The sequence below is a fragment of the Pseudomonas sp. D8002 genome, from assembly GCF_013385695.1.
In the GTDB taxonomy this organism is placed as follows: Bacteria; Pseudomonadota; Gammaproteobacteria; order Pseudomonadales; family Pseudomonadaceae; genus Aquipseudomonas.
Window position 1 is genome coordinate 54,753 of record NZ_JACAPM010000057.1, and the last position, 55,807, is coordinate 110,559.

A 55,807-nucleotide genomic window follows, 5' to 3' on the forward strand; every position below is an offset into this window, starting at 1 on the left:
AGGGCCGGTGAGTGTCCAACCAAACCAGCGCCGCCAGCAATTGCCAGTAGTACGCCACCTATCGCCAACAGCGCGGCAAAGCCGGCGCCGATGCGCAGACGCCAGTTGCTCGGGCCCTTGGGGCGCAAGCGACGAGCATCAAAACCATCGGATATCTTCATTCCGACCTTTCCTCCAGGGTATCGGCCCTTCGACCGGAAGATACACAGGTTGTTCCGGGTACAGAGGCAATTGCAGCAAATGACAGGTATTTGCGGATGAGCGGGCGGCTACCCGCTCATCGAAGGTCGATCAGATCAGATCTTTGGTCAAGGCGAGGGTGGCGAAGTTGTCAGCCATGATGGCCATTTCAGTCTGCTGCACGTGGTCGGCGCTGAGGATGCCGCCCTTGTAAGGCAGGTCGCGGGTGGCGCAGGCGTCTTCCACCAGAGTGCAGCGAAAGCCCAGGTTTTTTGCCGCACGCACCGTGGTGCTGACGCTGGAGTGGCTCATGAAGCCGCAGACGATCAGGTCCAGGGAACCGAGGTCTTGCAGGTGTTTCTCCAGGCCGGTGCCGTGGAAGGCGCTGGGCAGCAGCTTGCCGATGATGGTTTCGTCGGCCTGTGGCTCAAGGCCAGGAATGAACTCACCGCGCTCGCCCTGAGGGTCAAACAACCCGCCGACAGTGCCCAAGTGGCGCACATGCACGATCGGGCGCCCGGCGTTGCGCGCGGCAGCCGCCAGTTGCTTGATATTTTCGACAGCAGCGTCCATGCCCGAGAGGGCGAGGGGACCACTGAGGTATTCCTTCTGGGCGTCGATGATCACGAGGGTCGCATGGTTCAGGTTCGCCGCTGCGTAACCACGACCGCTGAGTTGAAACATCGTCTTTGGAACGGACATTCTGGGGCTCCTGTGAGTGGGGCTTTTGTGACATTGTCCTCTGGCTGAGCGCTTCTGTGAATCGCTACCATCGTAAGGTACGCCGTTGTTGGCGTGCAGCGATGTCAATAGGGCACTACGTTTAGGCAAAAACCACGTTTAAGATGAAATCCGACGTGCGGCAAAGGGTTTTTTCGTACATCGTCGGTACAGCTTAAGACTGTTAGAATCGCCGGTCGTTTTTTCCAGGAGCTTGCCCCCGTGATCACTTCCCGCCTGCGCACCTTGCGCGACCACATCCGATGGGCCGTCAGCCGTTTCCATGGGGAAGACCTGTTTTTTGGCCATGGCACCGACAACGCCTGGGACGAAGCCCGGCAACTGGTGCTCGGCGCCTTGCACCTGCCATGGGAAATTGCCGACAGTTACCTGGATTGCAACCTGGAAGAAGAGGAAATCTCCCACGTGCAACGGTTGCTGCACCGCCGTATCCACGAGCGTGTGCCGACCGCTTACCTGTTGAAGGAAGCCTGGTTCTGCGGCATGTCGTTTATCGTTGATGAGCGTGTATTGATTCCCCGCTCACCGATTGGCGAACTGATCGAAAACCGCTTCGAACCGTGGCTGGGCACACCGCCGGCACGCATTCTGGACCTGTGCACCGGTTCCGGTTGCATCGGTATTGCCTGCGCCTACGAGTTCCAGGACGCCGAAGTGGTACTGGGCGACCTGTCCTTCGAAGCGCTGGAGGTGGCCAACCAGAACATCGAGCGCCATGGCGTCGATGAGCGCGTGTATACCGTTCAGGGCGACGGCTTTGATGGTTTGCCGGGCCAGCGTTTTGACCTGATCGTGTCCAACCCGCCGTATGTCGACGCCGAAGACTTTGCCGACATGCCGGATGAATACCAGCACGAGCCGGAGCTGGGCCTGGCCTGCGGTGACGACGGCCTGAACCTGGTTCGGCGGATGCTGGCCGAGGCGGCAGATCACTTGACCGAGAAGGGCCTGTTGATTGTCGAGGTGGGCAACAGCCAGGTTCACGTCGAGGCGTTGTACCCCGAAGTGGACTTCGCCTGGCTGGAGTTCCAGCGCGGCGGGCATGGCGTGTTCATGTTGACGGCCGAGCAATGCCGGGTGCATCAGGCGGTGTTCGCCGCCAGGGTTTAACCGCTTCCAAGTGGGTAACGCGGTCAGTGTGGGAGCGGGCTTGCTCGCGAATGCGGTGGCTCAGTCAAGATATCCGGTGACTGACACACCGCATTCGCGAGCAAGCCCGCTCCCACATTTTGATCCGGTTTCAATTGATAAACCGGATTATCGATGCGTCGCAATCCAGATCAACAACCCCGCCTGAAACACGGTAAACGCCACCAGGCACGTAATCGTGAAGCGCAACCCGCTGTCTTCGCGCTTGAACTTGGTGACCTTTTCCTCTTCCTTGCGCAGTTTCACTTCCTGTTCCGCCAGGTTCTGCTCGGCCTGTTGCAGCATCTGCGCCGCTTCCAGAATCTCCACGAACTGCAGCTTTTCGGTGTTCCAGCTGTCCAGCACATCGCTGACCTTGCCCGGCTGCACGTTGCCCTTCAAATGCTGGACATCGGCGTACGCCACATCAAAGCCCTGGATACGCAGGAAGTGATCCCGGCGCAGGCGCGTGGCTTCGTTAAGGGCGTCCTTGTTGGCCAGGTCGACGCCGTCGACGCGGTAGTGCGACCACTTCTTTTTCGCCCAGGCGGCGCCCTGGGCTACCAGGAAACGGCCGATGCCGCGGTTAGCCGGCTCGATCTCCAGGCTGTTGCCCGGGCCAAAGTGCACCCGATGGGTCGCGTGATCGACCCAGATATCCAAATGGTTCTGTTCCCGGCGCACCCGCTGGCCCGGCAACTGAATGACCATGCGCAGCAGGCTGTGGTCCTTGTTGTTGCGTTCGGCCCAGCCAAACTGCACAAAGCGCAGGGGCCGCACGCCCGTGGCACGGTCGGTGGCCAAAGGGGCCAGGCGCAGCATCTTGAAATGTTCGGCCTGCACCTCCGCCCACGGTAACGCGGCCGATGCGGCGGCCTCGGTGTCAGCCGTGGTGTCGGCGGTAGGTTCGGGTGTTGCTTCGGTGTTCGTCATTCGGCGCGATCCTGTCCAAGCTCTGCGGGCCGACAGGCTTTTTGCTGTCGACCCATGGCTTATCGGCCGTTTTGCTCAGGACTGGAGGGCAATACTCGCTTAACTGGCGCGAAGTCCGTCGATAAAGCGAACCAGGCGTGTGCCCAGTTCAGCCGCCAGCGGCAACTGCGGGTCGTTATAGGACTCCAGTTGCTGCTTCACGTTGTTGGGCACGATGCGCATCACGTGGTTCATGCCTTCGATCACCGTCAGCTCGGCGTCGGGCTTGGCCTTCTGCAATTGTTGCGCATCGGCCACGCCGACCTGCAGGTCATTGGTGCCCTGGACGATCAGCGCCGGCATGGTCAATTTGGCAAAGGCCGCCGAAGGGTCGGCGCGGAACAGGCTGATCAGATAGGGCTGCACGCTGGGGCGGAAAATGCCCTCAAGGGGGGTGGGCACATCGGCGTCCACCTGGCCGGCCTTGAGGTGATCGAGAATCTGGTTGCTGCGCAGTAACAGCGCTGGAGGCATATGGTCGGCCAGTTGCTGGCGGATCACCTGGTCCACCGGGCGCGCGCTGCCCGACAGGGAAATCACCCCGGCCGGGTTGAGCTGCGGGGCGGCGAGGGCGGCCACCAGTGCACCTTCGCTGTGGCCCAGCACAATCAGCGGGCCCATGCGTGGGTCGGCCTTGAGCAACTTGCCCCAGGCCACGGCGTCGGACACGTAGGCATCCAGAGTCAGGTTGCGTTCATCGGGGGTGGCGGCAAGGCTGGCGGCCACGCCGCGCTTGTCGTAGCGCACGCTGGCGATGTTGTGCCTGGCCAGCACCCAGGCCAGGCGCTTGAGGCTGTCGTTGCGTGCGCCGTCGGCGCTGTTGCCGTTGCGGTCGGTGGGCCCGGAGCCGGCGATGATCAGCACCACCGGCACCGGCTTGTCGGATTTGGGCAACAACAGCGAACCAAACAGCTCGCCACTGCCGGTGTCCAGGCTGATGGGCCGTTGCAGCACGACAGGGGAGGCGGCGAAGCCAAGGCTGGAAAACAGAGTGAGGGTCAAAAGCAGAACTCGCAGCATCATCGCGCCATCATGAGGAAGGTGCCGGTTGGACCAACGTCTACCGGTAAGGTTTCGAGGATGAACTAGTCGGTTAGCCTGCGTATACTGGCCGCCTTAAGTTATTACGGTTGACTTGATTCAACTGATTTCACGGAGCGCCCTGCATGTCCGGCAATACCTACGGCAAGCTGTTCACTGTTACCACCGCGGGCGAAAGCCATGGCCCGGCGTTGGTCGCCATTGTCGACGGCTGCCCGCCGGGCCTCGAGTTGTCCCTGGAAGACCTGCAGCGTGACCTCGACCGCCGCAAGCCCGGCACCAGCCGCCACACCACCCAGCGCCAGGAAGCCGACGAAGTCGAAATCCTCTCCGGCGTGTTCGAAGGCCGCACCACCGGCTGCGCCATCGGCCTGCTGATTCGCAACACCGACCAGAAGTCCAAGGACTACTCGGCGATCAAGGACCTGTTCCGCCCGGCCCACGCCGACTACACCTACCACCACAAATACGGCGAGCGCGACTACCGTGGCGGTGGCCGCAGCTCGGCGCGGGAAACCGCGATGCGCGTGGCGGCCGGTGCGATTGCCAAGAAGTTCCTGGCGACCCAGGGCATCGTGATCCGCGGCTACATGAGCCAGCTGGGCCCGATCGAAATCCCGTTCAAGACCTGGGACAGCGTCGAAGACAACGCTTTCTTCTGCCCAGACCCGGATAAAGTGCCGGAGCTGGAAGCCTATATGGACCAGTTGCGCCGCGACCAGGATTCCGTCGGCGCCAAGATCACCGTGGTTGCCGAAGGCGTGATGCCGGGCCTGGGCGAGCCGATCTTCGACCGCCTCGATGCCGAACTGGCCCACGCGCTGATGAGCATCAACGCGGTCAAGGGCGTGGAAATCGGCGCCGGGTTCGATTGTGTGGCCCAGCGTGGCACCGAGCACCGTGACGAGCTGACCCCGGAAGGTTTCCTCAGCAACAACGCCGGCGGCATTCTCGGCGGCATTTCCTCCGGCCAGCCAATCGTTGCGCACCTGGCCCTCAAGCCGACGTCCAGCATCACCACGCCAGGCCGTTCGATCGATGTGCACGGCAACCCGGTGGACGTGATCACCAAGGGCCGTCACGACCCGTGCGTCGGCATCCGTGCCACGCCGATTGCCGAAGCGATGATGGCCATTGTGTTGATGGACCACCTGCTGCGTCATCGTGGGCAAAACGCCGACGTAAAAGTCAGTACTCCGGTATTGGGCCAGCTGTGACCGTGTGTGGCGAGCGAGCTTGCTCGCGCTGGGCTGCGCAGCGGCCCCAAAGCCTGCAACCCGGTAGGACCTGGAGAACTGCGGCGCTTCTAGTGGGGGAGCTTCTCGCCCCAGCGCGAGCAAGCTCGCTCGCCACAAGTCACTTATGCTGACGCAAGCCCTTCCATACTGGCGACTCTCCAGCTTCTACCTGTTCTATTTCGCCCTGCTGGGGGCGACGGCGCCGTTCCTGGCGTTGTACTTCGATCACCTTGGGTTCTCCAGCGCGCGCATCGGCGAGCTGGTGGCCATCCCCATGCTGATGCGCTGCGTGGCACCCAACCTGTGGGGCTGGCTGGGGGACTACACCGGCCGGCGCCTGGCCATCGTGCGCTTTGGCGCGGTGTGCACCCTGGTGAGTTTCTCGTTGATCTTTGTCAGCAAGACCTACGCCTGGCTGGCGCTGGTGATGGCCTTGCACGCGTTCTTCTGGCACGCGGTCCTGCCGCAGTTTGAAGTCATCACCCTCGCGCACCTGCAAGGCCAGACCTCGCGCTACAGCCAGGTGCGGTTGTGGGGCTCCATCGGTTTTATCCTCACCGTGGTGATCATGGGCCGCTTGTTCGACTGGCTGAGCCTGGATATCTACCCGGTGGTGGTCGTGGTGATCATGGCCGGCATCATCGGCGCCAGCCTCTGGGTGCCGAATGCGCAGCCCCTGAGCCAGGGGAGTCGCTTGGCCGGTGACGGCTTTTTGCGGCAACTGCGCAGCCCCGGCGTCCTCGCGTTTTATGCCTGCGTGGCGCTGATGCAGATGAGCCATGGTCCGTACTACACCTTCCTCACCCTGCACCTTGAACACCTCGGTTACAGCCGTGGCGTGATCGGCATGTTGTGGGCGCTGGGCGTGGTGGCGGAAGTCTTGATGTTCCTGGCCATGAGCCGGATTCTCACGCGCTTTTCGGTACGCCGGGTATTGATGGCGAGTTTCCTGCTGGCCGCACTGCGCTGGTTGCTGCTGGGCTCGTTTGCCGAATTCTTCTGGGTGCTGTTGCTGGCGCAGGTGATGCACGCGGCGACCTTCGGCAGCTTCCACGCGGCGGCCATCCAGTTCGTGCAACGCAGCTTTGGTGCTCGCCAGCAAGGGCAGGGCCAGGCACTGTATGCGGCACTGGCCGGTACCGGCGGTGCGCTGGGCGCACTCTATTCAGGTTACAGCTGGAACCTGCTGGGGCCGACCCTGACCTTCAGCATTGCCAGCGTCGCGGCCCTGGCCGCCGCCCTAATCATTGGCATTCGATTGCAAGAGGAGCGGCCATGAGCGGCTCCCGTGACAGAGGAAGAGTTTGATGAGCTATCTCGCGGTTTACCACGTCTGCACCCCCGACACCCCGAACAAGGTCCTGACTCACCAGGACGATATCGCCTCGACCCTGGCCGAGCTGGGTGTGGGGTTCGATCGCTGGCAGGCGGCTACCCGACTTGAGCCCGGGGCCAGCGAGGTTGAGATTATCGCCGCCTACCAGGCGCCCATCGACAAGCTGATGACCGAGCGCGGCTACACCACCGTTGATGTGCTCCGCGTCAGCAACGATCACCCGCGGAAAGCCCAATTGCGCGCCGAGCGACTCGACGAACACCGCATGGCCCAAGACCACGTGCGTTTTTTCGTAGCGGGTCGTGGGCTGTTTACCTTGCACATCGAAGATTATGTGTACGCGGTGTTCTGCGAGAAAAACGACCTGATCTTGGTGCCGAGCGGCATCCCGCACTGGTTTGATATGGGGGAGAACCCGCACTTTGTGGCGATCCGCCTGTTCAGTGACCCTGAAGGGCTGGCGGTCATGCTGACCGGCGACGCGATCGCCGAGGGTTTTCCCCGGCTTGATGACTAAGTTCGTCCGGCAATGCCTCCTGAACAGGGGGCATTTTTTTAACTTCAATTCCTTCAGGTTGGAAATCGCTGTAGGAATAAACTTGAAAGTTTGTGGGTAACAGCTGTTTATCGTTGACCTTACTTGTTACTTCCACTCTTTGTGTAACTCTCTCTGGTCTCAATATTTATTCGCCTGTCAATAGGAGTAATCCGACTTCGGGCGTTACAAGACCTATATGAAGAGAGAGGCCTGCATGAGCGGTTCGGAGCCACAGGAACAACCGTCCACGCAAACGGACAGCGCGCCGGTTGCCAACCGCAAGGCGCGTGCGATGTTGTCGGGTAAACCCCTGACCCCAAAGGAACGGGAAATCCTGCATTGGGCGGTCGAGGGCAAGACGGTGTGGGAAATCAGCAGGATTCGCTCCATCTCCCAGGCCACGGTGAAGTTTCACCTGCGCAACATCTACGGCAAGTTGCAGGTGACTAACCGGGTCCAGGCCGTGAACGAGGCGGTGAAACAGGGATTGTGCAAATAAAAAAAGGCCGTGGTGCGCAACGGCACCACGACCTGTTCGGGTCCTGCATGACGGTCAAGCCGAATGGTAGGTCGGCAGGGCAAAGCGGTTCTGGCTTTGCAGCATCGAAATCTGTGGCAGGTCGCTGGCTTGTTCAGCCAGGTCGCGGCGAATGGCGCTGATGACCCACGTCAGTTGGTCGGCCGTGTGCAGTTGCTGATAAGAGATCGAACGTTTGATCTGCTTGCCTTCGCTATTACGCAAGGTCAGCAGGATGCCGCCATCAGGACGCGCCTGGGTGGTGACGTCGAAATTGGAGAACACAGAAGAAAATTTATCTTGGATCAGGCTCATGTCTATCAGCTCCGTTAGCTCATGTTTTGCAGCGTGGAGTGATAGGTGCAGTGATTGTGCCAGTACTGACTATCTTAAAAAATCCTTATAAATCAAATAGTTATAAAATTTTAAGAATTTCAGTTTCGTGCAATTTGCATGAATGGCCATCGTGCATCCTGCATTTTGCGGGGTTTTGCCAAGTGTTTCACCGCTGGCACGCAAGGCAGGTCTTCCATAGTGACCACCTGGCGGTGCGCAAAATTCCTTTTCCTTTCGGGATACAAAACTTTTCAAATCCTGCGTGTACAGCCGAAGAACGGCTGGCGTATTTTCCTGCAAGGCATTCGGCGCGGGTCTTACAGTGCGATGGGTGCCTTGAGGGTCATACGAACAATAAGAAAAAGGACGTTCCCGCCATGAACCACCCGCCAAGTGACATGATCACCTGGGGCATGATGCTGCGTAAGGTGCCCACCATTGTCCGTGCACTGCCGCGCCTGGTGCGCGGAATCCGCGTTGCCAACATCACCGATCCCGACCAGCCGTGCGGCCTGGGCTGGACCTTTGAACAAGCCACCCAACGCAACCCCGACGGCGCCGCGCTGCTGTATGGCGACACGGTGCTGAGCTACCGCCAGGCCAACCAGCAGGCCAACCGCATGGCTCACTACCTGCAGCAGCAGGGGATCGGCAAGGGCGACGTGGTGGCGTTGTTTATCGAGAACCGCCCCGAGTTGTTGCTCAGCGTACTGGCCGTGGCCAAGGTGGGCGGCATTTGCGCGATGCTCAATACCTCGCAAACCCAGTCGGCGCTGGTACATAGCCTCAACCTGGTGGCACCGGCGGCCATCGTGGTGGGAGCCGAGTTGGTAGGGGCCTACGAGGCCGTGCGCAGCCAGGTGGCCATCGAGGCGGATAAAACCTGGTTTATTGCCGATCAGCAGCACAGCCATGTGCCGCCGGATTACGTCGACCTGATGGCTGCCAGCGCCGACTGCCCGGTGGAAAACCCCGCCAGCACCCAGCAGATTTTTTTCAACGACCCTTGCTTCTATATCTACACCTCCGGCACCACCGGCTTGCCCAAGGCCGGCATTTTCAAGCATGGCCGCTGGATGAAGTCCTCGGCCAGTTTCGGCACCATCGCCCTGGATATGGGGCCCGAGGATGTCGTCTATTGCACCTTGCCGCTGTATCACGCCACTGGCCTGTGCGTGTGCTGGGGTTCGGCGATTGCCGGGGCGTCGGGGTTCGCGATTCGCCGCAAGTTCAGCGCCAGCCAGTTCTGGGACGATGTGCGCAAATTCAATGCGACCACCCTGGGTTATGTCGGCGAGCTGTGCCGCTACCTGATCGACCAGCCTGCCCATGGGCGCGACCTGGACAACCGGGTGACGAAGATGATCGGCAACGGCCTGCGCCCAGGGGTTTGGGCTGAGTTCAAGCAGCGCTTTGGCGTTGATCATATCTGCGAGCTGTACGCCGCCAGTGACGGCAACATCGGCTTCACCAATGTGCTGAACTTCGACAACACCATTGGCTTTTCCCTGATGCACTGGGCACTGGTGGACTACGCCCATGACAGCTGTGAGCCGATTCGCGGCGCCGACGGTTTCATGCGCGAAGTGCCCAAGGGGGGCCAGGGGCTGCTGCTGGCAAGGATCGATGACAAGGCACCGTTCGACGGCTACACCGACCCCGAGAAGAACCGCAAGGTGGTGCTCAGCGACGTGTTCGAGAAGGGCGACCGTTATTTCAACACCGGCGACCTGTTGCGCAATATCGGCTTCGGCCACGCCCAATTCGTTGACCGGCTGGGGGACACCTACCGCTGGAAAGGTGAAAACGTCTCCACCACCGAAGTCGAGAACATCTTCCTGCAGCACCCGCAGATTTCCGAAGTGGTGGCCTACGGCGTGGAGATTGAAAACACCAACGGCCGCGCGGGCATGGCGGCCATTACGCCTGCCGAATCCCTGGCTTCCCTGGACATGCGCGAGTTGCTGACCTTTGCCCACGGGCAATTGCCCGCGTATGCGGTGCCGTTGTTCCTGCGGATCAAGGTGAAGATGGAAACCACGGGTACCTTTAAATACCAGAAGGTGAAACTCAAGGAGGAAGCGTTCGACCCGGGCAAGGCCGGTGATGATCCGATCTTTGCCTGGCTGCCTGGGTCGGACAGTTATGTGCCGGTCACCGGGCAACTGTTGGCGGATATTCAGGCGGGCAAGTTCCGTTATTGATTCTGCCTATCGCCGCTTTTGGGAAAAAAGGCATGACAGTGGGGAACTCCATCGCGAGACTGGGCGCCTTATGAAACACCAGACAAGGAGCCCCACATGTCAGACCAAGCCAAACAAATGACCGAAGACGAAGCCGCCGAATTTGCCGAGCAGGTGTTCGACGTGGCGCGCAAGGGCGATGCCGCGATGCTGGCGGCGTTGCTGGCCAAGGGCTTGCCGCCGAACCTGCGCAACCACAATGGCGATACGCTGTTGATGCTGTCGGCCTACCATGGCCATGTGGACGCGGTGAAAGTGCTGCTGGAATTCAAGGCCGACCCCCAGATTGCCAACGACAAGAACCAACTGCCGATTGCCGGCGCGGCGTTCAAGGGCAACCTGCCGGTGGTCAAGGCGTTGATCGAAGGCGGAGCGTTGGTCGAAGGCGCATCCTCTGATGGTCGCACCGCCTTGATGATGGCGGCGATGTTCAACCGTACCGAAATGGTGGACTACCTGATCAGCCAGGGCGCCAATCCCAAGGCCACCGATGCCCAGGGCGTGACCGCGCTGGCAGCCGCGCAGACCATGGGGGCGGTGGATACGGCGGCGCAGTTGCAAAAACTGGTGTAGGCTTTGCGCCCTCAAAATCAGCCCCGCCACAGGACCACCCCATGAAAACCGCACTCGTCGAACTCATCAGCAAAATCAGCTCCGGCTGCATGAGCGAACCCGAGATCGCCAGGGTGGCGGACGAGGCGGCCCAGGCCTACGCCGATCCCGACGCTTTCCTGGCCGCCAACCCCGACATCAACTACGACGACACTTTCCCGATTCCCCTGGGTGAGTGGATCGTCGTCGGCAGCCTGCCTGACACCGTGCTGTTCCAGGCCGACACCTACCTGGACCTGTTCGCCCAGATCGTCGCCTCCTTTGGCCCCGGCGTGGCGTTCAACCTCAAGCCCAAGCAACTGGCCAAGACCGAAGCCCTGACCGCGCTGAACCGCATCCAGATCCAGATGAGCGCCCTCAACCCGGAGAACGGCGGCTACGTGCTGATGAACTTCAGCCAATTGCTGGACGACGAGATCCAGGCTGTGCTGGTCTACGGCAACGACGTGCCACGGGTGCTGGAGTTGTGTGCCGAAACCGGCATAAAGGGCGAACCATCGCTGGAAGCCCTGCGGGTTGCGGTACACGTCTGAAATAAAACGGAACCCCCGGCCACGGCTGACTATCCTAAGCAGGCAAACCCTCACTTAGGAGCGACACCATGGGTTCCACTTTTAATGGTCTGATCGGGTTGATCATCCTCGCGCTGGATATCTGGGCGATCATCAACGTGTTCAAAAGCGGCGCGAGTACCGGCGCCAAAGTGTTGTGGATCCTGTTGATCCTGCTGCTGCCGGTACTGGGCTTGATCATCTGGGCGATCGCCGGGCCGCGCGGTAACGTGCGCATCTGATCCAAACAACGCTATCCAGAGCGGGCACAGTAAGTGTGGGAGCGGGCTTGCTCGCGAATACGGTGTAACAGTCACCTGATGTATCGACTGATTTACCGTATTCGCGAGCAAGCCCGCTCCCACATCTGTTTCCGTACGCCCGTTATTGTGTTTCGAGATATTCGCTGCACAGAATTTTCACATTCCATCCAAGACAATTCGCCGGCTATTTTTCCTGTCGGATGCTCTAAGACGAGTCTCAAACACTGGCCGGATTGAGTAATCAATGGCGTTGCCGGCGTTGATCGGGCACCATTTGCGCCATTGCGTTCACCGTCTACCCCAGCCTGCCTGGGCGAGGGCGGGGCGCCGCTGTATTCATTCGCAACTTAAACTTCCAATGGGTCCTAAAACGACATGGCAAACCCGGACGCCCTGAATCAGCAGCGAGCTTCTAATCGCTTGCTGCAACCGACCGTCAAATCCCATCTGGCGTACACGCTGCTTTGTGCCTTGATCATGATGGTGATGTTCTCCCTGCTGCGCCTGGCGCTGCTGGTCTACAACCGCGAGATGATCCTCGACACACCGGCCTCGACTTTCCTTGAAGCGTTCGCCAACGGCCTGCGCCTGGATATCCGCCTGGTGATGTACGTGCTGGTGCCGTTGCTGCTGGCGTTGTTCAGCGTACGGGCCATGGCGGCGCGCGGGTTCTTCCGCTTGTGGCTGACGGTCGCGTCCAGCATCGCGCTGTTCCTGGGCCTGATGGAAATGGACTTCTACCGCGAGTTCCACCAGCGCCTCAACGGCCTGGTCTTCCAGTACGTGAAGGAAGACCCGAAAACCGTGATGAGCATGCTCTGGTACGGTTTCCCGGTGGTGCGCTACCTGCTGGCCTGGGCCGTGGGTACGCTGATCCTGAGCATCGCCTTCAAAGGCGCCGACCGTGCAACGCGCCCACGCGGCCCGTTCAGCGGTGGCAGCATCGGCACTCGCCAGGTAGCGCCGTGGTACACGCGCATCGCGGTGTTCGTGGTCTGCCTGCTGGTCGCCGTGGTCGCCATCCGTGGCACCCTGCGCCAGGGCCCGCCACTGCGTTGGGGCGACGTGTACACCACCGACTCGAACTTCGCCAACCAGTTGGGCCTCAACGGTACCTTGTCGCTGATTGCGGCGGCGAAATCGCGCTTCTCCGAGGAGCGTTCGAACATCTGGAAAGCCACCCTGGAGCAGCCGCTGGCCACCCAGACCGTGCGCGACATGCTGGTATTGCCGACCGAGAAACTGGTCGACACCGACACCGCCGCGGTACGCCGTGACTTCACGCCGCCGGCCGAGAAGACCCTGCCGATCAAGAACGTCGTGGTTATCCTGATGGAAAGCTTCGCCGGTCACTCGGTGGGCGCCCTGGGCCGCCCGGGCAACATCACGCCGTACTTCGACAAACTGTCCAAGGAAGGCCTGCTGTTCGACCGCTTCTTCTCCAACGGCACCCACACCCACCAGGGTATGTTCGCCACCATGGCCTGCTTCCCGAACCTGCCGGGTTTCGAATACCTGATGCAGACTCCGGAAGGCAGCCACAAGCTGTCGGGCCTGCCGCAGTTGCTCAGCCATCGCGATTTCGATGACGTGTACGTCTACAACGGCGACTTCGCCTGGGATAACCAGTCGGGCTTCTTCAGCAACCAGGGCATGACCAACTTCATCGGGCGTAATGACTTCGTCAACCCGGTGTTCTCGGACCCGACCTGGGGCGTGTCCGACCAGGACATGTTCAACCGTGGCCTGGAAGAGTTGAAGGCCCGTGAAGGCGGCAAGCCGTTCTATGCGCTGCTGCAAACCCTGTCCAACCACACGCCGTACGCGTTGCCGACGCCATTGCCGGTCGAGAAGGTCACCGACCGTGGCAGCCTCAACGAGCATTTGACGGCCATGCGCTACTCCGACTGGGCCTTGGGCCAGTTCTTTGAAAAGGCCCGCAAGGAGCCGTACTTCAAGGAAACCCTGTTCGTGATCGTGGGCGACCACGGCTTCGGCAACGAGCAGCAGATCACCGAGATGGACCTGGGCCGCTTCAACGTGCCGATGCTGATGATCGCACCGGGCATGCAGGAGAAGTTCGGCGAGCGTGACCACACCGTGGGCACCCAGATCGACATCGTGCCGACCATCATGGGCCGTCTCGGCGGTGACACCTTGCACCAGTGCTGGGGCCGCGACCTGCTCAACCTGCCGGAAGGCGACAAGGGCTTTGGCGTGATCAAGCCGTCGGGCAGTGACCAGACCGTCGCCTTGCTCACCGGTGACCGCGTATTGGTACTGCCCAAGGAAATGCCGCCGAAGTTGTGGGAATACGAACTGGGCGCCAACCCGACCGGGAAAGTGATTCCAGAATCGCCGGACGAGGCTGCGTTGAAGCAGAAGCTCGAATCGTTCCTGCAGACCGCTACCAAGAGCCTGCTGGACAACACTGCCGGTGTAGTGGACGGCAAGCCGGACTAAACACCCGCGCATAAAAAAGAGGCCTTTCAAGGCCTCTTTTTTTTGCACGCTGGAACGCGTTATATCTTGCCGAGCAACAACAGAATCAGCAGCACTACCAACACAGTACCGAGAATACCCGATGGCCCGTAACCCCAATTGCGTGAGTGAGGGAACACTGGAAGACCGCCGACCAGCAGGAGGATCAGAATAATGATAAGAATGAGGCTCATGTTTTGTTTTCCTTATTGTCTTCTGAAAAGACCTGTTATTTAACGGATAGGCCCGACAACTGATACGGACGCCTTAATAACTCCGACCCATGTGTTTGGCAGAAAATTCCGTGTTTTTTTAAAGCTTTTCGCTAACTTGCTTATTTCCTTTAACCCCGTTGCAAATAACTGTCCTTAGTTCAAATAAATGGAACTTGGCGGGTTTCCCGCTATCCGACCCGGCCCACGGTTTGCCTGGGGCATTCAGCAGTCTGATGGTGCGTGGGTGCGGGAAAAACCTTCGCTACACTGCGGCTCACTTCTTCCGTGAACCACAAGGCTACTTTCCTATGCAAAATCGCATGATGATCACCGGCGCCGGTTCTGGCCTGGGTCGCGAAATCGCTCTGCGCTGGGCCCGCGAGGGTTGGCAACTGGCCTTGTCGGACGTCAGCGAAGCGGGCCTGCAAGAAACCCTCAAGCTTGTACGCCAGGCCGGCGGTGACGGTTTCACCCAGCGCTGCGACGTGCGCGACTACAGCCAGCTCACCGCGTTCGCACAGGCCTGTGAGGAAAAGTTCGGTGGCATCGACGTGATCGTCAACAACGCCGGTGTCGCATCGGGCGGGTTCTTCAGCGAACTGTCCCTGGAAGACTGGGACTGGCAGATCGCGATCAACCTGATGGGCGTGGTCAAGGGCTGCAAAGCCTTCCTGCCGCTGCTGGAAAAGAGCAAGGGCCGCATCATCAACATCGCGTCCATGGCCGCCCTGATGCAGGGCCCGGCCATGAGCAACTACAACGTGGCCAAGGCCGGCGTGGTGGCGCTCTCGGAGAGCCTGCTGGTGGAACTCAAGCAACAGGAAGTCGGCGTGCATGTGGTGTGCCCATCCTTCTTCCAGACCAACCTGCTGGACTCGTTCCGCGGGCCGACGCCGGCGATGAAGGCCCAGGTGGGCAAGCTGCTGGAAAGCTCGCCGATCACCGCCGCAGAAATCGCCGACTACATTTACCAGCAAGTGGCGCAAGGGCAATTCATGATCCTGCCCCACGAGCAGGGGCGCATGGCCTGGGCACTGAAACAGAAGAACCCGCAACTGCTGTATGACGAGATGACCGTGATGGCGGACAAGATGCGGGCGAAAGCCCAGTCGCAGGCGGTAAAAGGTTGAATTTCAGGTGAGCACCTGATGTGGCGAGGGCGCTTGCTGTGGCGAGGGAGCTTGCTCCCGCTGGGGTGCGAAGCAGCCCCAAAACCAGCCGCCCAAGTCTTCCTGAAAGAATGCATTGACCTTATTGGGGGCTGCTTCGCAACCCAGCGGGAGCAAGCTCCCTCGCCACAGCAAGCTCCCTCGCCACAACAAGCTCTCTAGCCACAGAGAGTGCCTGCAAATTTGAACATATCGTTTGGTTCTTGGGTGTAATTCGAGATTATTCACTGCCTGTCTGTAGGGTAATTTACCCTGATGTGTAAGGCATGCCTGTTTAACCTGAAGGCCATTGATGGTGCCAGGCAGGGAGCGCATGGTCGGGGTTCGGTAACTTAAAAAGGACGAACCCCATGCTGGTATTAAGCCGCGCGGTAGGTGAAATAATTTCGATGGGTGACCAGATCACCTTGCGCATTCTGGAAGTGAACGGCACCCAAGTGAAGCTGGGTGTGGAAGCGCCGGTGGGGGTCAATGTGCACCGGGCGGAGGTCTATCAGAAGATCCTCAGTCGCCACGGGCAGCAGGCCAACACCCATCCAGTGCCTGTGCCCAATCCTTGAGTCTCAGTCGAACAGGTGCTTGGGCACATCGTGCTTGAGCATCAACTGGCACTGCTCGCTTTCGGGGTCGAAAACAATCAGCGCCTGGCCCTTGGTCAGCGCCTGGCGTACCCGCAGCACCCGGGTTTCCAGAGGTGTGTCGTCACCATTGTCGGTGCCGTCGCGGGTCACGAAGTCTTCGATGAGGCGTGTCAGGGTGTCGACTTCAAGTGCATCGTAGGGAATCAGCATACAAGCCTCGGCTAGGGAATCCCGGCGATGCTACTGCGCCGGGATCCGAGTTGCCACTCTCAGGTTTTTTGGCCCACCAGGCTGTCCACCGACGGCACGCGGGTATCACTCTCCATTTGTGTGTCGTGTTCGATCTGGTGACTGAACCGGTCGAGGGAGCCCTTGGCCGGCTGTGCATCGCTGGCGAACACCGGCGGGCTGAGGATGTACGCGCCCAGCAGGCGACTCAGCGCGGCGAGGCTGTCGATGTGCGTGCGCTCATAGCCGTGGGTGGCATCGCAACCAAACGCCAGCAGCGCGGTGCGAATGTCATGGCCAGCGGTTACCGCCGAATGCGCGTCGCTGAAGTAGTAGCGAAACAGGTCGCGGCGCACCGGCAACTCATTTTCCGCCGCCAGGCGCAGCAGGTGGCGGGACAGGTGATAGTCATACGGCCCGCCGGAATCCTGCATCGCCACACTCACCGCGTGCTCGCTGGAGTGCTGCTCGTGGGCCACCGGCGCAATGTCGATGCCGACGAACTCACTCACATCCCACGGCAATGCCGCCGCCGCACCACTGCCGGTTTCTTCGGTGATGGTGAACAGCGGATGGCAGTCGATCAGCAGCGGCTGGCCGCTGTCGACAATCGCCTTGAGCGCCGCCAGCAGCGCGGCAACCCCGGCTTTATCGTCCAGGTGGCGGGCGCTGATATGCCCGCTCTCGGTGAACTCCGGCAGCGGGTCGAAGGCGACGAAATCGCCGACGCTGATACCTAGGGAGTCACAGTCGGCGCGGGTGGCGCAGTAGGCATCCAGGCGCAGTTCGATGTGGTCCCAACTGATGGGCATTTCATCCACGGCCGTATTGAACGCGTGACCGGAGGCCATCAACGGCAACACGCTGCCACGGATCACGCCGTTATCGGTGAACAGGCTGACGCGGCTGCCTTCGGCAAAACGGCTGGACCAGCAGCCCACCGGCGCGAGGGTCAGGCGGCCATTGTCCTTGATCGCCCGCACGGCGGCGCCGATGGTGTCCAGGTGCGCGGAAACGGCGCGGTCGGGGCTGTTTTTCTGGCCCTTGAGGGTGGCGCGGATGGTGCCGCGCCGGGTCATTTCAAAGGGAATGCCCAGTTCCTCAAGGCGCTCGGCAACGTAGCGCACGATGGTGTCGGTAAACCCGGTGGGGCTGGGAATAGCGAGCATTTCCAGCAGCACTTTTTGCAGGTAAGCGAGATCCGGTTCGGGGATGGTTCGGGTCATGGAAACTCCTGATGAGTTGAGGGCATCGATGGTTTCGATGAAAGGGGCGCCTCAGAGATTGTGTTGGCTGTACCGGCGTCTTCGCGAGCAAGCCCGCTCCCACATTTGGAATGCATTCCCCTGTGGGAGCGGGCTTGCTCGCGAAAGCGCCAGTCAAGGCAACACCTTTCTCAAGCCGTCGGTTGGCTATGGGGGAACAACAGGTCCACGAACTTTTCAGCCGTCGGCTGCGGTTCATGGTTGGCCAGCCCGGCCCGTTCGTTGGCTTCGATAAACACGTAGTCCGGTTGGTCGGCGGCCGGCACCATCAGGTCCAGGCCCACCATGGGAATGTCGAGGGCACGGGCGGCGCGCACGGCGGCGTCCACCAGGGTCGGGTGGAGGATGGCGGTGACGTCTTCCAGGCAACCGCCGGTGTGCAGGTTGGCGGTACGCCGCACTGCCAGGCGTTCGCCACGGGGCAGGATGCTGTTGTAGTCGTAGCCGGCCGCCTGCAGGGTGCGTTGGGTTTCATGGTCCAGGGGGATTTTGCTTTCGCCATCGGTGGCGGCCTGGCGTCGGCGGCTCTGGGCTTCGATCAACGCGCCAATGGAATGCTGACCATCGCCGGTGACTTCCGCCGGGCGGCGAATGGCGGCGGCAACCACTTCAAAGCCGATCACCAGAATGCGCAGGTCGAGGCCTTCGTGGAAGCTTTCCAGCAGTACACGGGTGTCGAATTGGCGGGCCGCCTCAATGGCTTTTTGCACGTCTTCAATGGTCTGCAAATCCACCGCCACACCCTGGCCTTGTTCGCCATCCAGCGGCTTGACCACAATACGCTGGTGCTCGTCGAGAAACTCCAGGTTGTCGTCGGCACTGCCGGCCAACTGCTGCTCCGGCAGCTTCAAGCCTGCAGCCTTGAGTGCCTTGTGGGTCAGGCTCTTGTCCTGGCACAAAGTCATGCTGATGGCGCTGGTCAGGTCGCTGAGGGATTCGCGGCAGCGCACCCGGCGGCCACCGTGGCTCAGGGTGAACAAGCCGGCATCGGCATCGTCCACTTGCACGTCGATCCCGCGCCGATGGGCTTCCTCGACAATGATTCGCGCATAGGGATTGAACTCCGCCTGTGGGCCAGGGCCGAGGAACAGCGGCTGGTTGATCCCGTTCTTGCGCTTGATGGCGAAGGTGGTCAGCGCGCGAAAGCCAAGCTTGGCGTAGAGACTTTTCGCCTGGCGGTTGTCGTGCAGCACCGACAGGTCGAGGTAGCTCAGGCCGCGGCTCATGAAGTGTTCGATCAAGTGGCGTACCAGCACTTCACCCACCCCGGGGCGGGTACATTGCGGGTCGACCGCCAGGCACCAGAGGCTGCAGCCGTTCTCCGGATCGTGAAAGGCCTTCTGGTGGTTCAGGCCCATCACGCTGCCGATCACCGCGCCGCTGTCTTCGTCCTCGGCCAGCCAATACACCGGGCCGCCTTGATGGCGTGGCGTCAGCAGTGCCGGGTCCACCGGCAACATGCCGCGCCCCTGGTACAGCTGGTTCACCGCCTGCCAGTCCGCCTCGGTTTGTACCCGGCGAATCCGGAACCCGCGAAACACCCGGGTTGCCGGGCGATAGTCGGTGAACCACAGGCGCAGGGTATCGGACGGGTCGAGAAACAACTGCTGGGGATCAATCCCGAGGATCTGCTGCGGCGCCGCCACATACAGCGCGATATCCCGCTCGCCGGGCTGCTCGTTGAGCAACTCCAGGGCCAGGCTCGCCGGGTCCGGGAAGGTGTGGCCGATCAACAGCCGGCCCCAACCGCAATGCACGGCAATCGGCGTGGGGTCCAGTTCGCTGCCGTCTTCGGCGAAGCGGGCTTGCAGGCGCTCGTAGGAGGGCGCCTGGCCTCGCAGCAAGCGTTGACTGTAAGCCGTGGCATGAGGTTTCATGAATCAGATTCCTTGTTCGCTGAGCCACAGGTTCAGCGCCGCCAGTTGCCACAGCTTGGAGCCGCGCAACGGGGTCAGTTGGCCTTGGGGATCGGTGAGCAGGCGGTCGAGCATGGCCGGGTTGAACAGGCCGCGGTCCTGGCTTGGGTCCAGCAGCAGCTCACGCACCCAGTTCAAGGTGTCACCCTGCAAATGCTTGAGGCCGGGCACCGGGAAGTAGCCTTTCTTGCGGTCGATGACCTCGCTCGGGATCACCCGGCGCGCCGCTTCCTTGAGCACTTGCTTGCCGCCGTCCGGCAGTTTGAATTTGCCCGGCACGCGGGCCGACAGTTCTACCAGGCGATAGTCGAGAAACGGCGTGCGCGCTTCCAGGCCCCAGGCCATGGTCATGTTGTCGACGCGCTTGACCGGGTCATCCACCAGCATCACGGTGCTGTCCAGGCGCAGGGCTTTGTCCACCGCCGCATCGGCGCCGGGCTGGGCGAAATGCTCGCGCACGAAGTCACCGGCGGCGTCATTCGCGGTCAACCATTTCGGCGCGACGGTAGCGGCATAGTCGTCGTAGCTGCGATCGAAAAATGCGTCGCGGTAGGCCGCGTACGGGTCGCTTGCGCCATCCACCTGCGGGTACCAGTGGTAACCGGCGAACAGTTCATCGGCGCCCTGGCCGCTTTGCACCACCTTGCAGTGCTTGGCCACTTCCCGGGACAGCAGGTAGAAGGCAATGCAGTCATGGCTGACCATCGGCTCGCTCATGGCACGGAACGCCGCCGGCAACTGCTCGATGATTTCGCTTTCGGCGATACGCAGTTGGTGGTGACGGGTGCCGTAATGCTTGGCGATCAAGTCCGAATACTGGAACTCGTCGCCGCGCTCGCCTCCAGCGTCTTCAAAACCGATGGAGAAGGTCGACAGGTCCTGCACGCCGACTTCCCGCAACAGACCCACCAGCATGCTGGAATCGACACCGCCGGAAAGCAGCACGCCCACATCCACCGCCGCCCGCTGACGAATCGCCACGGCTTCGCGGGTGCTGTCGAGCACGCGGTCGGTCCAGTCTTCCAGGGTCAGGTTGGCTTCGTCGGCGTGGGGGCCGTAGGGCAGGGTCCACCAGGTTTTCTGTTCAGTCTTGCCATCGGCGTCGATGCGCATCCAGGAGGCGGGCGGCAGCTTTTCAATGCCCGCCAGCAGGGTGCGCGGCGCCGGCACCACGGCGTGGAAGTTCAGGTAGTGATTGAGGGCCACCGGATCGAGGATCGGGTTGATATCGCCACCCTTTAGCAGCGCCGGCAAGGCCGAAGCAAAACGCAGGCGCTGGCCGGTGCGCGACAGGTACAGCGGCTTCACGCCGAGGCGGTCACGGGCGATAAACAGGCGCTTAGCATCGCGCTCCCAGATGGCGAAGGCGAACATCCCGTTGAGCTTGGGCAACAAGGCTTCGCCCCAGGCGTGGTAGCCCTTGAGCAGCACTTCGGTGTCACCACCGGAATAGAAGGCGTAGCCCAGGGCTTCCAGCTCTTCACGCAATTCCGGGAAGTTATAGATCGCGCCGTTGAACGCCAGGGACAGGCCCAGTTGGGCGTCGACCATCGGTTGGGCGGAGCCATCCGACAGGTCCATGATTTTCAGGCGTCGATGGCCCAGGGCAATCGGCCCCTGGGCATGAAAGCCCCACGCGTCAGGACCGCGTGGCGCCAAGTGATGGGTGATTCGTTCCACCGCTGCCAGGTCGGCAGGTTGGTGATCGAAACGTAACTCTCCAGCTAATCCGCACATAAATTCCTTACCGGTTTTTCCGTTGGGGAGGGATAGAAATGCAGCCCGCCAAAACGGCGGGTACCCAGAGACTGACCCGGGTACATTGTGGGAGTTTTAGAACAATACGTTATAAGGCAAAGAGCCTTGACGGGCTGCGAGCCCGTCATGGCCTTCAGGATTTGCCTGGGGTACCGCGGATCAGGGCACGCAGCGCGAAGCGATTGGGGTGACAGGCTTCGCTGACACTGCGCGGCAGCGGCAGGGGCTCATTGTCGAGCCAGGCGGCCAGCAGCTCTGCGCAGAGTGGCGCGGTGACCAGCCCCCGTGAGCCATGGCCACTGTTGATATACACGCCGTGCAACCACGGGCACGGCGCATCAGGGACCTGCCGGGCGTCTTTGCCGAGGGCGGCGTAGGTGTGATCAAACGCCTCTCGCTGCGCCAGCGGTCCGACGATCGGCAGGTAGTCCGGGCTGGTGCAACGGAAGGCGGCGCGGCCTTCGAGCTGTTCGGGTGCCAGGCTGTCGGCGCCCAGGCGTTGCAGCAAATCGAGGGAGATTTCCCGCAGCATCTGCAGATTGCCCGCGTGCTCGGCCACCGTGGGCGTAAGGTCATCGCTCTTGAAGTCGAAACTGGCACCGAGGGTGTGCTCGCCCAGGCGTGGCGGGGCGACGTAGCCCTCGGCGCACACTATTGTGGCCAACGCCTGGCTTTGCGCCGTTTGCGGCAGGCGAGTGATTTGCCCGCGGATGCGCTTGAGGGGCAAGTCAGCGCTGAAGGAAAACCGCTTGATCTCGGCGGCGCCGGCCAGCACGACCACACTGGCTTGAGCCAGAACCGTATCGCCCTGCAACGCCTGCCACTGACTGTCGACCTGCTTGAGCTCAAGGGCGTCGTGGTGCTGGAGCACTTCGATCAGCGGGTGCCTGGCTTGCCATTCGCACAGCGCCGGCGGGTGAACCCAGCCGCCTTCGGGGAAGAACAAGCCGCCGTGCTCCAGCGTTATCCCGGCGCGCGCCTGTGCCTGCTCTTTATCCAGCAGGTGCAACAGGTCCTGGGCAAAAGCGCCGGCCAGTTGTGCCTGGCGCTCGGCTTCCTTGGCGTTGAAGGCCAGTTGCAGCACGCCGCAGCCATCCCAGTCCACGCCACGTTGCAGGTGTTCCAGCAGGCGCCGCGTGTGGCCGAAACCGCTGAGAATCAACTGCGAAAGTGCCGTGCCATGGGCGGAAAGCTTGAGGTACAACACCCCTTGCGGGTTGCCGGAAGCTTCCTGTGCGAGCGCCGCGTGGCGTTCCAGCAAACTGACGCGCCAGCCGCGCGCCGCCAGGCTGGCCGCCGTGGCGCAACCGGCCAGGCCACCACCGATGACCAGTGCATGGCGTTCACCGGAAACAGCAGGCGGGCGCGCAAACCAGGGTTTTGCCGCGGCAGGCGCAGGCGTTTCAGCGGGCCAGCCGAGAAACTCACCCCGCAGGATTTCCCACTTGTGGCCGATGCCGGGGGTGCGCTTCATCTTGAACCCGGCGGCGTTGATCAACCGCCGTACCCAGCCGGTGCTGGTAAAGGTGCTGATGGTCGAGCCCGGCGCCGCCAGCCGCGCCAGTTCGGCGAACAGCTCGGCAGTCCACATGTCGGGGTTCTTGGCCGGGGCGAAACCGTCGAGGAACCAGGCGTCGACTTGCGCGTCCAGTTGCGGCAATTGCTCCAGGGCGTCGCCGATCAGCAACGTCAGGGTGACTCGACCGTTATCCAGTACCAGCCGCTGGAAGCCTTGGTGAATCGCGATGTATTGCGCCAACAGTTGCTCGGCGAACGGTGCCAGTTCCGGCCAGAGGGCGAGGGCGCGCTGCAGGTCGGCGTGGCTCAGCGGGTACTTTTCCACGCTGACAAAATGCAGGCGTGCGCCCGCCACCGCGTGTTGTTCGAACAACTGCCAGGCGCACAGGAAATTCAGGCCGGTGCCGAAGCCGGTCTCACCGATCACCAAGCGCCCACCCACCGGCAGTGCCGCAAAACGTTCCTGCAGACGGTTCTGTTCGAGGAATACGTAGCGGGTTTCTTCAAGGCCCGACTTGTCGGAGAAGTACACGTCATCGAAGACCCGCGAGTGCGGGCGACCTTGGTCATCCCAGTCAAGCTGGGCGTGGGATACGGGGTTCATGAGCGGCTCGGCAAAGGCAAGGCGGCCATTCTAGCTGATCAACAGGGTTGTCATTGATCCATGGCAAGCCGCTGTGGAATTTCCTGCCACGTGTTGTTGCCCAATCCGCTAGTCTTGATCACTTCTGGAACGGAGCCGCCCATGTTCGAATCTGCCGAAATCGGTCACGCCATCGACAAAGACACCTACGACGCCGAAGTGCCGGCCTTGCGCGAAGCGCTGCTGGAAGTGCAGTACGAACTGCAACAGCAGAAGCGCTTCCCGGTGATCATCCTGATCAATGGCATCGAAGGTGCGGGCAAGGGTGAAACCGTCAAATTGCTGAATGAATGGATGGACCCGCGCCTGATCGAGGTGCGCACCTTCGACCAGCAGACCGACGAAGAACTGGCCCGCCCACCGGCCTGGCGCTACTGGCGCCAGCTTCCGGCGAAAGGTCGCATGGGGGTCTTTTTTGGTAACTGGTACAGCCAGATGCTGCAGAGTCGCGTCCATGGCGAGATCAAGGATGCGCGGCTCGACCAGGCCATCGCCGGTGCCGAGCGCCTGGAAAAGATGCTGTGTGATGAAGGTGCGCTGATCTTCAAGTTCTGGTTCCACCTCTCCAAGAAGCAAATGAAATCCCGGCTCAAAGCCTTGCAGGACGACCCGCTGCACAGCTGGCGCATCAGCCCGCTGGACTGGCAGCAGTCCAAGACCTACGACAAGTTTGTGCATTTTGGTGAGCGGATCCTGCGCCGCACCAGCCGTGACTATGCGCCTTGGTATGTGATCGAGGGTGTCGATGCGCACTACCGCGGGCTGACCGTCGGCAAGATCCTGCTCGAAGGCCTGCAAAACGCCTTGAAAGTGCCCAAGGGTAAAGCCAGCGGCATGAACCCGGCGCCGCTGCCATCGGCGGTTGACCAGATGAGCCTGCTGAACAGCCTGGACATGAGCTTGAGCCTTGAAAAGGACGATTACGAAGAACAACTGATTACCGAGCAGGCACGGTTCTCCGGGCTGATGCGCGACAAGCGCATGCGCAAGCACGCGTTGGTGACGGTGTTTGAAGGCAACGACGCGGCGGGCAAGGGTGGGGCCATCCGGCGTGTGGCGGCAGCCCTCGATCCCCGGCAGTACCACATCGTGCCGATTGCCGCGCCCAGTGAAGACGAGCGCGCCCAGCCTTACCTGTGGCGTTTCTGGCAGAAGATTCCGGCGCGGGGCATGTTCACCGTGTTCGACCGCTCCTGGTATGGCCGGGTGCTGGTGGAACGCATCGAAGGCTTCTGCACGCCGACGGACTGGATGCGCGCCTACGGCGAGATCAACGACTTCGAAGAGCAACTGCGCGACGCCGGGGTGATCGTGGTCAAGTTCTGGCTGGCGATCGACAAGCAGACGCAGCTGGAGCGGTTCCAGGCCCGCGAGGAAATTCCGTTCAAACGCTTCAAGATCACCGAGGACGACTGGCGTAACCGCGAGAAGTGGGACGACTACCGGGCGGCGGTGGGCGACATGGTAGACCGCACCAGCACCGAGATTGCGCCGTGGACGCTGGTTGAAGCCAACGACAAGCGCTGGGCGCGGGTGAAGGTACTGCGCACCATCAACCGGGCGCTGGAGGAAGCGTTCGACAAGACCGACAAGCATGACAAGAAGGACAAGAAGAAGTAACGCCATGCTTTTGCATACGCGGGGTGAATGATTGTCGCGGTTGAAGAGGGCGGGATCTATGCTCGATCCATCTCTCAACAACCACAACAATTGAGGTAGCCCATGCGTGAAGTAGTGATCGTCGACAGCGTGCGAACCGGCCTGGCCAAGTCCTTTCGCGGCAAGTTCAACCAGACCCGTCCCGATGACATGGCTGCCCATTGCGTGAACGCGTTGCTGACCCGCAACGGCATCGACCCGGCCACGGTCGAGGACTGCATCGTCGGCGCCGGTTCCAACGAAGGTGCCCAGGGCTACAACATCGGCCGCAATGTGGCGGTGTTGTCGCAACTGGGTACCGGTACGGCGGGCATGACCCTCAACCGTTTCTGTTCCTCGGGGTTGCAGGCGATTGCGATCGCCGCCAACCAGATTGCTTCCGGGTGCAGCGAGATCATTGTCGCCGGTGGGGTCGAGTCCATCAGCCTGACCATGAAGAGCGTCAACACCGATAACCTGATCAATCCGTTGCTCAAGGAGCAGGTGCCGGGCATTTACTTTCCCATGGGGCAGACGGCGGAAATCGTTGCGCGGCGGTATCACGTCAGTCGTGAAGAGCAGGATCTGTATGCGCTGCAAAGCCAGCAGCGTACGGCTCAGGCCCAGGCTGACGGGTTGTTCGATGATGAAATCGTGCCGATGGCGGTGAAGTACAAGGTTGAGGACAAGAACACTGGCGCGGTGCAGGTGTTGGAGGGGGTGGTGGATCGGGATGATTGCAATCGTCCGGATACGACGTTGGCCAGTCTTGCGGGATTGAAGCCGGTGTTTGCGGAGGATGGGTCGGTGACGGCGGGGAATTCGTCGCAGTTGTCTGATGGGGCCTCCATGACACTGGTGATGAGCCTGGAAAAAGCGCTGGAACTGGGGCTTAAGCCCAAGGCGTTTTTTCGCGGGTTTACGGTGGCGGGGTGTGAGCCGGATGAGATGGGGATCGGGCCGGTGTTTTCGGTGCCCAAGTTGCTCAAGGCCCGTGGGCTGGCAGTGGCGGATATTGATTTGTGGGAGTTGAATGAGGCGTTTGCCTCGCAGTGCCTTTATGCGCGTAATCGGCTGGAAATTGATAACGCCAAGTACAACGTCAACGGTGGGTCGATTTCCATCGGGCATCCGTTTGGGATGACGGGGTCGCGGCAGGTGGGGCATCTGGTGCGTGAGTTGCAGCGGCGCAAGTTGCGTTACGGCATTGTCACTATGTGTGTGGGCGGCGGCATGGGTGCCACCGGCTTGTTCGAAGCCGTACGCTGACTCAGTGTGGGAGTGGCGGTGCGACGATTCGACTTGCTCGCGAATGCGGCGGGGCAGTCGATGAAAATGTTGGCTGATAGACCGCCTTCGCGAGCAAGCCCGCTCCCACATTTGATCAGCACCGTATCCCAATCCGTTCACATCCCCCTAGAATGCACCTCCTCCACCTCAGGCATTCGGGGCACTCATGCACATCTCATCGGGCCGTTGGGTCTACGGTTTATCCCTGGCCCTGCTGACCGCGCTGCTCTGGGGCATTCTGCCGATCAAACTCAAACAGGTCTTGCAGGTGATGGACCCCGTCACCGTCACCTGGTTTCGCCTGGTCGTCTCCGGCAGTTGTCTGTTTATCTATCTCGCCGCCGTAAGGCGCCTGCCCAGCTGGCGTTCCCTCGGACCAAAAGGTGGCTGGCTGGTAGCAATCGCCGTGTGCGGCCTGATGGGCAACTACGTGCTCTACCTGGTCGGCCTCAAACTGCTGAGCCCCGGCACTGCGCAACTGGTGGTACAGGTGGGCCCGATCTTCCTGATGATCGCCAGCGTCTTCGTGTTCAAGGAACGCTTCAGCCTCGGGCAGGGCATGGGCCTGCTGGTGCTGATCATCGGCTTCGGCCTGTTCTTCAACCAGCGCCTGACCGAGTTGTTGACCTCCCTGGGCAGCTACACCGCCGGGGTGCTGACGATTCTCTTGGCCACCACCATCTGGACCTTCTACGCCCTGGGCCAGAAGCAGTTGCTGACGGTATGGAATTCGTTGCAGGTGATGATGGTGATCTACCTGTCCTGCGCGCTCTTGCTGACGCCATGGGCGCACCCGATGGAAGCGCTGCAACTGAGCCCGCTGCAAGGCTGGCTGCTGCTGGCCTGCTGTTTCAATACGCTGATTGCCTACGGCGCATTCGCTGAAGCCCTGGCCCACTGGGAAGCCTCGCGCGTCAGCGCCACCCTGGCGCTGACGCCATTGGTGACCTTCGTCGCGGTAGCGCTGGCCGCCTGGATGTGGCCCGAGTATGTGCACGCCGAAGACATCAATGCCCTCGGCTACGGCGGTGCCGTGTTGGTGGTGCTGGGGTCTGCGACCGTGGCGTTGGCGCCGTCGCTGTTCGCCGGGCTCAGGGCCCGGCGTGCACGATTGGCGTCTTAATGACCGGCTTCCAGCATGTTTTCCGGACGCACCCACTGGTCGAACTCTTCGTCCGTGAGATAGCCCAGCTTCAGCGCCGCTTCCCGTAGGGTCAGCCCTTCGGCATAGGCCTTCTTGGCAATCTCGGCGGACTTGTCGTAGCCGATGTGCGGGTTCAGCGCAGTCACCAGCATCAGGCCACGCTCAAGGTGCGCGGCCATTTGCTCGGCGTCGGGTTCCAGGCCGGCGATGCAGTGCTCCTGGAAGTTGCTGCAACCGTCGGCCAGCAGGCGGATCGATTCCAGCAGGTTGTGGATGATCACCGGCTTGTACACGTTCAACTGCAAGTGGCCCTGGCTGGCGGCGAAGCCAATGGTCACGTCATTGCCCAGCACCTGGCAGGCCAGCATCGACAGCGCTTCGCACTGGGTCGGGTTGACCTTGCCGGGCATGATCGAGCTGCCCGGTTCATTCGCCGGCAACTTGACTTCCGCCAGCCCGGCACGCGGGCCGGAGCCCAGCAGGCGCAGGTCGTTGGCGATTTTCATCAGGGCCACGGCCAGGGTCTTCAAGGCGCCGTGCAGGGTGGTCAATGGCTCATGGCCCGACAGCGCGGCGAATTTGTTCGGTGCGGTGACAAACGGCAGGCCCGACAGCGCGGCCAATTCCGAGGCAATCGCCTCGCCAAAACCGTGGGGTGAATTGAGCCCGGTGCCGACGGCAGTACCACCCTGGGCCAGTTCACACACGGCGGGCAGGGCGCTGCGGATCGCGCGTTCGGCGTAGTCGAGTTGCGCTATAAAGGCCGAGACTTCCTGGCCGAAGGTGATGGGCGTCGCATCCATCATGTGGGTGCGGCCGGTTTTCACCAGCTTCATGTGGCGCGCCGACAACTCTGCCAAACCACCAGACAGTTCACGGATCGCCGGCAACAGCTTCTCGGTGACGGCCTGCACGGCGGCGATGCTCATGGCGGTGGGGAAGCAGTCGTTGGAGCTCTGGGAACGGTTGACGTGGTCGTTGGGATGCACCGGGCTCTTGCCGCCACGGGGCTTGCCCGCCAGCTCGTTGGCACGGCCGGCGATCACTTCGTTGGCGTTCATGTTGCTCTGGGTGCCGCTGCCGGTCTGCCACACCACCAGGGGAAACTGGTCGTCGTGTTCGCCGGCGAGCACCTCGTCAGCGGCCTGTTCGATCAACCGGGCAATGTCGGCGGGCAGGTCGCCATTGCGGTCGTTGACCCGGGCCGCAGCCTTCTTGATCAGGGCCAGGGCGTGCAACACAGCCAGGGGCATGCGCTGGTCGCCGATGGCGAAGTTCACCAGCGAGCGTTGGGTCTGCGCGCCCCAGTAAGCGTCATCCGGGACTTGCACTTCTCCCAGGCTGTCGGTTTCGATACGGCTCATCGGGCACACTCCTTCAGGTTCGTTTGCGCAGTTTAGGCCCTGATCGCCCGGTGGGGTTCCCTTAAAAGACTTTTCATCGGATTAAGCCCCGCAAAACCAGGCCCCACAAGGCGTGGGGTTGAGCCGCGGCGTTTTTTAGGCGCAGAATGGGCGCCCTTGGGGTCTTACCTCGCCTGCTAGAAAAGGAAACTCGATGACTCGTCTTCGTGCCATCTGTACCGCGGTTGCTCTGGTATGTGCCAGCGGCCAGGTTTTTGCCGATACCGCCAGCCACAACGCCAGTGCCGAAGCCTTCCTTACCCTGGCCCATGCCGACAAGCTGGGTACCCCGGTGTACATGCAAGTGCAACAAATGTTCGCCCAGCGTTTCGAGCAGACCAAGGCGCCTGCTTCCAAGCAAACCGTCCTGGACACCTACCAGGCCAAGGCCAACACCGCCCTGGACCAGGCCATCGGCTGGAACAAGCTCAAGCCGGACATGATCAAGCTCTACACCGACAACTTCAGCGAATCCGAGCTCAAGGACCTGGTTGCGTTCTACCAGTCGCCACTGGGCAAGAAAGTCCTGGAGAAAATGCCCCAGCTGACCCAGCAATCGGCCCAGATGACCCAGGCCAAGCTGGAAAGCGCGGTACCTGTGGTGAACAAGCTGCTGGAAGACATGACCAACGAGCTGACGCCAAAAGCCCCGGCCCCGGCCAAGAAGAAGTAAACAGGAATGACCATGCAACAGCGTATCGAATCGGCACTCGTCGCCCTGAGCCCGGAACACTTGAGCGTGCTGGATGAAAGCCATATGCACAGCCGTGGGTTGCAGACCCACTTCAAGGCCGTGCTGGTCAGCCAGCAGTTCGAGGGCCTCAACCGCGTCAAGCGCCACCAGAAGGTCTATGCCACGTTGGGTGACCTGATGAGCGAATTCCATGCGTTGGCGCTGCATACCTACACGCCTGAAGAATGGGCGAAAATCGACGCAGCCCCGGCCTCGCCGACCTGCGCCGGCGGTCACTGACACTGTGGCACATCAGCTTGATGTGGCGAGGGAGCAAGCTCCCTCGCCACAGTAAGAGGCGGTCCATAATCGTCGCCATTTTTGTTAGAATCCGCAACGCGCCGCTCAGTCGGCGCGTTTTTTTTGCATCCGGTTCACCCTTTACGAGGGTAGCCACCTGGAGAGAACACCCATGACTCAACCGATTGTCGTGGCGGCACTGTATAAGTTCGTCACCCTCGAAGATTACGTCGCCCTGCGCGAGCCACTGCTGCAGGCGATGGTCGAAAACGGCATCAAAGGCACCTTGCTGATCGCCGAAGAAGGCATCAACGGCACCGTTTCCGGCAGCCGCGAAGGCATTGATGGCTTGATGGCCTGGCTCAAGAACGACCCGCGCATGGACGACATCGACCACAAAGAGTCGTACTGCGACGAGCAGCCGTTCTACCGCACCAAGGTCAAGCTCAAGAAAGAGATCGTGACCCTGGGCGTCGAAGGCGTCGACCCGAACAAGAAAGTCGGCACCTACGTCGAGCCGCAGGACTGGAATGCGCTGATCAGTGACCCTGAAGTGCTGCTGATCGATACCCGCAACGACTACGAAGTGTCCATCGGCACCTTTGAAGGCGCGATCGACCCGAAGACCACCAGCTTTCGCGAATTTCCCGACTACATCAAAGCCAACTTCGACCCGGCCAAACACAAGAAAGTCGCCATGTTCTGCACCGGCGGCATTCGTTGCGAAAAGGCCTCGAGCTATATGCTCAGCGAGGGTTTCGACGAGGTGTATCACCTCAAGGGCGGCATCCTGAAGTACCTCGAAGAGGTGCCGCAGGAAGAAACCAAGTGGCAGGGCGACTGCTTTGTGTTCGACAATCGCGTGACCGTGCGCCACGACTTGAGCGAAGGCGACTACGATCAATGTCATGCCTGCCGCACACCGGTCAGCGTCGAGGACCGTGCATCCGAACACTATGTAGCTGGCATCAGTTGCCCGCATTGCTGGGATAAGCTTTCAGAGAAGACCCGTCGCAGCGCGATCGACCGGCAAAAGCAGATTGAACTGGCCAAGGCCCGCAATATGCCGCACCCGATTGGCTACAACTACAAGCAATCCCCATCCTCCGAGGCCTGAGCCATGTCCGCACGCCTGCTCTATGTAATGGATCCGATGTGCTCCTGGTGCTGGGGTTTCGCCCCGGTGGCCAAGGCGCTGGTTGAGCAGGCCCAGGCCGCAGGCGTGGAGCTGCACCTGGTGGTGGGCGGCTTGCGCACCGGCAGTGGCGCGGCGCTGGAGCCGACGACCCGGCGCTATATTCTTGAGCATTGGCAGGCCGTGACCGACGCCACCGGCCAGCCGTTCAAGCGTGAAGGTGCACTGCCTGATGGTTTTGTCTACGACACCGAGCCGGCTTGCCGCGCCGTGGTCACTGCCCGCAGCCTGGCGCCGGATTGCGCGTGGAAACTGCTGGGCCTGATCCAGCAGGCGTTCTACGTCGAAGGGCGCGATGTGACCCGCGCCGACGTATTGGTGGAACTGGCCGAGACCGCTGGTGTGCCGCGTATCGAGTTCGCCGAAGCTTTTGACCGCGCCGACCAGCACGCGGCCACCGCGGCGGATTTCACCTGGGTCCAGGACCTGGGCATCGCCGGTTTCCCGACCTTGCTGGCGGAGCGTAATGGGCAACTGGCGCTGCTGACCAACGGCTATCAGCCGCTGTCCGAATTGGCGCCGCTGCTGAGCCGCTGGCTGGAGCGAGCTGCCTGTGCATGATCAGCCCGATCCCGTTGAGCAACCCAAGCGTGTCGACCGGCTGACCTGGGCGGAAGTCCGCCGCCTGGCGCTGCATCACAAGAAATCCCTGTGGATCGCCAATGGCGTCGCCGTGCTGGCAACCTTGTGCAGCGTGCCGATTCCATTGCTGCTGCCGTTGCTGGTGGACGAAGTGCTGTTGGGCCATGGCGATGCGGCACTGAAGGTGATGAACCACGCATTGCCCCTGGGTTGGCAGAAGGCCGCCGGCTATATCGGCCTGATGCTGCTGGTGACCTTGCTGCTGCGTTGCGGCGCCCTGGTGTTCAACGTGCTGCAGGCGCGGTTGTTTGCGCGACTGGCCAAGGACATCGTCTATCGCATTCGCGTGCGGCTGATCGAGCGCCTCAAACGCATTTCCCTCAGCGAATACGAAAGCCTGGGCAGCGGCACGGTGACTACGCACCTGGTCACCGACCTGGACACGGTGGACAAATTCGTCGGTGAAACCCTCAGCCGGTTCCTGGTGGCGATGCTCACCCTGGTAGGCACCTCCGGGATCCTGATGTGGATGCACTGGAAGCTGGCACTGTTGATCCTGCTGTTCAACCCGCTGGTGATCTACGCCACGGTGCAGTTGGGCAAGCGGGTCAAGCACCTGAAGAAGCTGGAAAACGACAGCACGTCGCGGTTCACCCAGGCGCTCACCGAAACCCTCGATGCGATCCAGGAAGTGCGTGCCGGCAATCGCCAGGGCTTTTTCCTCGGTCGCCTGGGCCGGCGGGCCCAGGAAGTGCGGGATTTTGCGGTCAATTCCCAGTGGAAAAGCGACGCCTCCAGCCGCGCCAGTGGCTTGCTGTTCCAGTTTGGTATCGACATCTTCCGTGCGGCGGCGATGCTGACGGTGCTGTTTTCCGACCTGTCCATCGGCCAGATGCTCGCGGTGTTCAGTTACCTGTGGTTCATGATCAGCCCGGTGGAACAGTTGCTGAACCTGCAATACGCCTACTACGCGGCGGGCGGGGCGCTGACGCGGATCAACGAACTGCTGGCCCGCGCCGATGAACCGCAATACGCGGGCGGTGCCGATCCGTTTACCGGACGCGAGACGGTCGGCATCGAAGTGCGCGGCCTGAATTTCGGCTACGGCGAGGAACTGGTGCTGGACCAGTTGAACCTGAACATCGCCCCGGGTGAAAAAGTCGCGATTGTCGGCGCCAGCGGCGGCGGCAAAAGTACCCTGGTGCAACTGTTGCTGGGGCTGTATACGCCGCAGGCCGGCAGCATTCGCTTCGGTGGTTCGACCCAGCAGGAAATCGGCCTGGAGACGATTCGCGAGAATGTCTCCGTGGTGCTGCAGCACCCGGCACTGTTCAATGATACGGTGCGCGCCAACCTGACCATGGGCCGCGAGCGCAGCGACCAGGCCTGTTGGCAGGCGCTGGAAATTGCCCAGCTGGATGCGACCGTCAAGGCGCTGCCGCTGGGCCTGGACAGCGTGGTCGGACGCTCCGGCGTGCGCTTTTCCGGTGGGCAGCGTCAACGCCTGGCCATTGCACGGATGGTGCTGGCGGAGCCGAAAGTGGTAATACTCGACGAAGCCACCTCGGCCCTGGATGCGGCAACCGAATACAACCTGCACCAGGCGCTGGCGCGGTTTCTCAGTGGCCGTACCACGTTGATCATCGCCCACAGGCTGTCGGCGGTGAAACAGGCGGATCGGGTATTGGTGTTCGATGGCGGCCATATTGCCGAAGATGGCGACCATCAGCAGTTGATTGCTGATGGTGGCTTGTACGCCAAACTTTACGGACACTTGCAACAAGTGCGGTGATTTAGCCTACGCTGAGCTATCAGGAGCGGTTTTCACTCGCGTGCGTATTTTAGTTGTGCATGTGCAAGGGACCTCATGAAGCAAAAGCAGACTCTCGGAACCCCTCGGTTATTGGGCATTGTGTGGCCTTTTATCGCCGTCGTGCTGTTCCAGGCATTGTTAGGCTGCGTCAGTCTCTACGTACTCTCGGCGGTGCGCGGTTATGTGGCGGGCGAAAGCCTGTGGTCCAAGGGCCAGAAAGACGCGATCTTTTACCTGACGCTCTACGCCGACAGCCGCGACGAAGCCACCTTCCTCAAATACCAGAACGCGATTGCCGTACCCCAGGGCGGGCATGAGCTGCGGCTGGCCCTGGACCGCCCGACGCCGGACCTGCCTGCCGCGCGCCAGGGCATCCTCAAGGGCGGTAACCACCCTGACGACGTTTCCAGCCTGATCTGGCTGTACCTCAACTTCCGCCATTTCAGTTACCTGGAAAAAGCCATCGAACTGTGGACGGTGGGCGATGGCTACCTGGTGCAACTGGACGACCTGGCCCAGGAGATGCACCGAGCGATCATGGCCAATCAGGTCAGCGGCAGCGACGTACACCGCTGGAAGCAGCGGATCTTCGCGATCAACGACGGGGTGACGCCGGCCGCGAAAGCCTTCAGCGATGCCCTGGGTGAAGGCTCGCGGATGATTCTGCGCCTGCTGCTGGTGACCAACCTGGCCACGGCACTCGGCTTGATCGTGCTGGCGCTGTTGCGCACCCACAAACTGCTGGCCCAGCGGCATGCGTTTGCCGACGCGCTCCAGTTGGAGAAGGAGCGGGCGCAGATCACCCTGGAGTCGATTGGCGACGGAGTGATCACCACCGATGTCGACGGCGCCATTGCGTATATGAACCCGGCCGCCGAAGCCCTGACCCATTGGAAAGCCGCCCAGGCCCAGGGGCTGCCGCTGGCGGCGCTGTTCAACCTGCTGGACGAAAATGCCCAGGCCGACGGCTTTACCCTGATCGAACACATATTGGGCGGCCAGCTCGGTGGGGGCAGCGAGCACTCCAAGCTGATCCAGCGCCTGGACGGCACCACCGTGTCCGTCACCCTGGTGGGCGCGCCGATCCGCAGTGCCGGCAAAGTCGTCGGCGCGGTGCTGGTGTTGCACGACATGACACAGGAACGCCAGTACATCGCCAACCTGTCCTGGCAGGCCACCCACGACGCCTTGACCGGCCTGGCCAACCGCCGCGAGTTCGAGTTCCGCCTGGAGCAGGTGCTGCACAACGTCGGGCGCCAGCAAACCGGGCGCCATGCCTTGATGTTCCTCGACCTGGACCAGTTCAAGCTGGTCAACGACACCTGCGGGCATGCCGCGGGGGATGAACTGTTGCGGCATATCTGCGCGCTCTTGCAGTCCGACCTGCGTGAAGGTGACACCCTGGCCCGGCTGGGGGGCGACGAGTTCGGCATCCTGCTGGAGAACTGCCCGGCGCCGGTGGCGGAAAAAATCGCCGAAAGCCTGCGCCACACCGTGCAGAGCCTGCACTTTGTGTGGAAGGGCAGGCCGTTTGTCACCACCGTGAGTATTGGCCTGGTGCACATCACGCACGCCCCGACCACCCTGGAGACTTCCCTGCGAGCCGCCGACATGGCGTGCTACATGGCCAAGGAAAAGGGCCGCAACCGGGTGCAGGTGTATCACGCCGATGACTCGGAATTGTCCCTGCGCTTTGGCGAGATGGCCTGGGTGCAGCGCCTGCACATGGCGCTGGAAGAGAACCGTTTTTGCCTGTACGCCCAGGAAATCGCGCCCCTTGGGCACACCGAACAGGGGGATGGGCATATCGAAATCCTGCTGCGCCTGCATGACGAGGCGGGGCGAATCATCCTGCCGGACAGTTTTATCCCGGCCGCCGAGCGTTACGGCTTGATGACCTCCCTGGACCGTTGGGTGGTGGAGAACGTGTTCAAGATCATCGCGGGCTGCATGCGTGAGCGCCCGGGCCGGCCCATGGCCATGTGCGCGATCAATCTGTCAGGCACTACCATCGGCGATGAGGACTTTCTTGGGTTCCTGCGTGAGCAATTCATTGCCTATGGCATTCCACCGGAAATGATTTGTTTTGAAATTACAGAAACCAGCGCTATAGCGAATTTGGGTAGTGCGATTCGTTTTATCAACGAGCTCAAAGAGTTAGGGTGCCATTTCTCCCTGGATGACTTCTGCGCCGGGATGTCCTCGTTCGCATATCTTAAACATTTACCTGTAGACTTCTTGAAGATCGATGGAAGTTTCGTAAAGGATATGCTGGACGACCCGATTAACCGCGCTATGGTCGAAGTGATCAATCACATCGGTCACGTCATGGGTAAGCGCACAATTGCCGAATTTGTCGAGACACCCCAGATCGAACAAGCCTTGCTTGAGATCGGGGTCGACTACGCTCAGGGATACCTGATCGAGCGACCGCAGTTGTTTACCTTTGATAGTTTGCAGTGTCGACCTGTGCGACCGCAGCCTCTGTTATTCAAGGCGCCTGGCACGTTCCGATGAAACATTTGCTGGTCTGTACATATCACAAATCAAAAGGAGCCCGACAGTGATCGACACATTCAACAGAACCGGCCCGCTTATGGAAGCCTCAAGTTACCCCGCCTGGGCGCAACAGCTGATCCAGGACTGTAGCGAGAGCAAGCGTCGCGTTGTCGAGCACGAACTGTACCAGCGCATGCGCGATAACAAGCTCAGCGCCAAGACCATGCGCCACTACCTGATTGGTGGCTGGCCGGTGGTTGAACAGTTTGCGTTGTACATGGCACAGAACCTCACCAAGACCAAATTTGCCCGCCATCCTGGTGAGGACATGGCGCGCCGCTGGCTGATGCGCAATATTCGCGTGGAACTCAACCACGCCGATTATTGGGTTCATTGGGCCCGCGCCCATGGTGTCAGCCTGGAAGAATTGCAGGCACAGGAAGTGCCGCCGGAGCTGCATGCACTGAGCCACTGGTGCTGGCACACCAGCTCGGCCGATTCGCTGATTGTCGCGATTGCCGCCACCAACTACGCCATCGAGGGGGCCACTGGGGAGTGGTCCGCTGTGGTGTGTTCCACCGGCGTCTATGCCGCGGCTTTCCCTGAGGAAGACCGCAAGCGCGCGATGAAGTGGCTGAAGATGCATGCCCAGTACGATGACGCACATCCCTGGGAAGCCCTGGAAATCATCTGCACTCTGGCCGGCATGAACCCGACCAAGGAACTGCAGGTAGAGCTGCGCCAGGCGGTCTGCAAGAGCTACGACTACATGTACCTGTTCCTGGAACGTTGCATGCAGCTGGAAAAGTCGGTGGCCGCCCCCCGCAAACAACCGGCCCTGGTTGCCAGCGAGGCGTAAACGGGGTGATGGCGGGGTAAATTACCCCGCCATTGCCAGCCGATTGCGGCCTTCACGCTTGGCCACATACAAGGCACTGTCCGCCCGGCGCAACAGGCTCTCGGCGGACTCTCCCGCCAGCAAGGTCGAGCAGCCCAGGCTCACCGTCAATTCGATCCGCTCATCATCCGCCCAATAATCCTGGGCCTGTGCCGCCTGGCGCAGGCGCTCGCCGACCATCGATGCCGCGTCCCGGCCGGTGTTGGACAGCAGGATCAGAAACTCTTCCCCGCCAAACCGGAACACCATGTCCACATTGCGCAGCTGGCTCTTGATCGAGGCGGCGACCGCCTTGAGCACCTTGTCGCCCGTGGCATGGCCGTGGCTGTCGTTGATGTGCTTGAAGTGGTCGATGTCCAGCATCAGCAAGGACAGGGGTTGCAGGTGCCGGCGAGCCATGTCGATTTCCCGTTGCAGGGTCTGGTCCATGGCGATGCGGTTACCGGTTTCGGTCAGTGGGTCGCGCAGGGCACTGCGAGTCGCCGCACGGTAGAGCAGGGCATTGCGCATCGGGTAGAGCAAGGTGGCCAGCAGCGATTCCAGGTTGGCCAGTTCGTCTTCGAGAAAGCGTTGGTTGCGCCGAAACACCAGTTCGCCAAGGTGCTCGCCTTCATGGCTGAGGGCATAGCTCACCGAATGATGGCCGCGGTGACCGTACTCCAGGCGCAGGTCGCTGGCTTCGTGGCGGTATTGCAGGGCGTCCAGCGGCACCAGGCGTTGGATCTCGCGGAAGAACAACGCAAGGATATGCTCCGGCTCCAGGCTGGTTTGCAATTGCATGCCCAGTTGCTGGCGAAGTTGCTCAACCGTCGCGGGGCGTCGTGTAAGAAGGGAAGGCTGACCAAAGCCCAGGCGTTGCAATTTGGCGCTGTCGAAGTCAATTGCGTTGGTCTGGGTCGGTGTTTTCATAAGCGAATGAGCCTCTAAGCACAAAACTGTCTTACAGGCTGGGTGAGAGCGTCGTACTGTTCCTTCAGTTCCGTAGGACTGACGTACAGTCTAGCCCGGTTTACCTAAGGGTATAACTGCCGCACGTCTTATAGCCGGGGCCGCGTCGCCGCGGGCCCCGGGTTGGGCTTATTGTTTTTGCGGGTCGAACTGCTTGTCACGGATAAACAGCGCTGGAATTACGCCGCAGATAAAGTACGCGCCGCCCATGACCAGGAATCCCACGCCAATCGAGCCATGGGACGCCAGGAAACCAATGGCTGCCGGTGCCACCGCCGCGCCGATTCGGCCAATGTTGTAGGCGCCGCCCACTGCCGAGCCGCGAAATTTCGCTTCGAAGCTTTCGGTCATGTAGGTCGCATTCACGCCGTAGGGGATGCCGTACAGGAAACCGAACACAATCAGCATCCACAGGATGTTGTCCGGGCTCTGGAACAGCACGATCACCGGCAGGAAAATCGCCGTGCCCAGCGCGCCGACGGCGAACACCAGGCGCCGGCCCAGGCGGTCTGCCGCGAGCCCGGCGAGGATCTTGCCGAAAATCATCGCCGCGTAGGTGCCGACCATGTAGCTGGTCATCGACTTGAAGTTCATCCCCAGCTCGCCTTCCAGGTACGACGGCATCCAGTTGTTCACGCCGTAGTAGCCGAACTGCAGGAAGCCTGCGGTCAGCGCCCAGAGGATAAACATGCGGCTGGCTTTCGGGTCGCTGAAGATCAGCTTGAACATGCCGTCGGGTTTCTTCGCCGACACGCGCTTGATGCCTTCGGCCTTTTCCCGGGCACGTTCGGCCTGGGCCTTGATCCAGGCTTGCGGCTCCGGCACCAGGCGTTGCATCAGTACGGCGAGGATCACCGGGATGATCGCCACGTAGAACAACCAGCGCCAGCCGTGGTTCGGCAGGATCCAGCCGGCGAGCAGGGTGGCGACGATGTAGCCCACCGACCAACCGGCCTGCAAGGTGCCGAGCACGGTGGTGCGATAGCGGGTCGGCACGTATTCGGCCATGAGGGTGTTGCACGCGACATACAGCGCGCCGAGGCCCAGGGACGCGAAGAAACGGGTGCTCGCGAACTGCCAATAGCTGTGGGTCATGCCCAGGATCGCCGTGCCGGCGGAGAACAGCACGATGCTCCAGACCACGGTTTTCACCCGGCCAAAACGGTCACAGGCCCAACCGCCGTAAATCCCGCCGATGGCCATCCCGGCCAGGGTGAAGCTGCCCAGGCTGCCGGCTTCGACGCTGGTCAGGCCGAACTCGGCCTTGAGGCTGCTGAGGCTGTAGGACAGCAGCATCAAGTCGGCACCGTCGATCAGCAGGCCGAGGAAGCAGAAGATGAATACGATGATCCACAGTTTGTTTTGCGCGGGCGACAACGCACCCGCCGAAGCGGCGACTTCCATAGCGATACCTTGTTGTAGTTGTTAGGGCACAAGTTATGGGTGTTGCGGTAATGCGGTTGGAACACGGTCACTGTAGGAGCTGGCTTGCCTGCGATGGCATCGCCGCGGTGTTACTGCCAGACCGAGTTGTCTGCATCGCAGGCAAGCCAGCTCCCACATGGATTTGGTGTTGTTCCCGGGGTTCAGTGCTTGGCGTCGCGAATCATGTTGCGGGCGATCACCAATTGCTGGATCTGCGTAGTGCCTTCATACAGGCGGAACAAGCGCACATCGCGATAGAACCGCTCGATGGCGTACTCGCTCACATACCCGGCACCGCCGTGAATCTGCACACAACGGTCGGCCACCCGACCGCACATCTCCGTGGCGAACATTTTCGAGCAGGACGCTTCGGTGCCGATGTTCAGGCCTTCGTCACGCTTGCGCGCAGCGTCCACCACCATGCAGCGGGCGGCGTAGATCTCGGCCTTGCTGTCGGCGAGCATCGCCTGGATCAGCTGGAACTCGGCGATCGGCTGGCCGAACTGCTTGCGCTCCAGGGCGTAGTTCAGGGCATCGTTGAGCATGCGCTCGGCGGCCCCGACGCTGACGGCGGCGATGTGCAGGCGGCCCTTGTCGAGCACCTTCATCGCCGTCTTGAACCCCACGCCTTCGACGCCGCCGATCAGTTGGTCGGCCGGTACGCGCACGTTGTCGAAAATCACGTCGCAAGTGTGGGCGCCTTTCTGGCCCATCTTGTGGTCGCGCTTGCCCAGGGACAGGCCGGGGGTGTTGCGCTCGACAATGAATGCACTGATGCCGCCCGCGCCCTTGATGTCCGGGTTGGTACGGGCCATCACCGTGTAGATCCCGGCGTGGGGGGCGTTGGTGATAAAGCGCTTGGTGCCGTTGATGACATAGTGGTCACCGTCGCGCACCGCCGTGGTTTTCAGCGAGGCGGCGTCGGAGCCGGAGTCCGGCTCGGTCAGGCAGAACGAACTGAGCAGTTCACCGCTGGCGAGTTTTGGCAGGTAGTGCTGCTTCTGCGCCTCGGTGCCGTCCAGCAGGATGCCGATGGAGCCGATGCCGTTGTTGGTGCCGAAGTAGGAGCGAAATGCCGGCGAAGTGCGGCCCAGTTCAAAGGCCACGTTGACCTCTTCTTCCATGGTCAGCCCGAGGCCGCCGTAGGCTTCGGGCAGGGTCAGGCCAAACAGGCCCAGCTCGCGGAACTGGCTGACGATATCCGCCGGGACGTCATCGGTCTCGGCCAGTTCGTTTTCCCGGGGGATCAGCGCCTCGTTGACGAACTGCTGCAGGGTTTCCAGCAACAGATGAAGCGTTTCGGGGTCTCGGATCATGTGCATTCCTCAGCGGCCCGTTCGGCGGGCCTGTTGTCGTCAATCTGCCGAGGCCTTGCACCGATCTGTCTAGCGGGCGGCGGCCTCGATGTTGTTCACCATGTGCTTGAGACGGGGCCCGATGTCGTCCTCGAGTTTCTCCCGGGAAAGGTGAAAACTCGGCCCGCCACAGTTGAACGTCAGCAGCCCATGTTGTGCATGCAGCAGCGGTACGGCGATGGCGTTTACATCGCGGTGCCACTCACCGATCGACATGCAGTAGCCGAAATCGGTGTAATCCCGGAAGGCACGTTCCAGGCCCTTCCTGATGCCCGGCCAGTCCTCCAGATGACGCTGGCGGATATGGTCGAGGATAAATTCCCGCTCGTTTTCCGGCATCGCTGCCAGGCAGGCGCGGCCTGCGGAACTCAAGTGCAACGGCAACCGTGTGCCGACCTGGCGGCGCATGGTCATGTTGGCTTCACCCTGGACCACGTCCAGGTAAACCATGTCCAGGCGGTCCCGCGTGGCCATCGCCACCGCGGCCTGGGCGTACTTGGCCATCGTCTCCATCAGCGGATGGGCCACGGCCCGCACCGACAGGTTCGACAGCATTGCGTAACCGAATGCCATCACGCCCACATCCAGCTGATACCGGCCTGACTGCGGCAGGTGCTTGAGATAGCCCAAGCGGGTCAGCGTATGGGTCATCCGCGTAATCGTCGGCTTTGGCAGCCCGGTCTTGCGCGCCAGCTCCTGGTTACCCAGCACGCTTTCGCTGGGGGTGAAGCAGCGCAGCAATTCCAGGCCACGGGCCAGGGCGGTGACGAACTGGCGGTCCTTGTCTTCTTCCTCGTCGGCATTCATCGGATCGATCAGCAAGTGCTCGAAGGCGTGGTTGCCGGCAGGTGTTTCGGGTGTGTTCGGGTCCAGGTTTCGACGGCGCATGTTAGTCCCCCTTTTTTTAGAAAATCAACAAAACAAAATTGTATTCCGCACAGCGAAACTAATCAACTTTGCGTGGCGTTGTCTTTTTGTTTAATAAAACTCGTCTAAACAACGAGTTATAGCCCGATTTATCGGAGGTTCAGGTTTTTACGTTTACATCACGGCAACTCGGTCCTTATGATTATCGCTAAATACGGAATGTTGTTTCGCATAGCGAAACTGGCGATATCCGAACTAACAAGAACATTGCAGCAGGAGAATTTGTGGCCAGCCTCGACCAACCCGTAGTGCACCTCGACGTCCAGGACAATGGCGTCGCCGTGGTACGCATCCACCGTCCCGAAGTGAAAAACGCCTTGAACGCCCAGGTTCGCGAAGAGCTGGCCGAGCACTTTCGTGCCCTGGCCAAACGCCGTGATGTGCGCGCCATCGTGCTCACCGGCGGCGACCAGTTCTTCGTGGCCGGTGCCGACATCAAGGAATTCGCCAGCGCCAGCCCGATCGAGATGTATCGCCGCCACACTGAATACCTGTGGGAAGCCATCAGCCGCTGCCCCAAGCCGGTGATCGCCGCGGTGAACGGGTTTGCCCTGGGCGGCGGTTGTGAGCTGGCCATGCATTGCGACCTGATCGTCGCCGGGGAATCGGCGCGCTTCGCCCAGCCCGAGGTCAAGCTGGGCCTGATGCCGGGCGCCGGTGGCACCCAGCGCCTGGTACGCGCCGTGGGTAAGTTCCAGGCCATGCGCATCGCGTTGACCGGCTGCATGGTCAAGGCCCCGGAAGCCCTGGCCATGGGCATGCTCAGCGAAGTGGTGGACGATGACCAGACCATCCCCCGCGCCCTGGAACTGGCCGCGCAGATCGCCGCCTTGCCGCCACTGGCGGTGGAGCAGATCAAGGAAGTGATGCTGGCTGGCGCCGACCTGCCGCTGGAAAGCGCGCTGGTGTTGGAGCGCAAGGCCTTTCAACTGCTGTTCGATTCGGCAGACCAGAAGGAGGGCGCCGCGGCGTTCTTCGAAAAACGCACCGCGAACTACCTGGGGGAATGACAATGGCTGATTCAATCAAGATCATGGGCCTGGTAGGCACCGGCGTGATGGGCGCCGGGATTGCACAGATTGCCGCTCAGGCGGGCGTGTTGGTGCGCTTGTTCGATGCCCGCGATGGTGCGGCGCAAACCGCTCGGGATAACCTCGGCGCCACGCTCTCGAAGCTGGCCGCCAAGGGCAAGATCACCCAGGCAGCGGTGGACGCTGCGCTTGCGAACCTGCAAGTCGCCGCCACCATTGAGGCGCTGCACGACTGCGACCTGGTGGTGGAAGCCATTGTCGAAAACCTCGACGCCAAGCGCGGCCTGTTGCAGCAGCTGGAAGGTGTGGTCAGCGCGGCGTGCATCCTCGCCACCAACACCTCGTCGCTGTCGGTCACGGCCATCGCCACCGGCTGCCGACACCCTGGACGGGTCGCCGGGCTGCACTTTTTCAACCCGGTACCGTTGATGCGCGTCGTCGAAGTGATCGACGGCCTGGCCACCGCACCGAAGGTCGGCGATGACCTGCTGGCCTTCGTTGCCCGTACCGGCCATCGCGGCGTGCGCGCCAAGGACACCCCGGGTTTCATCGTCAACCACGCCGGCCGTGCGTACGGCACCGAAGCCTTGAAGATGCTCGATGAAGGCATTGCCGAGCGCGGCGACATCGACCGTATCCTGCGTGAAGGCGCAGGCTTTCGCATGGGGCCGCTGGAACTGCTGGACCTCACCGGGCTCGACGTTTCCCACCCGGTGATGGAGTCGATCTACAACCAGTTCTATCAGGACCCGCGCTACAAACCATCGCCCCTGACCCGCCAGATGCTGGTGGGCGGACGCTTCGGGCGCAAGAGCGGGCAGGGCTTCTACCGCTATGAAAATGGCCAGGTGGTCGACGGCCCGCAGCCGCAGCCGGTGCCTTCCATCAAGCAATTCCCGCCGGTATGGATCGCCACCGAAAACGCCGAAGACTACGAGCGCCTCAGCGCCCTGGTGATCGAGTTGGGCGCGCACCTTGAAAGCGCGGCGCAGCCTTCGCCTGAAGCGTTGTGCCTGCTGGCGCCCTACGGTCTCGACGCCACCTCGGCCAGCGAGCGCTTCCACACTGACCCGGCACGCACCCTGTGCATCGACCTGCTGACCGACCTGTCGCGCCACCGCACCCTGATGCAAAACCCGCTGACGTCCACCGCCACCCGCGATGCCGCCCACGCGTTGCTCGCCAATGACGGTGTAGGTGTGACAGTGATCAGCGACAGCGTCGGCTTCGTTGCCCAGCGCACCCTGGCGATGGTGGTCAACCTGGCCTGCGACATTGCCCAGCAACGCATCGCCAGCGTCGACGACATTGACCAGGCCGTACAACTCGGCCTGGGTTATCCACAAGGCCCGCTCGCCTGGGGCGATGCCCTCGGGCCACGGCGCATCCTCACGATTTTGCAACGCATGAGCGAACTCACCCACGACCCACGTTATCGCCCCAGCCCCTGGCTGCGGCGGCGTGCGGCGCTGGGGATTTCCCTGCGTCATGAAGAGCCGGCAGTCGGCTGATTTCGATTCATCACAGGACAAGAATAATGGGTGCATTGACAGGTTTGCGGGTGCTGGACTTAAGCCGGGTATTGGCCGGGCCCTGGTGTGGCCAGGTGTTGGCCGACCTCGGCGCGGAAGTGATCAAGATCGAACGGCCACAGAGTGGCGACGATACCCGCGGCTGGGGCCCGCCGTGGATGAAGACCGACACCGGCGAGTCATCCGGGCAGGCGTCTTATTACCAGTCCACCAACCGCGGCAAACTATCCGTGGCCATTGACCTGGCCACCAGCGAAGGCCAGGAACTGGTGCGGGCCCTGGCGGCCAGCTCCGACGTACTGATCGAAAACTACAAGGCCGGTTCCCTGGCGCGTTATGGCCTGGATTACGCGACCCTGGCCGAGATCAATCCACGGTTGGTGTACTGCTCCATCACCGGCTTCGGCCAGACCGGCCCGCGCGCCGAAGAACCCGGCTACGACTTCATCATCCAGGGCATCGGCGGCCTGATGAGCATCACCGGCGAACGCGACGACCTGCCCGGCGGCGGCCCGCAAAAAGTCGGCGTGGCGTTCTCCGACCTGATGACCGGCCTGTATTCCACCGTCGCGATCCAGGCCGCACTGCTCAGCCGCGAACGCACCGGCGTTGGCCAACACATCGACATGGCGCTGCTGGACGTACAAGTGGCAACCCTGGCCAACCAGAGCATGAACTACCTGGCCTCGGGCAAGGTGCCGCAGCGTTTCGGCAACGCCCACGCCAACATCGTGCCGTACCAGGTGTTCCGCGCCGCCGACCGCGACTTCATTATTGCCTGCGGCAACGACAGCCAGTTTGTAGCGCTGTGCCACAGCATCGGTTTGCCGCACCTGCCGGAAGACCCGCGCTTTCGGCGCAATGCCGATCGGGTTGCGCATCGGGCGGAGATTGTCGAACTGTTGTCGGCGCACTTCCTGGGGCGCACGGCGGACGAGTGGGTGGCGAGTATTCACGCCTCGAAAGTACCGGTGGGGGCGATCAACAACATCGCGCAATCCCTGGAAGAGCCGCAGGTGATTGCCCGTGGGTTGATGGTGAAGATCCCGCATCCCAGGAATCCGCAGTTCGAGATGGTCGGCAGCCCGATCAAGATGTCGGGCACGCCGGTAGAGTATGTAAGGCCGGCGCCGATGTTGGGGCAGCATACCGATGAGGTACTGGGCGAGCGCCTCGGGTTGTCGGCAGAGCAGTTGGGGCAGCTCAAGGCAGGAGGGGTGATTGAGCAACTCGACTGAAGGATGGCGGCCCATAAGGCCGCCATCTTTGCGCACGACTTTTTAGCGCGCGACTTCTTTAAGGTAGGCAGTTCGGGCCGCAACGGCAGTCGGCGTGAAATCCGTAAACACACCGTCAACACCGGCGCGGAAAAAGGCCATGTATTCCGCCGCCGGGTTGCCCTTGTAGGCACCTGCCAGGTATTTGGCTTCGTTGCGGAAGGTGAAAATATGCACGAACAGGCCGGCCTTGTGCGCATCGCTGATCAGGCTGGTGGGCTTGAAGGTATCGACCTCGGGCAAGCCGGGGTTATGCGCTGAAGCGGCGGTCAGCGACATCGCTTGCGGCTTCCATGGCCCGATGCCGTCGGCATAGGTCTTGACCTCGGCCAGCCCGGCCGGGGTCAGCATCGCACCAAAGGCGCGTGGGTCGCCGGCGACGGTCCAGCTGTAGGGGCGGCCGCTGACGAAGGTGTTGGGTTTGTCCGTGATGAAAATGGTCTCGCCGGTCTTGAAGTTCACCCCGTTCCCATCCACCAGTTGAACCGCCCTGGATTGCAGGCCGATGGAGCGCAGGTACTTCAGGCTGTTCGGGTCGAAGCTCTGCACGAACACCGGCGCATCTTTGCGATTGAGGTTGTTGTCTTCAAGGGTCTTGAGAAACGCCGCTTCGAACGGATGACTGCCCGGCGCGCCGCAGCCGTTGGCGATGGCCTGGGCATTGTTCCAGATCGGGTTCTTGCTTTCCGGGTAGGTGGTAATCACCCGGCCAGTGGCGGCGCTTTTGGCTTTCGCGATGTCGATCACTTCCTGGAAACTCAGGATCGGCAGCTTGCCGTTGAGTTCGGTCGGGCGCTCGTCGCGGGCGTCGTACGTCGTGCCGCCGATCCATTGCTTGAGTTCGGCCAGGGTGAAATCGCTGATTGACCAGTCGTTGGTATGGTCTTCGCCATCCACGATCAAGGACTTCAACACGGATTTTGGATCGTTGGGGTCAGTCAGATCACTCAGGTACTGGGCCGGGCCATTTTCTGCAGTGGCCGGGTACCTGACGTTAACCAGCACACCCGGCACCGTGCGCTTGCGGCGTGCAACTTCGGGATTGGTCTTCGCGACGTCGCTGATGTTGGTGTTGTCGCTCAACCAGGGATTGTGCCGGGCCACCAATACACAGTCCTTGGTCATGTGCAGGTCCAGCTCCAGCGAATCCGCACCAGCGTCGGCTGCATGCTCGTAGGAGGCCCGGGTTTCTTCCGGGTACAGTCCTGGCAGGCCGCGATGGCCGATAACCAGCGGCGGTGCACCGTCCAGGGTTTTGAACGAAGCAGGCGAGACAGGCGCGCTCCTGGTCACACTGTCACACGCGCTCACCGTCAGGCTGCATCCGATAACGATAAAACGGGCAAGCAGGGTTTTTACCGCTGGCGGGCCTGAGCGAGTGTGCATGTGTCGTCCTTCAAGAAGAGGGTAGGGGCGGGGTATCTGCGGATGTTGGCGTTGACGTATGACAGCGTCGTGACAGGAAGTGGCGTGGTGATTTTCCAGCGCGGCGCACCTGGGGTGAAGCAAAAATCTCACTGAATGCTTGACTTCTCCTTTTCAATCAGTAACATACGGCGCATTCCGCGATAGCTCAGTTGGTAGAGCAAATGACTGTTAATCATTGGGTCCCTGGTTCGAGTCCAGGTCGTGGAGCCAGATAGTAAAAAAGCCTGCAGCGATGCAGGCTTTTTTTTGCCTGGAATTTGTCCCGGACACTCGATTCAGGCGTGCCCTCGAAACAGGCGATATTCGGCAGGCATGCACACCGCACAAGGACGAAATCCCGCGGCGACAGCCGTCGCTTCATCGAGAAAAAACACGCGATTTTTCACGTAGCCGCCACGCGCAATGGCTCGCAGCGCCGCACGACAGTCGAGCTTTCCATAGCGCTTGCCGCGACGGTGGCCGCCCAGCGTTCCCGGCTCGAGGCTTGGGTAGGGTTTTGCATCTGCGCCCATCAGCATCCACACGTTTTTGTCAGCCATCGCCTGTCCTCCTGCCGCACCAGCCTGCGGTACGTCCGCCATGTATCGCCGATCAGATCGGCTGGCGCACCCGGTTTCTTGCTTTTTTTATCGATCAAAAAGGCTCAAAGTCGGGCACGCTATCCATTTCTGCTTTTCGACAGGATTCGAACATGTCAAAACTTCCCGAAACGTCCAACGATCCCTATCAATGGCTTGAAGACGTCGACGGCACGCGTTCACTGGACTGGGTACGCGCCCAGAACCTCAGGACCGAAGACCGGCTCGCCCGCTCCGACAGCTTCAAGCAGATCAAGTCCGATGTGCTGGAGATACTGGACTCGGACAGCAACATCCCCTACGTCGATAAGGTCGGCGCCTATTACTACAACTTCTGGATGGACGCCGCCCACCCGCGGGGCCTGTGGCGTCGCACCACGCTTGCGGAGTACCGCAAGCCTCAACCTGCCTGGGAAACGTTGCTGGACCTTGACGCACTGAACGCCGCCGAAGGCGAAAACTGGGTGTGGCACGGTGCTGATTTCTTGCGCCCGGACTACCAGCGCTGCCTGCTGGCGCTGTCCCGTGGCGGCGCCGATGCGAATGTCACCCGCGAGTTTGATCTGGCCAGCAAGACCTGGGTCGAAGACGGCTTCCAGTTGCCCGAGTCCAAGGGCGGCCTGGGCTGGATCGACCGTGACAACGTCTATGTCTATACCGATTTTGGTGAAGGGTCGATGACCCGTTCCGGTTACCCGCGCATCGTCAAGCAGTGGCAGCGCGGTACACCGCTGAGTGCCGCCAGTCTTGTCTATGAAGGCGCGCTGGATGATATGTACATCGCGGCGATGCACGACGACACGCCCGGCTACGAGCGTGACTTCGTCAGCCGCACGCTGGCGTTCTACAACAACGAGCTGTACCTGCGGGGCAGCGACAACCAACTAAGCAAAATCGACGCGCCGAACTCGGCGGAAAAGTCGGTGTACAAAGACTGGCTGCTGCTGGAACTGCGGGAGGACTGGACGCTTGATGAAGTGTTTGTGGCCGGCTCGTTGCTGGCGATCCGGTTTGATCGCTTCATGGCAGGCCAGCGGGATTTCGAGGTGCTGTTCACCCCTACGGACAGCACCTCGCTGGCAGGGTTTTTCTGGACGCTGAATCACCTGGTGCTGAACGTACTGGATCACGTCAAGAACCGCCTCAGCGTCCTCACTCCCGGCGCGAACGGCTGGCAGCACAGCCCGTTCACCGGGGCGCCGAGCATGGGGACGGTGGGTGCCAGCGCAGTGGACAGCGACGACAGTGATGCCGTCTGGCTGGTGACCACTGACTACCTGACGCCGACCACCTTGTCGCTGGCCGAGATCGGTCATCCGCCCGAGGTACTGAAAACCCTGCCGGCCTTTTTCGATTCCAGCCAGCACGTGATCGAGCAGCACTTTGCGGTCTCCAGGGACGGCACTCGTGTGCCGTATTTCCTGGTGCTCGGCAAAGACCTGCCGCGCAACGGCACGGCGCCGACCTTGCTCTATGGTTACGGCGGCTTTGAATACTCCCTGACCCCGTATTACTCCGGTAAGGCAGGCCGCGCCTGGCTTTCGAAGGGCGGGGTGTACGTGGTTGCCAACATTCGCGGTGGCGGTGAATACGGCCCGCGCTGGCACCAGGCCGCACTCAAGCAGAACCGTCCGCGTGCCTACGAAGATTTTGCCGCAGTGGCCCGTGACCTGATCGACCGCGGGATCACTTCGCCCCGACATCTGGGCGCGGAGGGTGGCAGCAACGGTGGTCTGTTGGTCGGCAATATGCTTACTCAATACCCGGAACTGTTCGGTGCAATCGTCTCCCAGGTGCCCTTGCTCGACATGCAGCGCTATCACCTCCTGTTGGCCGGGGCGTCGTGGATGGGGGAATACGGCAACCCGGACGTACCTGAAGAGTGGGCGTACATCCAGACGTTTTCTCCATACCACCTGTTCGATCCGGCGAAGGCCTACCCACCGGTGTTTTTCCTGACCTCGACCCGCGATGACCGGGTGCATCCAGCCCACGCCCGCAAACTGGCGGCGAAGATGATCGAGGCCGGCAAGGACGTGACGTACTACGAAAATATCGAAGGTGGGCACGGCGGGGCGGCGGACAATGCACAGGCTGCGCATATGAGTGCGCTGGTCTACAGCTTTTTGTGGGAGAAGTTGAGTTCTAATCGGGACTGAGTGTTGCCAGCCTTAATTGCTGGTATGCCTGCACCAATTGGTCGAGCGTAAACCCAAGGTTTCTGCCGCTGGGATTGGGCAGAACCCACACCGCCGCACACCCCAGGGTGTGCGGTTGAAGCCCCCAGGCAATCTGCTTCTGCCCGCTCAACGCGCTATAGGCGGCCTTTCCCAGAAACGCCACATACCGTGGCGCGTAGCGTGCGATCTTGCGTTCAAAACTAGCCGCCGCCGCCCTGAATTCATCCGCCGACAACTGATCCGCCCGGGCCGTAGGCCGCTCCACCACCGTGGTCAGCCCGCATTGGTATTGCAGGATCGTGCGGTCGTTCTCCGGCTGCACTTCATGGGGCGTAAACCCGGCCAGGTGCAGCGTGCGCCAGAACCGATTGCTCCTGCCCATGAAGTGATGCCCGGTGGCAGCGGCCTTCAGCCCCGGGTTTATGCCGCAGAAAATCACGGCCAGGTGCTCGGCCAGAATGTCTTCCAGTCCTTCACTCATCCGCAGATGACCTGCACGGCGTTGCGCGCCAGGGTGATCAATTCGGCGTGGGGCTTGCCCGCCCGTGCACGAATCGAAAGGCTGTGCACCAAAGACGCGGCGAGGACGGCGACGGCTGCCGGGTCTGCACCACCTTTCAACTCACCGGCCTCGATGGCCGTGCGCAAGCGGGTTTCGAGATGGGCGTCGAGTGCGTCGAGGCGCTGCAAAAGCACGGCGCGAATCTCCGCATCCTCCACCGCTTCAGTGGTTGCGGTGCCGATGATAAAGCAGCCCCGTGGCTCGCCATCCCCCGAAAAGTAGATCGACAACTGGCCTTCATATAAGCGCATCAGCGCCTCTGCGAGGGTCAGGCTCGGGTCGTCCAGCGCCTCGTCGATGGCGGCAGAAGCGAGACCCCAATACTGCTCAAGTGCCTTGAGGTAGATCGCGTGTTTGTCGCCGAACGCGGCGTACAGGCTTGGCCTGTTCATCCCGGCGGCGGTGGCGATGCTGTCCAGTGAGGCGCCGGAATAGCCGGTGCTCCAGAACACCCCGAGGGCTTTTTGCATTGCCGTTTCGGGGTCGTAGGCCCGTGGGCGGCCACGGCCTTTTGCCTCTGTGATCTTTTTTTGTGCCATGGCGTACAAAAATCCTTGAGTAGAGGTGGGTGGGTCGATATTCTTACATCATCGCACAAAATTAAGGCCTCAGAAATCCCGGGCTCAGCAAAGGTGATTCGATCATGAGCAATGCGTTGGAAAACACGACCCGCACCCCCTGGCGTTCACTGTTGATGGTGGGCTTTCCGGTACTCATTGCAGCGGCCGGGTATGTGTATTACCTCAAGGATGCGCCGTACGTATCCACCGATAACGCGTATGCCCGAGTGGCGAAGGCGTCGATCAATGCGCGGGTATCCGGGCAGGTCGTGGAGATCGCCGTGGAAGACAACCAGTCGGTACACAAGGGGCAGGTACTGCTGCGTATCAACCCCGAGCCGTTCCAGGTCGCGGTCGAGCGTGCCCAGGCGCAATTGAGCGTGGCGCGCCTGCGGATTGAAGGCCTCAAGGCCAGCTACCGGCAACAGCAGGCAGAGTTGCAGGCGGCCAAGGAATCGGCGGGTTTCGACCAGAAGGAATTCGCCCGCAAAAAGGCCCTGGTGGCCACCGAGTTCGTGTCCCAGGCCGTGTTCGAACGGGCCGATACCGACCTGAAAGTCGCCCGGCAACGCGTGGCGTCCGTCGAGCAGCAGATCGCCAATACGGTGGTGGCGCTGAACGGCAATCCCGACATCGAAATCGACCGACACCCGGCGATTCGGGAGGCCCAGGCGCAGCTCGACGAGGCGCAACTCTACCTCTCGTACGCGACGGTCTATGCCCCCGACGACGGCGTGGTGGCCAAGGTGGATGACGTGCAGGTCGGCGATTACCTGAACAGCGGCGCGCCGGCCTTCGCCTTGCTGTCGCCCCGTCGCACCTGGGTCGAGGCCAACTTTCGCGAAACCCAGATGACCCATATGCGAGCCGGTCAGCAGGCAACCATCAAGCTCGACACCTACCCGGATCATCCCTTCAAGGCGCACATCACCAGCCTGAGCCCGGGCGCCGGTGCCGACTTCGCGCTGCTGCCGCCGGAAAACGCCACCGGCAACTGGGTCAAGGTGGTGCAGCGGGTGCCGGTGCGCCTGGAACTGGACGAGGCCAACGCGGACTTGCCGCTGTTCTCCGGCACCAGCGCCACGGTGACGGTTGATATCAGGACCGGCCCATGAACGGCGCACGTACTCTCCGGTTTGCGGCGTTGCTGGTGACCTGGTTGCAGGCGGTCAACGTGTCGCTGCCGAACTCGGCCCTGCGGTTTGTGCAGGGCAGTTTGTCGATGACGGATGACGAGGCGGGGTGGATCTTCACGTCGTACCTGGCGGCCAGCGCGATTACATTGCCGGTAGCTCAGTGGCTTGCTGCGCGCTTCGGCGTGAAGGCGGTTTACCAGGCGGCGATGCTGATCTTCGCCCTCGGCCTGCTGCTTGCGACACAGGCCACCACCTCACTGCAATTCGTCGGCGCGCGGATCATCCAGGGGGCTGCCAGCGGCGTGTTGGCGCCGCTGTCGATGGCCATCGCCCTGGAGACATTGGCCCCGACGCAACGGCCAAAATTCGGCCCATCATGGACGGCGATCGGGTTGCTGGGGATTGTCAGCGGCCCGGCGATTGGCGGCTGGATCAGCGAGCATTTCGGCTGGCGCTGGATGTTCTACGCCAGCCTGCCGCTGTTGGCTTACACCTTCTTGATCGTGGCGATGTTGCAGCAGGAGAAGAAAGCCAACAGCGCTGCTGCGTTTGATTTCGCAGGCTTCGCCAGCTTCACCCTCGGCGTGATCGGCCTGCAAATGGTCCTCGACCGTGGCCAGCGCCTGGAGTGGTTCGACTCGCCCGAGATCTGGCTGGAAGCCGCCACCAGTGCCCTGGGGTTCTACCTGTTCGCAATGCACCGGTTCACCTCGAGCACACACTTCATCAGCAAGGGGTTATTGCGCGACCGCAACTTCGTGCTGTCGACCATCATGTTCTTCGCCGTCGGTTTCGTGCTGCTGCCGACCATGGCGATGACCTCGCCGATGCTGGATGAACTGCTGGGCTTCCCGCCCGACACCACAGGCTTCCTCACCATCCCCCGTGGCGTGGGGCTGCTGGGTGCGTTCTGGCTGATGAACAAGGTGCCTGCGCATCTCGACGGCCGCCCATTTGTGGTCGCCGGGATCGCCGTGGTGATCTACGCCAACCACTCGATGCTCGGCTATTCACCCTTGATGGACGGCTGGCCGGTGGCAGTGGCTGGCGCAATCCAGGGCGCGGGCCTGGGCCTGCTGATGCCGGCGCTTTCCCGGGTGGCGTTCAGCACCCTCGACCCGACGTTGCGCCCCGAAGGCAGCGGGCTGTTCAACCTGTCCCGCGTCTACGGCAGCACCCTGGGTGTGGCGGTGGTGCAGTGGTTCTTCTTCAACAACACCCAGGCGATGCACGTGGCGCTGGCCGGCCACCTGACTGTGCATTCGGTCCCCGCATCGACGCCCCTGGCGGGATTCGCCGCGCTGAACGAAGCCATCACCGGCCAGGCCGCCTTCATCGCGGTGGTCGGCCAATTCAAGATTCTGCTGTGGGCAATGCTGGTGGTGAGCCCGCTGGTGCTGCTGCTGCGTAAACCTGTCACGACCCACTAGTTTTCCGGAGTGTGCGTAATGAAATCCCATGGGCTTGTTATCACGGCCGTCATGACCCTGTCCGCGTGTTCGGTTGGCCCGGACTATAAGGCGCCGTCCGTTACCGCTTCGCCGCACTATGACGTGCAGGCTGAGCAGCACGTTTCCTTCAGTCAGAAGGTCAGCGTCGACTGGTGGTCGACCTTTCATTCCGAAACGCTCGACAGCGTGATGCGCCGGGCGATTGCCGGCAACCTTGAGCTGACGGCAGCGGACGCGACGTTGCGTCAGGCCGCCGCTTCGGTGGCTGCGGCCGAGGGTGCACTTTTCCCGCAGGTGGATTTCGCCGCGCAAGCGGGCCGCCAGCGCGTGCACAACGCCGCTCGGCCAGTGGTGACGAACTTCTATGGCGTCGGGCCGCAGGTCAGTTTCGACCTCGACGTATTCGGCGGCAATCAGCGCCGGGTCGAGCAACAGCAGGCATTGGCCGATTTCCAGCAGCATCGCTTCGAGGCGGCGTACCTGACGCTGACGGGCGACGTCGCCAGCCAGGCGTTGCTGATGGCCTCGGCCAGCGCGCAGATGGAAGCGGTGCAGACCTTGCTCGCCACCGACGCGAAAAACCTCGAACTGGTGCGCGCGGCGCAACACAGCGGCACGACGACGCAGCTCGATGTCTCCCTGGCCGAAACGCGACTGGCGCAGGACCGCACCCTGTTGCCACCACTCGCCCAGCAGCGCGATGCGGCGCGGCATGCGCTGTCGATCCTGGCGGGCAAGGGCCCGGCGGATTGGCGCGCACCGGATTTCGAACTGGCTGGATTTGCCTCGGCCACCACGCTGCCGGTCAGCTTGCCGTCCGAACTGGCCCATGACCGCCCGGACGTGCTGCAAGCCGAAGCCGAATTGCATGCGGCCAGCGCGGCGGTCGGCGTGGCCACCGCCAATCTCTATCCCCGTGTGGAGTTGTCCGCGTCACTGGCCCAGGCCGCGTCGGGCAATGGTGGTGCGGCGCTGTGGGGTTTTGCCGCCGGGTTGGCGGGGCCGATCTTCGATGGCGGAACTCTCAAGGCAGAGCGCCAGGCCGCCGTGGAGGGCTACAACGCCGCGCTCGCCAACTATCAGCAGACCGTCATCAAGTCCTTCGGCCAGGTCGCAGACACCTTGCAGGCGATCAACCACGACGCCGAGGAGTACCAGGCACAGACCGCCGCGCTACAGGCCGCCGCCAACAGTTTGCGCCTGAACCAGCAGGCCTATGGGGCAGGGGAGAGCGGGCTGTTGCAAGTGCTGGAGGCACAACGCGCCTATGAGCAGGCCCTGCTCGGGCAGATCCGGGCGAGCACCGCCCAACATCTCGACACCGTGCGGTTGTTCGTGGCGCTCGGTGGTCGCTCGGTCAACGATTTCAAACGCTAGTGGAGCAAACACATGAGCTATTACGATGCACTTCGCGATACCCGTTTTCCTTTGCAGCATGGCTCGGGCGCGATGCCGGCGGTGGGGTTCGGGACGCTGTTCAGGGATTTGACGGCCACCACCCAGGCGGTCACGCAAGCGTTGGAGGCGGGCTTTCGCCATTTCGATTGTGCGGAGCGTTATGGCAACGAAGCGCAGGTCGGCGCGGCGATTCACGATGCGGTGGCGGCCGGTAAAGTCCGGCGCGAGGACCTGTTCATCACCACCAAGCTGTGGAACAACAACCATCGGCCCGAGCGTGTGGTGCCGGCGTTCGAAGCCAGTTGCCGCCGGCTTCAGGTGGAGGTGATCGACTGCTACATGATCCATACGCCGTTTGCGTTTTTGCCGGGTGACGAGCTGCACCCACGGGATGCGTTTGGGCATGTGTTGTATGACTCGGGGGTGACGTTGATCGAGACGTGGCGGGTGCTTGAGCGTCTGGTGGATGAGGGGCGTTGCAAGTCCATCGGGGTGTCGGATATCAGCCTGGAAACGCTGCGGGAGTTGGTGGCGGTGGCGCGGATAAAACCTGCGGTGGTGCAGGTTGAGTCACACCCTTATCTGCCGGAGTGGGAGCTGTTGGAGTTTTGCAGGCAGCATGGGATTGTGGTGTTGGCGTTTGCGCCGTTGGGGCATGGGATGAGGCCGCGGGTGCTGGATGAACCGGTGATTACCGGGATTGCACGGCGGGTGCGGAAGACGCCGGCTCAGGTTGCGTTGGCGTGGTCGGTGCAGCGTGGGGTGGCGTTTTTGACCTCGTCGGTGACGCCGGCGCGGATACGGGAGGATGCGGATATTTCTACGTTGCCGCAGGTGGCGATGCGTGAGATTGAGCAGGACATTACGACCCGGGTTCGTTTTAATCCGGTGATGGATACTGGGGTGTTGGGGTTTATTTCGCGGGAGAAGTTTTGAGTTTGGCCGGGGGAGGGGGGTACATATCCGTTATTTAGGTTATGGCTACTTATGGTTTCGCTCTTATAGCGAGTCACTTTGCAAAAGCGGCAGGGGGCAGTTAGATCAAGATCAAAAGTAAGAGCACGGCTGCCTGAGAGCCGACCTGAGTGTTAAAAGCAAAGGCAAAAGCTGCTTT

At 61.6% G+C, this 55,807-nt stretch carries 50 protein-coding genes and 1 tRNA gene (1 of these 51 running past the window's edge); 31 read left to right on the top strand and 20 right to left on the bottom strand.

Translation table 11 applies throughout. The features are described from left to right. Together HX807_RS29345 and HX807_RS29350 are read right to left on the bottom strand one after the other, a co-directional pair. Positions 1-161, bottom strand: the 5' portion of a protein-coding gene (locus HX807_RS29345) for a hypothetical protein (protein ID WP_003213133.1). It extends 160 nt beyond the left edge of the window; the window shows 161 of its 321 coding nt (coding positions 1-161); the start codon lies at positions 159-161; its stop codon lies off the left edge, out of view. Between the two features lie 130 nt (positions 162-291). Then, positions 292-882: a cysteine hydrolase family protein gene (locus HX807_RS29350; RefSeq protein WP_008433198.1), complete on the bottom strand. Its 591-nt coding sequence runs from the start codon at positions 880-882 to the stop codon at positions 292-294. 240 nt (positions 883-1,122) lie between these two features. Here HX807_RS29350 and prmB point away from each other — a divergent pair, with 240 nt between their 5' ends. Continuing rightward, on the top strand, positions 1,123-2,031 hold the full coding sequence (gene prmB, locus HX807_RS29355) for a 50S ribosomal protein L3 N(5)-glutamine methyltransferase (RefSeq protein ID WP_177051913.1): 909 nt from the start codon (positions 1,123-1,125) through the stop codon (positions 2,029-2,031). A gap of 147 nt (positions 2,032-2,178) precedes the next feature. On the opposite strand, the gene HX807_RS29360 is transcribed toward prmB, so the two are convergent. Then, positions 2,179-2,982: a hypothetical protein gene (locus tag HX807_RS29360; protein ID WP_003213127.1), complete on the bottom strand. Its 804-nt coding sequence runs from the start codon at positions 2,980-2,982 to the stop codon at positions 2,179-2,181. A gap of 99 nt (positions 2,983-3,081) precedes the next feature. Then, positions 3,082-4,044 carry an alpha/beta hydrolase gene (locus HX807_RS29365; protein ID WP_003213124.1) on the bottom strand — a complete coding sequence of 321 codons (963 nt, stop codon included), beginning with the start codon at positions 4,042-4,044 and terminating at the stop codon, positions 3,082-3,084. A 143-nt stretch (positions 4,045-4,187) separates the two neighbouring features. Here HX807_RS29365 and aroC point away from each other — a divergent pair, with 143 nt between their 5' ends. The 4 genes from aroC (at position 4,188) to HX807_RS29385 (ending at position 7,673) form a co-directional block, all read left to right on the top strand. Beyond that, positions 4,188-5,279: a chorismate synthase gene (gene aroC / locus HX807_RS29370; protein ID WP_003213122.1), complete on the top strand. Its 1,092-nt coding sequence runs from the start codon at positions 4,188-4,190 to the stop codon at positions 5,277-5,279. Between the two features lie 148 nt (positions 5,280-5,427). Then, complete coding sequence (locus HX807_RS29375; RefSeq protein WP_177040545.1) at positions 5,428-6,579, top strand: MFS transporter; 1,152 nt, start codon at positions 5,428-5,430, stop codon at positions 6,577-6,579. A gap of 28 nt (positions 6,580-6,607) precedes the next feature. Next, positions 6,608-7,153 (top strand): acireductone dioxygenase, encoded by a 546-nt coding sequence (locus HX807_RS29380; RefSeq protein ID WP_177051915.1) that lies wholly within the window; start codon positions 6,608-6,610, stop codon positions 7,151-7,153. 235 nt (positions 7,154-7,388) lie between these two features. Beyond that, on the top strand, positions 7,389-7,673 hold the full coding sequence (locus tag HX807_RS29385; protein ID WP_003216779.1) for a response regulator transcription factor: 285 nt from the start codon (positions 7,389-7,391) through the stop codon (positions 7,671-7,673). Between the two features lie 54 nt (positions 7,674-7,727). On the opposite strand, the gene HX807_RS29390 is transcribed toward HX807_RS29385, so the two are convergent. Then, complete coding sequence (locus HX807_RS29390) at positions 7,728-8,006, bottom strand: DUF3509 domain-containing protein (protein ID WP_003216777.1); 279 nt, start codon at positions 8,004-8,006, stop codon at positions 7,728-7,730. Between the two features lie 398 nt (positions 8,007-8,404). On the opposite strand from HX807_RS29390, the gene HX807_RS29395 reads away from it, so the two are divergent. The 5 genes from HX807_RS29395 (at position 8,405) to HX807_RS29415 (ending at position 14,159) form a co-directional block, all read left to right on the top strand. After that, positions 8,405-10,231, top strand: coding sequence for a long-chain-acyl-CoA synthetase (locus HX807_RS29395; RefSeq protein ID WP_102605281.1), 1,827 nt, complete (start codon positions 8,405-8,407; stop codon positions 10,229-10,231). A gap of 96 nt (positions 10,232-10,327) precedes the next feature. Beyond that, positions 10,328-10,843 carry an ankyrin repeat domain-containing protein gene (locus HX807_RS29400; RefSeq protein ID WP_010176046.1) on the top strand — a complete coding sequence of 172 codons (516 nt, stop codon included), beginning with the start codon at positions 10,328-10,330 and terminating at the stop codon, positions 10,841-10,843. Positions 10,844-10,884: 41 nt separating this feature from the next. Continuing rightward, complete coding sequence (locus HX807_RS29405) at positions 10,885-11,415, top strand: hypothetical protein (protein ID WP_177051917.1); 531 nt, start codon at positions 10,885-10,887, stop codon at positions 11,413-11,415. A gap of 68 nt (positions 11,416-11,483) precedes the next feature. Next, complete coding sequence (locus HX807_RS29410) at positions 11,484-11,675, top strand: PLDc N-terminal domain-containing protein (RefSeq protein WP_003172956.1); 192 nt, start codon at positions 11,484-11,486, stop codon at positions 11,673-11,675. Positions 11,676-12,071: 396 nt separating this feature from the next. Continuing rightward, positions 12,072-14,159 carry an LTA synthase family protein gene (locus tag HX807_RS29415; protein ID WP_134326018.1) on the top strand — a complete coding sequence of 696 codons (2,088 nt, stop codon included), beginning with the start codon at positions 12,072-12,074 and terminating at the stop codon, positions 14,157-14,159. 59 nt (positions 14,160-14,218) lie between these two features. On the opposite strand, the gene HX807_RS29420 is transcribed toward HX807_RS29415, so the two are convergent. Next, a complete protein-coding gene (locus HX807_RS29420) occupies positions 14,219-14,371 on the bottom strand; it encodes a DUF3309 family protein (RefSeq protein WP_003216767.1) in 153 nt (50 codons plus the stop codon). 329 nt (positions 14,372-14,700) lie between these two features. On the opposite strand from HX807_RS29420, the gene HX807_RS29425 reads away from it, so the two are divergent. Together HX807_RS29425 and csrA are read left to right on the top strand one after the other, a co-directional pair. Further along, on the top strand, positions 14,701-15,522 hold the full coding sequence (locus HX807_RS29425; protein WP_177028910.1) for an SDR family oxidoreductase: 822 nt from the start codon (positions 14,701-14,703) through the stop codon (positions 15,520-15,522). 389 nt (positions 15,523-15,911) lie between these two features. Next, on the top strand, positions 15,912-16,121 hold the full coding sequence (csrA, locus tag HX807_RS29430) for a carbon storage regulator CsrA (protein WP_177051919.1): 210 nt from the start codon (positions 15,912-15,914) through the stop codon (positions 16,119-16,121). 3 nt (positions 16,122-16,124) lie between these two features. On the opposite strand, the gene HX807_RS29435 is transcribed toward csrA, so the two are convergent. The 5 genes from HX807_RS29435 to mnmC form a co-directional block, all read right to left on the bottom strand. Then, complete coding sequence (locus tag HX807_RS29435) at positions 16,125-16,352, bottom strand: YheU family protein (protein WP_003192759.1); 228 nt, start codon at positions 16,350-16,352, stop codon at positions 16,125-16,127. Positions 16,353-16,411: 59 nt separating this feature from the next. After that, entirely contained in the window at positions 16,412-17,596 is a 1,185-nt protein-coding gene (locus HX807_RS29440; protein ID WP_003216760.1) for an osmoprotectant NAGGN system M42 family peptidase, read from the bottom strand. A gap of 170 nt (positions 17,597-17,766) precedes the next feature. Next, positions 17,767-19,512, bottom strand: a complete 1,746-nt coding sequence (gene ngg / locus HX807_RS29445; protein WP_177009487.1) for an N-acetylglutaminylglutamine synthetase — start codon at positions 19,510-19,512, stop codon at positions 17,767-17,769. A gap of 3 nt (positions 19,513-19,515) precedes the next feature. Continuing rightward, positions 19,516-21,288, bottom strand: coding sequence for an N-acetylglutaminylglutamine amidotransferase (locus HX807_RS29450; protein ID WP_102605276.1), 1,773 nt, complete (start codon positions 21,286-21,288; stop codon positions 19,516-19,518). 154 nt (positions 21,289-21,442) lie between these two features. After that, positions 21,443-23,431, bottom strand: a complete 1,989-nt coding sequence (mnmC, locus tag HX807_RS29455) for a bifunctional tRNA (5-methylaminomethyl-2-thiouridine)(34)-methyltransferase MnmD/FAD-dependent 5-carboxymethylaminomethyl-2-thiouridine(34) oxidoreductase MnmC (RefSeq protein ID WP_177051921.1) — start codon at positions 23,429-23,431, stop codon at positions 21,443-21,445. Between the two features lie 141 nt (positions 23,432-23,572). Here mnmC and pap point away from each other — a divergent pair, with 141 nt between their 5' ends. The 3 genes from pap to HX807_RS29470 all read left to right on the top strand — a co-directional run bounded on the left by pap (position 23,573) and on the right by HX807_RS29470 (position 27,521). Further along, positions 23,573-25,090 (top strand): polyphosphate:AMP phosphotransferase, encoded by a 1,518-nt coding sequence (gene pap, locus HX807_RS29460; protein WP_102368465.1) that lies wholly within the window; start codon positions 23,573-23,575, stop codon positions 25,088-25,090. Between the two features lie 102 nt (positions 25,091-25,192). Then, a complete protein-coding gene (locus HX807_RS29465; RefSeq protein WP_003216747.1) occupies positions 25,193-26,377 on the top strand; it encodes a thiolase family protein in 1,185 nt (394 codons plus the stop codon). A 187-nt stretch (positions 26,378-26,564) separates the two neighbouring features. Beyond that, positions 26,565-27,521, top strand: a complete 957-nt coding sequence (locus HX807_RS29470; RefSeq protein WP_003216745.1) for a DMT family transporter — start codon at positions 26,565-26,567, stop codon at positions 27,519-27,521. On the opposite strand, the gene HX807_RS29475 is transcribed toward HX807_RS29470, so the two are convergent. Beyond that, entirely contained in the window at positions 27,518-28,906 is a 1,389-nt protein-coding gene (locus tag HX807_RS29475) for a class II fumarate hydratase (RefSeq protein WP_003216744.1), read from the bottom strand. The genes HX807_RS29470 and HX807_RS29475 overlap by 4 nt on opposite strands. Before the next feature lie 193 nt (positions 28,907-29,099). On the opposite strand from HX807_RS29475, the gene HX807_RS29480 reads away from it, so the two are divergent. The 7 genes from HX807_RS29480 to HX807_RS29510 all read left to right on the top strand — a co-directional run bounded on the left by HX807_RS29480 (position 29,100) and on the right by HX807_RS29510 (position 36,866). Continuing rightward, complete coding sequence (locus tag HX807_RS29480) at positions 29,100-29,618, top strand: DUF2059 domain-containing protein (RefSeq protein ID WP_003216742.1); 519 nt, start codon at positions 29,100-29,102, stop codon at positions 29,616-29,618. A gap of 6 nt (positions 29,619-29,624) precedes the next feature. Further along, the gene (locus HX807_RS29485) at positions 29,625-29,918 is read left to right on the top strand and encodes a BolA family transcriptional regulator (protein WP_003216739.1); all 294 of its coding nucleotides are present in this window, start codon (positions 29,625-29,627) and stop codon (positions 29,916-29,918) included. A gap of 172 nt (positions 29,919-30,090) precedes the next feature. Continuing rightward, positions 30,091-31,035 carry a rhodanese-related sulfurtransferase gene (locus tag HX807_RS29490; RefSeq protein WP_177051923.1) on the top strand — a complete coding sequence of 315 codons (945 nt, stop codon included), beginning with the start codon at positions 30,091-30,093 and terminating at the stop codon, positions 31,033-31,035. A gap of 3 nt (positions 31,036-31,038) precedes the next feature. Then, complete coding sequence (locus HX807_RS29495; protein ID WP_008433236.1) at positions 31,039-31,674, top strand: DsbA family protein; 636 nt, start codon at positions 31,039-31,041, stop codon at positions 31,672-31,674. Then, positions 31,667-33,487, top strand: a complete 1,821-nt coding sequence (locus HX807_RS29500) for an ABC transporter ATP-binding protein (protein ID WP_177051925.1) — start codon at positions 31,667-31,669, stop codon at positions 33,485-33,487. The genes HX807_RS29495 and HX807_RS29500 overlap by 8 nt, the downstream gene beginning before the upstream one ends. A 75-nt stretch (positions 33,488-33,562) precedes the next feature. After that, the gene (locus HX807_RS29505) at positions 33,563-36,025 is read left to right on the top strand and encodes an EAL domain-containing protein (RefSeq protein WP_177022150.1); all 2,463 of its coding nucleotides are present in this window, start codon (positions 33,563-33,565) and stop codon (positions 36,023-36,025) included. Between the two features lie 79 nt (positions 36,026-36,104). Then, the gene (locus HX807_RS29510) at positions 36,105-36,866 is read left to right on the top strand and encodes a TenA family transcriptional regulator (protein WP_218166164.1); all 762 of its coding nucleotides are present in this window, start codon (positions 36,105-36,107) and stop codon (positions 36,864-36,866) included. A 21-nt stretch (positions 36,867-36,887) separates the two neighbouring features. On the opposite strand, the gene HX807_RS29515 is transcribed toward HX807_RS29510, so the two are convergent. The 4 genes from HX807_RS29515 to HX807_RS29530 all read right to left on the bottom strand — a co-directional run bounded on the left by HX807_RS29515 (position 36,888) and on the right by HX807_RS29530 (position 41,521). Further along, positions 36,888-37,814, bottom strand: coding sequence for a GGDEF domain-containing protein (locus tag HX807_RS29515; protein WP_003216729.1), 927 nt, complete (start codon positions 37,812-37,814; stop codon positions 36,888-36,890). Positions 37,815-37,982: 168 nt separating this feature from the next. Beyond that, entirely contained in the window at positions 37,983-39,257 is a 1,275-nt protein-coding gene (locus HX807_RS29520) for an MFS transporter (protein ID WP_003216727.1), read from the bottom strand. A 182-nt stretch (positions 39,258-39,439) separates the two neighbouring features. Then, positions 39,440-40,594, bottom strand: a complete 1,155-nt coding sequence (locus HX807_RS29525) for an acyl-CoA dehydrogenase family protein (protein WP_177051927.1) — start codon at positions 40,592-40,594, stop codon at positions 39,440-39,442. A 69-nt stretch (positions 40,595-40,663) separates the two neighbouring features. Beyond that, a complete protein-coding gene (locus HX807_RS29530; protein ID WP_008433245.1) occupies positions 40,664-41,521 on the bottom strand; it encodes an IclR family transcriptional regulator in 858 nt (285 codons plus the stop codon). Positions 41,522-41,784: 263 nt separating this feature from the next. Between HX807_RS29530 and HX807_RS29535 the strand changes: the two genes are divergently transcribed. From HX807_RS29535 to HX807_RS29545, 3 genes are read left to right on the top strand one after another with little or no spacing between them, the layout of a single operon-like run. Beyond that, positions 41,785-42,570 carry an enoyl-CoA hydratase gene (locus tag HX807_RS29535; RefSeq protein ID WP_008433246.1) on the top strand — a complete coding sequence of 262 codons (786 nt, stop codon included), beginning with the start codon at positions 41,785-41,787 and terminating at the stop codon, positions 42,568-42,570. A gap of 2 nt (positions 42,571-42,572) precedes the next feature. After that, the gene (locus HX807_RS29540; RefSeq protein ID WP_177051929.1) at positions 42,573-44,102 is read left to right on the top strand and encodes a 3-hydroxyacyl-CoA dehydrogenase; all 1,530 of its coding nucleotides are present in this window, start codon (positions 42,573-42,575) and stop codon (positions 44,100-44,102) included. 26 nt (positions 44,103-44,128) lie between these two features. After that, a complete protein-coding gene (locus HX807_RS29545; protein ID WP_003216714.1) occupies positions 44,129-45,361 on the top strand; it encodes a CaiB/BaiF CoA-transferase family protein in 1,233 nt (410 codons plus the stop codon). 42 nt (positions 45,362-45,403) lie between these two features. Here the strand turns inward: HX807_RS29545 and HX807_RS29550 are convergent, their stop codons facing one another. Next, a complete protein-coding gene (locus HX807_RS29550) occupies positions 45,404-46,786 on the bottom strand; it encodes a glycerophosphodiester phosphodiesterase family protein (RefSeq protein WP_177051931.1) in 1,383 nt (460 codons plus the stop codon). A 176-nt stretch (positions 46,787-46,962) separates the two neighbouring features. Between HX807_RS29550 and HX807_RS29555 the strand changes: the two genes are divergently transcribed. Beyond that, positions 46,963-47,038: transfer RNA gene (locus tag HX807_RS29555), tRNA-Asn, on the top strand. Positions 47,039-47,103: 65 nt separating this feature from the next. Here HX807_RS29555 and HX807_RS29560 read toward each other — a convergent pair. Then, positions 47,104-47,367: an Ada metal-binding domain-containing protein gene (locus HX807_RS29560; RefSeq protein WP_177028900.1), complete on the bottom strand. Its 264-nt coding sequence runs from the start codon at positions 47,365-47,367 to the stop codon at positions 47,104-47,106. A 152-nt stretch (positions 47,368-47,519) separates the two neighbouring features. Here HX807_RS29560 and HX807_RS29565 point away from each other — a divergent pair, with 152 nt between their 5' ends. Further along, complete coding sequence (locus HX807_RS29565; protein WP_177051933.1) at positions 47,520-49,565, top strand: prolyl oligopeptidase family protein; 2,046 nt, start codon at positions 47,520-47,522, stop codon at positions 49,563-49,565. Here the strand turns inward: HX807_RS29565 and mug are convergent. Further along, on the bottom strand, positions 49,552-50,067 hold the full coding sequence (mug, locus tag HX807_RS29570; RefSeq protein WP_102605268.1) for a G/U mismatch-specific DNA glycosylase: 516 nt from the start codon (positions 50,065-50,067) through the stop codon (positions 49,552-49,554). The genes HX807_RS29565 and mug overlap by 14 nt on opposite strands. Further along, positions 50,064-50,687: a TetR/AcrR family transcriptional regulator gene (locus tag HX807_RS29575; RefSeq protein ID WP_003216516.1), complete on the bottom strand. Its 624-nt coding sequence runs from the start codon at positions 50,685-50,687 to the stop codon at positions 50,064-50,066. The genes mug and HX807_RS29575 overlap by 4 nt, the downstream gene beginning before the upstream one ends. Before the next feature lie 104 nt (positions 50,688-50,791). On the opposite strand from HX807_RS29575, the gene HX807_RS29580 reads away from it, so the two are divergent. From HX807_RS29580 to HX807_RS29595, 4 genes are read left to right on the top strand one after another with little or no spacing between them, the layout of a single operon-like run. After that, positions 50,792-51,823: an HlyD family secretion protein gene (locus HX807_RS29580; RefSeq protein WP_087692937.1), complete on the top strand. Its 1,032-nt coding sequence runs from the start codon at positions 50,792-50,794 to the stop codon at positions 51,821-51,823. Next, positions 51,820-53,274 carry an MFS transporter gene (locus HX807_RS29585; protein ID WP_102605267.1) on the top strand — a complete coding sequence of 485 codons (1,455 nt, stop codon included), beginning with the start codon at positions 51,820-51,822 and terminating at the stop codon, positions 53,272-53,274. The genes HX807_RS29580 and HX807_RS29585 overlap by 4 nt, the downstream gene beginning before the upstream one ends. An 18-nt stretch (positions 53,275-53,292) precedes the next feature. After that, entirely contained in the window at positions 53,293-54,672 is a 1,380-nt protein-coding gene (locus HX807_RS29590) for an efflux transporter outer membrane subunit (protein WP_177051935.1), read from the top strand. A gap of 12 nt (positions 54,673-54,684) precedes the next feature. Further along, the gene (locus tag HX807_RS29595) at positions 54,685-55,629 is read left to right on the top strand and encodes an aldo/keto reductase (protein WP_177051937.1); all 945 of its coding nucleotides are present in this window, start codon (positions 54,685-54,687) and stop codon (positions 55,627-55,629) included. Positions 55,630-55,807: the final 178 nt, after the last annotated feature.

Excerpts from the sequence above, each read along its gene's own strand:
- HX807_RS29485 (WP_003216739.1), top strand. The coding sequence starts at position 29,625 with ATGACCATGCAACAGCGTATCGAATCGGCACTCGTCGCCCTGAGCCCG.
- mnmC (WP_177051921.1), bottom strand. The coding sequence starts at position 23,431 with ATGAACCCCGTATCCCACGCCCAGCTTGACTGGGATGACCAAGGTCGC.
- HX807_RS29385 (WP_003216779.1), top strand. The coding sequence starts at position 7,389 with ATGAGCGGTTCGGAGCCACAGGAACAACCGTCCACGCAAACGGACAGC.
- HX807_RS29520 (WP_003216727.1), bottom strand. The coding sequence starts at position 39,257 with ATGGAAGTCGCCGCTTCGGCGGGTGCGTTGTCGCCCGCGCAAAACAAA.
- aroC (WP_003213122.1), top strand. The coding sequence starts at position 4,188 with ATGTCCGGCAATACCTACGGCAAGCTGTTCACTGTTACCACCGCGGGC.
- HX807_RS29425 (WP_177028910.1), top strand. The coding sequence starts at position 14,701 with ATGCAAAATCGCATGATGATCACCGGCGCCGGTTCTGGCCTGGGTCGC.
- HX807_RS29400 (WP_010176046.1), top strand. The coding sequence starts at position 10,328 with ATGTCAGACCAAGCCAAACAAATGACCGAAGACGAAGCCGCCGAATTT.
- HX807_RS29595 (WP_177051937.1), top strand. The coding sequence starts at position 54,685 with ATGAGCTATTACGATGCACTTCGCGATACCCGTTTTCCTTTGCAGCAT.
- HX807_RS29390 (WP_003216777.1), bottom strand. The coding sequence starts at position 8,006 with ATGAGCCTGATCCAAGATAAATTTTCTTCTGTGTTCTCCAATTTCGAC.
- HX807_RS29550 (WP_177051931.1), bottom strand. The coding sequence starts at position 46,786 with ATGCACACTCGCTCAGGCCCGCCAGCGGTAAAAACCCTGCTTGCCCGT.
- HX807_RS29435 (WP_003192759.1), bottom strand. The coding sequence starts at position 16,352 with ATGCTGATTCCCTACGATGCACTTGAAGTCGACACCCTGACACGCCTC.
- HX807_RS29490 (WP_177051923.1), top strand. The coding sequence starts at position 30,091 with ATGACTCAACCGATTGTCGTGGCGGCACTGTATAAGTTCGTCACCCTC.
- HX807_RS29505 (WP_177022150.1), top strand. The coding sequence starts at position 33,563 with ATGAAGCAAAAGCAGACTCTCGGAACCCCTCGGTTATTGGGCATTGTG.
- HX807_RS29475 (WP_003216744.1), bottom strand. The coding sequence starts at position 28,906 with ATGAGCCGTATCGAAACCGACAGCCTGGGAGAAGTGCAAGTCCCGGAT.
- HX807_RS29365 (WP_003213124.1), bottom strand. The coding sequence starts at position 4,044 with ATGATGCTGCGAGTTCTGCTTTTGACCCTCACTCTGTTTTCCAGCCTT.
- HX807_RS29410 (WP_003172956.1), top strand. The coding sequence starts at position 11,484 with ATGGGTTCCACTTTTAATGGTCTGATCGGGTTGATCATCCTCGCGCTG.
- HX807_RS29360 (WP_003213127.1), bottom strand. The coding sequence starts at position 2,982 with ATGACGAACACCGAAGCAACACCCGAACCTACCGCCGACACCACGGCT.
- HX807_RS29480 (WP_003216742.1), top strand. The coding sequence starts at position 29,100 with ATGACTCGTCTTCGTGCCATCTGTACCGCGGTTGCTCTGGTATGTGCC.
- pap (WP_102368465.1), top strand. The coding sequence starts at position 23,573 with ATGTTCGAATCTGCCGAAATCGGTCACGCCATCGACAAAGACACCTAC.
- HX807_RS29530 (WP_008433245.1), bottom strand. The coding sequence starts at position 41,521 with ATGCGCCGTCGAAACCTGGACCCGAACACACCCGAAACACCTGCCGGC.
- HX807_RS29440 (WP_003216760.1), bottom strand. The coding sequence starts at position 17,596 with ATGACCCGAACCATCCCCGAACCGGATCTCGCTTACCTGCAAAAAGTG.
- HX807_RS29495 (WP_008433236.1), top strand. The coding sequence starts at position 31,039 with ATGTCCGCACGCCTGCTCTATGTAATGGATCCGATGTGCTCCTGGTGC.
- HX807_RS29510 (WP_218166164.1), top strand. The coding sequence starts at position 36,105 with ATGGAAGCCTCAAGTTACCCCGCCTGGGCGCAACAGCTGATCCAGGAC.
- HX807_RS29470 (WP_003216745.1), top strand. The coding sequence starts at position 26,565 with ATGCACATCTCATCGGGCCGTTGGGTCTACGGTTTATCCCTGGCCCTG.
- HX807_RS29540 (WP_177051929.1), top strand. The coding sequence starts at position 42,573 with ATGGCTGATTCAATCAAGATCATGGGCCTGGTAGGCACCGGCGTGATG.
- HX807_RS29380 (WP_177051915.1), top strand. The coding sequence starts at position 6,608 with ATGAGCTATCTCGCGGTTTACCACGTCTGCACCCCCGACACCCCGAAC.
- HX807_RS29560 (WP_177028900.1), bottom strand. The coding sequence starts at position 47,367 with ATGGCTGACAAAAACGTGTGGATGCTGATGGGCGCAGATGCAAAACCC.
- HX807_RS29350 (WP_008433198.1), bottom strand. The coding sequence starts at position 882 with ATGTCCGTTCCAAAGACGATGTTTCAACTCAGCGGTCGTGGTTACGCA.
- HX807_RS29465 (WP_003216747.1), top strand. The coding sequence starts at position 25,193 with ATGCGTGAAGTAGTGATCGTCGACAGCGTGCGAACCGGCCTGGCCAAG.
- HX807_RS29525 (WP_177051927.1), bottom strand. The coding sequence starts at position 40,594 with ATGATCCGAGACCCCGAAACGCTTCATCTGTTGCTGGAAACCCTGCAG.
- HX807_RS29405 (WP_177051917.1), top strand. The coding sequence starts at position 10,885 with ATGAAAACCGCACTCGTCGAACTCATCAGCAAAATCAGCTCCGGCTGC.
- csrA (WP_177051919.1), top strand. The coding sequence starts at position 15,912 with ATGCTGGTATTAAGCCGCGCGGTAGGTGAAATAATTTCGATGGGTGAC.
- HX807_RS29420 (WP_003216767.1), bottom strand. The coding sequence starts at position 14,371 with ATGAGCCTCATTCTTATCATTATTCTGATCCTCCTGCTGGTCGGCGGT.
- HX807_RS29565 (WP_177051933.1), top strand. The coding sequence starts at position 47,520 with ATGTCAAAACTTCCCGAAACGTCCAACGATCCCTATCAATGGCTTGAA.
- HX807_RS29545 (WP_003216714.1), top strand. The coding sequence starts at position 44,129 with ATGGGTGCATTGACAGGTTTGCGGGTGCTGGACTTAAGCCGGGTATTG.
- HX807_RS29395 (WP_102605281.1), top strand. The coding sequence starts at position 8,405 with ATGAACCACCCGCCAAGTGACATGATCACCTGGGGCATGATGCTGCGT.
- HX807_RS29515 (WP_003216729.1), bottom strand. The coding sequence starts at position 37,814 with ATGAAAACACCGACCCAGACCAACGCAATTGACTTCGACAGCGCCAAA.
- HX807_RS29580 (WP_087692937.1), top strand. The coding sequence starts at position 50,792 with ATGAGCAATGCGTTGGAAAACACGACCCGCACCCCCTGGCGTTCACTG.
- HX807_RS29450 (WP_102605276.1), bottom strand. The coding sequence starts at position 21,288 with ATGTGCGGATTAGCTGGAGAGTTACGTTTCGATCACCAACCTGCCGAC.
- mug (WP_102605268.1), bottom strand. The coding sequence starts at position 50,067 with ATGAGTGAAGGACTGGAAGACATTCTGGCCGAGCACCTGGCCGTGATT.
- HX807_RS29590 (WP_177051935.1), top strand. The coding sequence starts at position 53,293 with ATGAAATCCCATGGGCTTGTTATCACGGCCGTCATGACCCTGTCCGCG.
- ngg (WP_177009487.1), bottom strand. The coding sequence starts at position 19,512 with ATGAAACCTCATGCCACGGCTTACAGTCAACGCTTGCTGCGAGGCCAG.
- HX807_RS29575 (WP_003216516.1), bottom strand. The coding sequence starts at position 50,687 with ATGGCACAAAAAAAGATCACAGAGGCAAAAGGCCGTGGCCGCCCACGG.
- HX807_RS29415 (WP_134326018.1), top strand. The coding sequence starts at position 12,072 with ATGGCAAACCCGGACGCCCTGAATCAGCAGCGAGCTTCTAATCGCTTG.
- HX807_RS29585 (WP_102605267.1), top strand. The coding sequence starts at position 51,820 with ATGAACGGCGCACGTACTCTCCGGTTTGCGGCGTTGCTGGTGACCTGG.